The 56231-nt window shown below is 54.3% G+C and carries 58 protein-coding genes and 3 tRNA genes (2 of these 61 running past the window's edge); 38 read left to right on the top strand and 23 right to left on the bottom strand.

The features are described 5' to 3' along the window. Together dcuA and aspA are read right to left on the bottom strand one after the other, a co-directional pair. On the bottom strand, positions 1–429 hold the 5' portion of the coding sequence (gene dcuA, locus QQZ17_RS03225; protein WP_046494335.1) for an anaerobic C4-dicarboxylate transporter DcuA. It extends 873 nt beyond the left edge of the window; 429 of the gene's 1302 nt are visible here — the first part of the coding sequence; the start codon lies at positions 427–429; its stop codon lies off the left edge, out of view. Between the two features lie 114 nt (positions 430–543). Beyond that, on the bottom strand, positions 544–1980 hold the full coding sequence (gene aspA, locus QQZ17_RS03220; protein WP_042321348.1) for an aspartate ammonia-lyase: 1437 nt from the start codon (positions 1978–1980) through the stop codon (positions 544–546). Between the two features lie 340 nt (positions 1981–2320). Between aspA and QQZ17_RS03215 the strand changes: the two genes are divergently transcribed. After that, complete coding sequence (locus tag QQZ17_RS03215) at positions 2321–2797, top strand: FxsA family protein (RefSeq protein ID WP_042321350.1); 477 nt, start codon at positions 2321–2323, stop codon at positions 2795–2797. A 73-nt stretch (positions 2798–2870) separates the two neighbouring features. Here QQZ17_RS03215 and yjeH read toward each other — a convergent pair whose 3' ends face one another. After that, entirely contained in the window at positions 2871–4121 is a 1251-nt protein-coding gene (gene yjeH, locus QQZ17_RS03210; RefSeq protein WP_152401626.1) for an L-methionine/branched-chain amino acid transporter, read from the bottom strand. A 272-nt stretch (positions 4122–4393) separates the two neighbouring features. On the opposite strand from yjeH, the gene QQZ17_RS03205 reads away from it, so the two are divergent. From QQZ17_RS03205 to QQZ17_RS03195, 3 genes are all read left to right on the top strand, one after another. Beyond that, positions 4394–4687 carry a co-chaperone GroES gene (locus QQZ17_RS03205; RefSeq protein ID WP_152401628.1) on the top strand — a complete coding sequence of 98 codons (294 nt, stop codon included), beginning with the start codon at positions 4394–4396 and terminating at the stop codon, positions 4685–4687. 43 nt (positions 4688–4730) lie between these two features. After that, positions 4731–6377 (top strand): chaperonin GroEL, encoded by a 1647-nt coding sequence (gene groL / locus QQZ17_RS03200; RefSeq protein WP_152401630.1) that lies wholly within the window; start codon positions 4731–4733, stop codon positions 6375–6377. 252 nt (positions 6378–6629) lie between these two features. Further along, the gene (locus QQZ17_RS03195) at positions 6630–6983 is read left to right on the top strand and encodes a DUF4156 domain-containing protein (RefSeq protein WP_046494343.1); all 354 of its coding nucleotides are present in this window, start codon (positions 6630–6632) and stop codon (positions 6981–6983) included. Between the two features lie 81 nt (positions 6984–7064). Here QQZ17_RS03195 and yjeJ read toward each other — a convergent pair whose 3' ends face one another. Beyond that, positions 7065–7931 carry a YjeJ family protein gene (yjeJ, locus tag QQZ17_RS03190; RefSeq protein WP_152401633.1) on the bottom strand — a complete coding sequence of 289 codons (867 nt, stop codon included), beginning with the start codon at positions 7929–7931 and terminating at the stop codon, positions 7065–7067. Positions 7932–8093: 162 nt separating this feature from the next. Beyond that, positions 8094–9122: an EF-P beta-lysylation protein EpmB gene (gene epmB / locus QQZ17_RS03185; RefSeq protein WP_152401635.1), complete on the bottom strand. Its 1029-nt coding sequence runs from the start codon at positions 9120–9122 to the stop codon at positions 8094–8096. A 41-nt stretch (positions 9123–9163) separates the two neighbouring features. Here epmB and efp point away from each other — a divergent pair, with 41 nt between their 5' ends. From efp to ecnB, 3 genes are all read left to right on the top strand, one after another. Further along, positions 9164–9730, top strand: coding sequence for an elongation factor P (gene efp, locus QQZ17_RS03180; RefSeq protein WP_046494350.1), 567 nt, complete (start codon positions 9164–9166; stop codon positions 9728–9730). 324 nt (positions 9731–10054) lie between these two features. Then, complete coding sequence (ecnA, locus tag QQZ17_RS03175) at positions 10055–10189, top strand: lipoprotein antitoxin entericidin A (protein WP_152406247.1); 135 nt, start codon at positions 10055–10057, stop codon at positions 10187–10189. 108 nt (positions 10190–10297) lie between these two features. Further along, entirely contained in the window at positions 10298–10444 is a 147-nt protein-coding gene (gene ecnB / locus QQZ17_RS03170) for a lipoprotein toxin entericidin B (RefSeq protein ID WP_046494356.1), read from the top strand. A gap of 34 nt (positions 10445–10478) precedes the next feature. Here ecnB and QQZ17_RS03165 read toward each other — a convergent pair whose 3' ends face one another. Continuing rightward, positions 10479–11069: a LuxR C-terminal-related transcriptional regulator gene (locus QQZ17_RS03165; RefSeq protein WP_152401637.1), complete on the bottom strand. Its 591-nt coding sequence runs from the start codon at positions 11067–11069 to the stop codon at positions 10479–10481. 256 nt (positions 11070–11325) lie between these two features. Between QQZ17_RS03165 and sugE the strand changes: the two genes are divergently transcribed. Continuing rightward, entirely contained in the window at positions 11326–11643 is a 318-nt protein-coding gene (gene sugE / locus QQZ17_RS03160) for a quaternary ammonium compound efflux SMR transporter SugE (protein ID WP_042321373.1), read from the top strand. On the opposite strand, the gene QQZ17_RS03155 is transcribed toward sugE, so the two are convergent. The 5 genes from QQZ17_RS03155 to frdA form a co-directional block, all read right to left on the bottom strand. Then, entirely contained in the window at positions 11640–12173 is a 534-nt protein-coding gene (locus QQZ17_RS03155) for a lipocalin family protein (protein ID WP_152401639.1), read from the bottom strand. The genes sugE and QQZ17_RS03155 overlap by 4 nt on opposite strands. A gap of 105 nt (positions 12174–12278) precedes the next feature. Then, positions 12279–12638, bottom strand: a complete 360-nt coding sequence (gene frdD / locus QQZ17_RS03150; RefSeq protein WP_042999169.1) for a fumarate reductase subunit FrdD — start codon at positions 12636–12638, stop codon at positions 12279–12281. 10 nt (positions 12639–12648) lie between these two features. Next, positions 12649–13044 (bottom strand): fumarate reductase subunit FrdC, encoded by a 396-nt coding sequence (gene frdC, locus QQZ17_RS03145; protein ID WP_152401641.1) that lies wholly within the window; start codon positions 13042–13044, stop codon positions 12649–12651. A gap of 10 nt (positions 13045–13054) precedes the next feature. Next, complete coding sequence (gene frdB / locus QQZ17_RS03140; protein WP_152401643.1) at positions 13055–13789, bottom strand: fumarate reductase iron-sulfur protein; 735 nt, start codon at positions 13787–13789, stop codon at positions 13055–13057. Then, on the bottom strand, positions 13789–15573 hold the full coding sequence (gene frdA, locus QQZ17_RS03135) for a fumarate reductase (quinol) flavoprotein subunit (protein WP_152401645.1): 1785 nt from the start codon (positions 15571–15573) through the stop codon (positions 13789–13791). Before frdA ends, frdB begins: the two co-directional genes overlap by 1 nt. Before the next feature lie 322 nt (positions 15574–15895). On the opposite strand from frdA, the gene epmA reads away from it, so the two are divergent. Further along, positions 15896–16873 carry an elongation factor P--(R)-beta-lysine ligase gene (gene epmA / locus QQZ17_RS03130; RefSeq protein ID WP_152401647.1) on the top strand — a complete coding sequence of 326 codons (978 nt, stop codon included), beginning with the start codon at positions 15896–15898 and terminating at the stop codon, positions 16871–16873. 91 nt (positions 16874–16964) lie between these two features. On the opposite strand, the gene mscM is transcribed toward epmA, so the two are convergent. The 3 genes from mscM to rsgA all read right to left on the bottom strand — a co-directional run bounded on the left by mscM (position 16965) and on the right by rsgA (position 22474). After that, a complete protein-coding gene (gene mscM / locus QQZ17_RS03125) occupies positions 16965–20291 on the bottom strand; it encodes a miniconductance mechanosensitive channel MscM (RefSeq protein ID WP_152401649.1) in 3327 nt (1108 codons plus the stop codon). Positions 20292–20357: 66 nt separating this feature from the next. Beyond that, positions 20358–21326, bottom strand: a complete 969-nt coding sequence (gene asd / locus QQZ17_RS03120) for an archaetidylserine decarboxylase (protein WP_152401651.1) — start codon at positions 21324–21326, stop codon at positions 20358–20360. A gap of 95 nt (positions 21327–21421) precedes the next feature. Further along, a complete protein-coding gene (rsgA, locus tag QQZ17_RS03115; RefSeq protein ID WP_187696659.1) occupies positions 21422–22474 on the bottom strand; it encodes a small ribosomal subunit biogenesis GTPase RsgA in 1053 nt (350 codons plus the stop codon). Between the two features lie 106 nt (positions 22475–22580). Between rsgA and orn the strand changes: the two genes are divergently transcribed. The 4 genes from orn (at position 22581) to QQZ17_RS03095 (ending at position 23797) form a co-directional block, all read left to right on the top strand. Further along, the gene (orn, locus tag QQZ17_RS03110; RefSeq protein ID WP_152401654.1) at positions 22581–23126 is read left to right on the top strand and encodes an oligoribonuclease; all 546 of its coding nucleotides are present in this window, start codon (positions 22581–22583) and stop codon (positions 23124–23126) included. Positions 23127–23312: 186 nt separating this feature from the next. Beyond that, a tRNA-Gly gene (locus QQZ17_RS03105) sits at positions 23313–23388 on the top strand. A 100-nt stretch (positions 23389–23488) separates the two neighbouring features. Continuing rightward, positions 23489–23564, top strand: a tRNA-Gly gene (locus QQZ17_RS03100). A gap of 157 nt (positions 23565–23721) precedes the next feature. Continuing rightward, positions 23722–23797: transfer RNA gene (locus tag QQZ17_RS03095), tRNA-Gly, on the top strand. Positions 23798–24067: 270 nt separating this feature from the next. On the opposite strand, the gene queG is transcribed toward QQZ17_RS03095, so the two are convergent. After that, on the bottom strand, positions 24068–25207 hold the full coding sequence (gene queG, locus QQZ17_RS03090; RefSeq protein WP_152401656.1) for a tRNA epoxyqueuosine(34) reductase QueG: 1140 nt from the start codon (positions 25205–25207) through the stop codon (positions 24068–24070). On the opposite strand from queG, the gene nnr reads away from it, so the two are divergent. The 15 genes from nnr (at position 25206) to QQZ17_RS03015 (ending at position 43022) form a co-directional block, all read left to right on the top strand. Then, on the top strand, positions 25206–26753 hold the full coding sequence (nnr, locus tag QQZ17_RS03085) for a bifunctional ADP-dependent NAD(P)H-hydrate dehydratase/NAD(P)H-hydrate epimerase (RefSeq protein ID WP_152401658.1): 1548 nt from the start codon (positions 25206–25208) through the stop codon (positions 26751–26753). The genes queG and nnr overlap by 2 nt on opposite strands. After that, positions 26725–27186 (top strand): tRNA (adenosine(37)-N6)-threonylcarbamoyltransferase complex ATPase subunit type 1 TsaE, encoded by a 462-nt coding sequence (tsaE, locus tag QQZ17_RS03080; RefSeq protein ID WP_152401661.1) that lies wholly within the window; start codon positions 26725–26727, stop codon positions 27184–27186. Before nnr ends, tsaE begins: the two co-directional genes overlap by 29 nt. A gap of 16 nt (positions 27187–27202) precedes the next feature. Continuing rightward, on the top strand, positions 27203–28534 hold the full coding sequence (gene amiB, locus QQZ17_RS03075; protein ID WP_152401663.1) for an N-acetylmuramoyl-L-alanine amidase AmiB: 1332 nt from the start codon (positions 27203–27205) through the stop codon (positions 28532–28534). 9 nt (positions 28535–28543) lie between these two features. Then, complete coding sequence (gene mutL / locus QQZ17_RS03070; RefSeq protein ID WP_152401664.1) at positions 28544–30406, top strand: DNA mismatch repair endonuclease MutL; 1863 nt, start codon at positions 28544–28546, stop codon at positions 30404–30406. After that, positions 30399–31349, top strand: a complete 951-nt coding sequence (miaA, locus tag QQZ17_RS03065) for a tRNA (adenosine(37)-N6)-dimethylallyltransferase MiaA (RefSeq protein ID WP_152401667.1) — start codon at positions 30399–30401, stop codon at positions 31347–31349. The genes mutL and miaA overlap by 8 nt, the downstream gene beginning before the upstream one ends. 83 nt (positions 31350–31432) lie before the next feature. Then, entirely contained in the window at positions 31433–31741 is a 309-nt protein-coding gene (gene hfq, locus QQZ17_RS03060; RefSeq protein ID WP_042321423.1) for an RNA chaperone Hfq, read from the top strand. A gap of 74 nt (positions 31742–31815) precedes the next feature. Then, the gene (hflX, locus tag QQZ17_RS03055; protein ID WP_152401669.1) at positions 31816–33096 is read left to right on the top strand and encodes a ribosome rescue GTPase HflX; all 1281 of its coding nucleotides are present in this window, start codon (positions 31816–31818) and stop codon (positions 33094–33096) included. A gap of 189 nt (positions 33097–33285) precedes the next feature. Then, complete coding sequence (gene hflK, locus QQZ17_RS03050) at positions 33286–34542, top strand: FtsH protease activity modulator HflK (protein WP_152401671.1); 1257 nt, start codon at positions 33286–33288, stop codon at positions 34540–34542. 2 nt (positions 34543–34544) lie between these two features. Next, on the top strand, positions 34545–35549 hold the full coding sequence (hflC, locus tag QQZ17_RS03045; protein WP_046494403.1) for a protease modulator HflC: 1005 nt from the start codon (positions 34545–34547) through the stop codon (positions 35547–35549). 86 nt (positions 35550–35635) lie between these two features. Further along, positions 35636–35833, top strand: a complete 198-nt coding sequence (locus QQZ17_RS03040) for a DUF2065 domain-containing protein (protein ID WP_046494405.1) — start codon at positions 35636–35638, stop codon at positions 35831–35833. A 103-nt stretch (positions 35834–35936) separates the two neighbouring features. Next, on the top strand, positions 35937–37235 hold the full coding sequence (locus QQZ17_RS03035; protein WP_152401673.1) for an adenylosuccinate synthase: 1299 nt from the start codon (positions 35937–35939) through the stop codon (positions 37233–37235). Between the two features lie 217 nt (positions 37236–37452). Beyond that, positions 37453–37878 (top strand): nitric oxide-sensing transcriptional repressor NsrR, encoded by a 426-nt coding sequence (nsrR, locus tag QQZ17_RS03030; protein ID WP_042321442.1) that lies wholly within the window; start codon positions 37453–37455, stop codon positions 37876–37878. 156 nt (positions 37879–38034) lie between these two features. Beyond that, positions 38035–40488 (top strand): ribonuclease R, encoded by a 2454-nt coding sequence (gene rnr / locus QQZ17_RS03025; protein ID WP_152401675.1) that lies wholly within the window; start codon positions 38035–38037, stop codon positions 40486–40488. 66 nt (positions 40489–40554) lie between these two features. Continuing rightward, positions 40555–41286, top strand: a complete 732-nt coding sequence (gene rlmB, locus QQZ17_RS03020; protein WP_042321448.1) for a 23S rRNA (guanosine(2251)-2'-O)-methyltransferase RlmB — start codon at positions 40555–40557, stop codon at positions 41284–41286. A 113-nt stretch (positions 41287–41399) separates the two neighbouring features. Then, on the top strand, positions 41400–43022 hold the full coding sequence (locus QQZ17_RS03015; protein ID WP_152401677.1) for an isovaleryl-CoA dehydrogenase: 1623 nt from the start codon (positions 41400–41402) through the stop codon (positions 43020–43022). Positions 43023–43059: 37 nt separating this feature from the next. Here the strand turns inward: QQZ17_RS03015 and yjfN are convergent, their stop codons facing one another. Beyond that, positions 43060–43335 (bottom strand): DUF1471 family protease activator YjfN, encoded by a 276-nt coding sequence (yjfN, locus tag QQZ17_RS03010; protein ID WP_080950102.1) that lies wholly within the window; start codon positions 43333–43335, stop codon positions 43060–43062. A gap of 147 nt (positions 43336–43482) precedes the next feature. After that, positions 43483–43812, bottom strand: a complete 330-nt coding sequence (gene bsmA, locus QQZ17_RS03005; RefSeq protein ID WP_046494428.1) for a biofilm peroxide resistance protein BsmA — start codon at positions 43810–43812, stop codon at positions 43483–43485. A gap of 182 nt (positions 43813–43994) precedes the next feature. Between bsmA and yjfP the strand changes: the two genes are divergently transcribed. Beyond that, entirely contained in the window at positions 43995–44744 is a 750-nt protein-coding gene (gene yjfP / locus QQZ17_RS03000) for an esterase (protein ID WP_152401679.1), read from the top strand. A 99-nt stretch (positions 44745–44843) separates the two neighbouring features. Here yjfP and yjfY read toward each other — a convergent pair whose 3' ends face one another. After that, on the bottom strand, positions 44844–45119 hold the full coding sequence (gene yjfY / locus QQZ17_RS02995; protein ID WP_152401681.1) for a DUF1471 family protein YjfY: 276 nt from the start codon (positions 45117–45119) through the stop codon (positions 44844–44846). Between the two features lie 300 nt (positions 45120–45419). Here yjfY and QQZ17_RS02990 point away from each other — a divergent pair, with 300 nt between their 5' ends. From QQZ17_RS02990 to QQZ17_RS02965, 6 genes are all read left to right on the top strand, one after another. Then, on the top strand, positions 45420–46184 hold the full coding sequence (locus QQZ17_RS02990; protein ID WP_152401683.1) for a TSUP family transporter: 765 nt from the start codon (positions 45420–45422) through the stop codon (positions 46182–46184). A 159-nt stretch (positions 46185–46343) separates the two neighbouring features. Continuing rightward, entirely contained in the window at positions 46344–46739 is a 396-nt protein-coding gene (gene rpsF / locus QQZ17_RS02985) for a 30S ribosomal protein S6 (RefSeq protein ID WP_042321529.1), read from the top strand. Between the two features lie 6 nt (positions 46740–46745). After that, positions 46746–47060, top strand: coding sequence for a primosomal replication protein N (gene priB / locus QQZ17_RS02980; RefSeq protein WP_042321531.1), 315 nt, complete (start codon positions 46746–46748; stop codon positions 47058–47060). A 4-nt stretch (positions 47061–47064) separates the two neighbouring features. Then, positions 47065–47292 carry a 30S ribosomal protein S18 gene (gene rpsR / locus QQZ17_RS02975; protein ID WP_000135199.1) on the top strand — a complete coding sequence of 76 codons (228 nt, stop codon included), beginning with the start codon at positions 47065–47067 and terminating at the stop codon, positions 47290–47292. A 41-nt stretch (positions 47293–47333) separates the two neighbouring features. After that, on the top strand, positions 47334–47783 hold the full coding sequence (gene rplI / locus QQZ17_RS02970) for a 50S ribosomal protein L9 (RefSeq protein WP_152401685.1): 450 nt from the start codon (positions 47334–47336) through the stop codon (positions 47781–47783). A gap of 144 nt (positions 47784–47927) precedes the next feature. After that, positions 47928–48857 (top strand): DMT family transporter, encoded by a 930-nt coding sequence (locus tag QQZ17_RS02965; protein WP_152401688.1) that lies wholly within the window; start codon positions 47928–47930, stop codon positions 48855–48857. 78 nt (positions 48858–48935) lie between these two features. On the opposite strand, the gene QQZ17_RS02960 is transcribed toward QQZ17_RS02965, so the two are convergent. Then, positions 48936–49580 carry a LysM-like peptidoglycan-binding domain-containing protein gene (locus QQZ17_RS02960; RefSeq protein ID WP_152401690.1) on the bottom strand — a complete coding sequence of 215 codons (645 nt, stop codon included), beginning with the start codon at positions 49578–49580 and terminating at the stop codon, positions 48936–48938. A gap of 221 nt (positions 49581–49801) precedes the next feature. Between QQZ17_RS02960 and fklB the strand changes: the two genes are divergently transcribed. Both fklB and cycA read left to right on the top strand, forming a co-directional pair. Then, positions 49802–50422 carry an FKBP-type peptidyl-prolyl cis-trans isomerase gene (gene fklB, locus QQZ17_RS02955; protein ID WP_152401692.1) on the top strand — a complete coding sequence of 207 codons (621 nt, stop codon included), beginning with the start codon at positions 49802–49804 and terminating at the stop codon, positions 50420–50422. Positions 50423–50745: 323 nt separating this feature from the next. Further along, positions 50746–52155 (top strand): D-serine/D-alanine/glycine transporter, encoded by a 1410-nt coding sequence (gene cycA, locus QQZ17_RS02950; RefSeq protein ID WP_046495398.1) that lies wholly within the window; start codon positions 50746–50748, stop codon positions 52153–52155. 99 nt (positions 52156–52254) lie between these two features. On the opposite strand, the gene ytfE is transcribed toward cycA, so the two are convergent. From ytfE to QQZ17_RS02930, 4 genes are all read right to left on the bottom strand, one after another. Further along, positions 52255–52917, bottom strand: coding sequence for an iron-sulfur cluster repair protein YtfE (gene ytfE / locus QQZ17_RS02945; RefSeq protein ID WP_152401695.1), 663 nt, complete (start codon positions 52915–52917; stop codon positions 52255–52257). Positions 52918–53044: 127 nt separating this feature from the next. Next, on the bottom strand, positions 53045–54016 hold the full coding sequence (locus tag QQZ17_RS02940; protein WP_152401696.1) for a DMT family transporter: 972 nt from the start codon (positions 54014–54016) through the stop codon (positions 53045–53047). A 76-nt stretch (positions 54017–54092) separates the two neighbouring features. Next, positions 54093–54917 carry an AraC family transcriptional regulator gene (locus QQZ17_RS02935; protein WP_152401698.1) on the bottom strand — a complete coding sequence of 275 codons (825 nt, stop codon included), beginning with the start codon at positions 54915–54917 and terminating at the stop codon, positions 54093–54095. A gap of 81 nt (positions 54918–54998) precedes the next feature. Next, positions 54999–55847 carry an SDR family oxidoreductase gene (locus QQZ17_RS02930; RefSeq protein ID WP_152401700.1) on the bottom strand — a complete coding sequence of 283 codons (849 nt, stop codon included), beginning with the start codon at positions 55845–55847 and terminating at the stop codon, positions 54999–55001. A gap of 90 nt (positions 55848–55937) precedes the next feature. Here QQZ17_RS02930 and QQZ17_RS02925 point away from each other — a divergent pair, with 90 nt between their 5' ends. Next, positions 55938–56231, top strand: partial view of a winged helix-turn-helix transcriptional regulator gene (locus QQZ17_RS02925; RefSeq protein WP_042321550.1) — the 5' portion only. Its footprint extends 87 nt past the window's final position; 294 of the gene's 381 nt are visible here — the first part of the coding sequence; the start codon lies at positions 55938–55940; the stop codon falls past the right edge of the window.

The raw sequence follows: 56231 nt of genomic DNA, 5'->3' as shown, positions 1-56231 counted from the left end.
TGCAGTGATCGCAATCTGAGCGGACACCACGGCGGTAGAGAGCGGACGGCAAGGCTTGATGCCCTGTTCCTTCGCAACTTCAGCAATAACCGGCAGCGTTGCCAGGGAGATGTTCCCGGTACCTGCAAAGATAGTCAGGAAATAGGTCACGATCGGTGCAAGGATCGTGATGTATTTCGGGTTCCGACGCAGCAGTTTTTCTGTCTGGTTAACCAGATAGTCCAGACCGCCCGCAACCTGCATCGCGGAGATAGCAGCAATGACCGCCATGATGATGGAAATGACATCGAACGGGATATTACCCGGTTTCACGCCGATAGCGGCAAGAACCAGAACACCCAGTCCACCTGCAAATCCAATCCCGATGCCCCCAAGTCTGGCGCCCAAAAAGATTGCCAGCAAAACAATGATAAGTTCGACAACTATCATATTAGCCTTCCTTGTTGTTTAACAAGTTGATATTAAATTGTTGTTATTTAGTAACTTCTTATAAGAAAAAAGGCACGTCATCTGACGTGCCCTCCTTGGTACTACCCTGTACGATTACTGTTCACTTTCATCAGTATAACGTTTTGCTTTGTAAGCCGGGTGCATCAGGTTCTGTGCGGAGAAAATATCGTCCAGCTCAGCTTCAGTCAACAGACCGCGCTCCAGCACCACTTCACGTACGCTCTTACCGGTTTCGGCGCAAATCTTACCAACGATGTCGCCGTTGTGGTGGCCGATGAACGGGTTGAGGTAAGTGACGATACCGATAGAGTTGTAGACATACCCTTCGCACACTTCTTTGTTAGCGGTGATACCGTTAACACATTTCTCCAGCAGGTTGTAGCAGGCGTTGCTGAGGATGTGAATGGATTCAAACATCGCCTGACCAATCACGGGTTCCATCACGTTCAGCTGCAGCTGACCGGCTTCAGACGCCATGGTGACGGTGATGTCGTTACCGATGACTTTGAAGCACACCTGGTTGACGACTTCTGGTACGACCGGGTTCACTTTCGCCGGCATGATAGAAGAGCCCGCCTGCAGTTCCGGCAGGTTGATCTCGTTCAGGCCAGCACGTGGGCCAGAGGAGAGCAAGCGCAGGTCGTTACAGATTTTGGACATCTTCACAGCCAGGCGCTTCAGGGCACCGTGTACCATAACGTAAGCGCCGCAGTCAGAGGTCGCTTCGATCAGGTCTTCAGCCGGAACGCAGGCAAAACCGGTCACTTCAGCCAGTTTCTGTACGGCTAGCGGAGAGTACTCTTTCGGAGTATTCAGACCAGTACCGATAGCCGTTGCGCCGAGGTTAACCTCCAGCAGCAGTTCAGCGGTACGTTCGATGTTTTTCACTTCTTCTTTCAGCAGTACGCTGAAAGCGCGGAATTCCTGACCCAGGGTCATCGGAACCGCATCCTGCAACTGGGTACGACCCATTTTCAGGATGTCCTGGAACTCGACAGCTTTACGCTCGAAACCTTCACGCAGTTGGTTGATGGCGTCGACCAGTTTAACGATAGAAGCGTAAACGGCGATGCGGAAACCGGTTGGGTAAGCGTCGTTAGTAGACTGACATTTGTTCACGTGGTCGTTCGGGTTCAGGTACTGATATTCACCTTTCTGGTGACCCATCAGCTCCAGCCCGATATTGGCCAGCACTTCGTTGGTATTCATGTTGACGGAGGTGCCTGCACCGCCCTGGTAAACGTCTACCGGGAACTGGTCCATGCATTTGCCGTTATTCAGGACTTCATCACATGCGGCAATGATGGCATTCGCTACACTCTTAGGAATGGTCTGCAACTCTTTGTTTGCCAGCGCAGCTGCCTTCTTAACCATTACCATGCCGCGCACAAACTCAGGGATGTCACTGATTTTGTTATTGCTGATGTAGAAGTTTTCAATCGCTCTCAGAGTGTGAACACCATAGTAGGCTTCGGCTGGAACTTCCCTGGTACCCAACAGATCTTCTTCGATACGAATGTTGTTTAACATGTGAACCTTCTTTATTTAAAGCTGCCAATGAATGCACTAAACACACAGAATATATGTGGTTTCGATTGTTTCTTGACCGACGATTATCCCCTACATCGGTCTGGTCAACGAGATCATATTCTGCTCCAGAAATTGTGCCGTAATCTGGATCACTTTAAGTGTGGTAAATTACTCCTTAATTATTATTTTGTGAAATAGGTCACCGCTTTAGGATTAACTCTAAAAATAAGTGCGTAAACAGCTTGAAATTTTGTGAACTACCCCTACATCCGACTAATGCGAATCGCAACTATTTTCGGGCCGACGTGCGCATCACGGCGGCCGTTTGAGGAGAAACCTTTTGCGCTGGATACCGTTACTTGCAGTCTTTCTCTATGTTTATATTGAGATTTCTATCTTCATCCAGGTCGCCCATGTTATGGGTGTACTGATGACGCTCATCCTGGTGATTTTTACCTCAGTCATTGGGATGTCGCTGGTACGTAATCAGGGATTTAAGAACTTTTTGTTGATGCAGCAGAAAATGGCGGCAGGAGAGAGCCCTGCTGAAGAGATGATTAAGAGTGTTTCGCTGATCATCGCGGGCCTGTTGCTGTTGCTGCCAGGCTTTTTCACCGACTTCCTCGGTCTTCTCCTTTTACTACCGCCTGTGCAGAAGCACCTGACGATGAAGCTGCTGCCGCATTTGCGTTTTTCCCGGATGCCAGGTGGCGGCTTTAGCGCCGGAACGGGCGGTGGCGATACCTTTGACGGCGAGTTCCAGCGCAAAGACGACGAGCGTGACCGTATCGAACATAAAGACGATCGTCGCGACTGATGACATCTAAAGACATTGTAGACTTGTCGGCCCGGTAAGCATAAACGCCACCGGGCTCTTGCGTTTATCCGGTCTATCCCTGATGTTCAGCCATCTTCCGTTTCGGCAAAAACAGCCACAGTATTGCCAGCATAATCAGCGCATACAGACTCTTCCAGCCGACCATCGCCAACAAAAGAAGGCATAATAATCCACCCACCATCGCCAGCGCGCGATACCGACCTTTCAACAAGCGACAGCCTGCCAGCATGCACAACAGATAGATCATAATAAAGATGCCGTTCGCGTAGACGATGAGCGCATCGAGATTGATCGCCAACGCATAGATGCACAGCGTACTGACCACGCAACAGCCCAGCACGGCATTGAGCGCGTTGCGCGGAATATGGCGGTGAGAGAGGCGGGCAAGGTAATGGTCTGGTTTGTACTGCGCCTGTGACCACACCAGACGGGCAAAACTCTGTATATAAATGTTGAGACTGGCAAAACAGGCCAGATAACCGATCACACAGGCTACCCACAACGCCTGAACGCCAAACAGTTGCACCACGATTTTCGGCAACGAGGCCGCTGCCGCCATCGTTTCGCCATAGGCGTCAAAATGCAGAACGACAACGGTGCAGGCCCAGTAGACTGAACCGGCCAGCAGCAGACCAATCATCAGCGCACGCGGGAAATCCCGTTCGGGATCCTTGAATTCAGAGGCCAGATGGGCGAACGCTTCCAGACCGACGAAACACCAGAACATCACCGACAGCGCGGAGAACAGCCCTGACATCTCAATATCGCCTGGCGCAGGGAAAGATATTTCTGTCGGTTTGAGGTCGCCTGCCCACCAGATGGCGACAATCAGTGCCACAATTAGACCCGCAATCACCGTTTGCAGGTTTGCACTGGAGCTGGCCCCGCGTGAGCCGATGAACCACACCAGCGCCAGGGTGCCGAGCTCGGCCAGCAACAGTTGCCCGTCGTGCCAGCCAAACATCGCCTGACCAAACCCGGCAGCAATGTGCAGCGCCGCGGGAAGCCCCACGGGGATAACGGACAGAAACAGCCAGCCGGTGACCCGTTCGAGATGTGGGCCAAATGCCATACCGACGAAATGGGCGACGCCGCCTGCGCTGGGATAGTGGCGGCCTAACAGGGCAAAAACAATCGCAACGGGAAACACCAGAACAATCAAAACGGGCCAGGCCCACAGGCTGTTATTACCTGCCACCAGTGCCGCCAGGGCCGGGACGGCAAACACGCCTGTTCCTAATAATGATGTCGACAACAGGCCAATGCCCTGAGCCAGTCCAAGCTCTTGTTTCAGTCCACTCATGAGTTGTTATCCGTTTGCGCCTGGATTCCAGGCAACTGCGCAGGTTTTCGATGTTATCACAATCAGATTTGCTTATGACGCCAGCGATTAAATAGGCGAGAAATGTGAGATAAGTACGGTTTTTGCAGGATTTTTGCCTGAAGAAAATTTTTTTTCACATTGCCCCTTGAAGGGGCAAAACCCCATCCCCATCTCTCTGGTCACTAGCCGGGAACCTTAACGGGCCGGCGTCACCCATAACTGATAAAGACCTTCTCAAAGGAGAGCTATCAATGAGTATTCGTCCGTTACATGATCGCGTGATCGTTAAACGTAAAGAAGTTGAGTCCAAATCTGCTGGCGGCATCGTTCTGACCGGTTCTGCAGCGGGTAAATCAACTCGTGGCGAAATCATCGCTGTCGGTAAGGGTCGCATCCTGGATAACGGTACCGTGCAACCGCTGGATGTGAAAATCGGCGACATCGTGATTTTCAACGATGGTTACGGTGTGAAATCTGAGAAGATCGACAATGAAGAAGTGTTGATCATGTCTGAAAGCGACATTCTGGCAATTGTTGAAGCGTAATCCGCGAACGACACTGAACATACGAATTTAAGGGAAAGAGAAAATGGCAGCTAAAGACGTAAAATTCGGTAACGACGCTCGTGTGAAAATGCTGCGCGGCGTAAACGTACTGGCAGACGCAGTGAAAGTTACCCTCGGTCCGAAAGGCCGTAACGTGGTTCTGGATAAATCCTTCGGTGCACCGACCATCACCAAAGATGGTGTTTCCGTCGCACGTGAAATCGAACTGGAAGACAAGTTCGAAAACATGGGCGCGCAGATGGTGAAAGAAGTTGCCTCTAAAGCGAACGACGCAGCGGGCGACGGTACCACCACCGCGACCGTACTGGCTCAGTCCATCATCACTGAAGGTCTGAAAGCCGTTGCTGCGGGTATGAACCCGATGGATCTGAAGCGTGGTATCGACAAAGCGGTTGCGGCTGCGGTTGAAGAACTGAAAGCGCTGTCCGTACCGTGCTCTGACTCTAAAGCCATTGCTCAGGTGGGTACCATCTCCGCTAACTCCGACGAAACCGTGGGTAAACTGATCGCTGAAGCGATGGATAAAGTCGGTAAAGAAGGCGTGATCACCGTTGAAGACGGTACCGGTCTGCAGGACGAACTGGACGTGGTTGAAGGTATGCAGTTCGACCGTGGCTACCTGTCCCCGTACTTCATCAACAAGCCGGAAACTGGCGCAGTAGAACTGGAAAGCCCGTTCATCCTGCTGGCTGACAAGAAAATCTCCAACATCCGCGAAATGCTGCCGGTTCTGGAAGCCGTTGCGAAAGCAGGCAAACCGCTGCTGATCATCGCTGAAGATGTGGAAGGCGAAGCGCTGGCGACCCTGGTGGTTAACACCATGCGCGGCATCGTGAAAGTGGCTGCGGTTAAAGCTCCTGGCTTCGGCGATCGTCGTAAAGCGATGCTGCAGGATATCGCAACCCTGACTGGCGGTACTGTTATCTCTGAAGAGATCGGTATGGAGCTGGAAAAAGCGACTCTGGAAGACCTGGGCCAGGCAAAACGCGTTGTGATCAACAAAGACACCACCACCATCATCGATGGCGTGGGTGACGAAGCGGCAATCCAGGGTCGTGTGACTCAGATTCGTCAGCAGATCGAAGAAGCGACTTCTGATTACGACCGTGAAAAACTGCAGGAACGCGTAGCGAAACTGGCAGGCGGCGTGGCCGTCATCAAAGTCGGTGCAGCGACCGAAGTTGAAATGAAAGAGAAGAAAGCCCGCGTTGAAGATGCCCTGCACGCGACCCGTGCTGCGGTAGAAGAAGGTGTGGTTGCCGGTGGCGGTGTCGCGCTGATTCGCGTAGCAAGCAAACTGTCTGAACTGCGTGGTCAGAACGAAGACCAGAACGTGGGTATCAAAGTTGCGCTGCGCGCAATGGAATCCCCGCTGCGTCAGATCGTGCTGAACTGCGGCGAAGAACCGTCTGTTGTGGCTAACACCGTGAAAGCGGGTGACGGTAACTACGGTTACAACGCTGCAACTGAAGAATACGGCAACATGATCGACATGGGTATCCTGGATCCAACCAAAGTGACCCGTTCTGCTCTGCAGTACGCGGCATCTGTGGCTGGCCTGATGATCACCACTGAGTGCATGGTGACCGACCTGCCGAAAGGCGACGCGCCTGACTTAGGTGCTGCTGGTGGTATGGGCGGCATGGGTGGTATGGGCGGCATGATGTAATTTAATCTTCATACTTCAAGCCGCAGGTGCGTTGGCTGCGTTTATTCACCCCGGTCACTTACTAATGTAAGCTCCCGGGGAATCATAAACTTGCCGCCTGCCTGCAACCTGAATTATTCGATTAAATCAGCATTTCGCGAAAAATGAGAAACCCTCGGGCAGAAATGTTCGGGGGTTTTTCTTTTGGTCATCTTTTTAGTATAAGATTCAGTGACGGACAAAACGTCCAGCTCATTGATTATGGGGAATAACATGCACGCGAAATATTTTGCAGGGATTGTCGGTGCCGCGCTACTGATGGCGGGTTGTAGCTCCAGCAGCGAACTGAGTTCTGCAGGACAAAGCGTTCGCTTTGTTGAAGATAAGCCTGGCGCTGAATGTCAGCTAATTGGCACGGCAACCGGTAAGCAGAGCAACTGGCTTTCAGGTCAGCACGGTGAAGAAGGCGGCTCTATGCGTGGTGCGGCAAATGACCTGCGCAACCAGGCGGCAGCCATGGGCGGCAACGTGATTTATGGCGTCAGCAGCCCGAGTCAGAGCATGTTATCCAGCTTTGTCCCAACGGCCAGTGAGATGATTGGTCAGGTTTATAAGTGCCCTAACTAATAGACTTTGTGTCTGTGGTTGCCGGGTATTCCTCTTATCAGGCCTGTGCTCACACCTGTAGGCCTGATAAGCGTCGCGCCATCAGGCGTGTTGTGCTGTCGTATTAACGGACTGAACCCGTAAATGATGCAGCGCGCGCAGGCATTGCTCCTGGGTTAGCGTTTGCGTTTTATTCGCCGTCAGCGTTCTGACAAAGACCTGACACGGCTTACCTGCCAGCTTTTTCAGTCTCGGGCTAAAGTCGAGTAAACGCCGTAAAATGGCTTCCGTCTCCTGGCTACCAGACTGAACGCGGGTTTTCACGATGGCGCCGCTGAACTGCTCCTTTCCTGTTTCACCCGTAAAACGGTAGAGCACCGCAAGATAATGTGTGAAAAGCGAGTGCTTCCACTCTGGCTGCGTATAGGCGTCGTATTCCAGTCGCTCATGGTCCAGGCAGTCCGCATCATACAGCGGTAAAAAGTCCAGCAGCGAAGAGATTCGCAGCGCCAGCTCCCGCATGCCAGCGTTCTCTATCGCCCGAATAATGGCGTACACCAAAATCTCAATCTGCAATTCGTTCACCTGCAGGATGCAGGTATTGCCATCGTGAAGCGTGAAGGTCAGCGTTAAGGTGTCGCTGCTTCCATCGGTTAAGGCGACGGCGGTGACGCGGCGATGAATATCTGCATGTCGAAGTTCGTCTTCCACCATCGCAGGTATGTTTTCCTGCATTTTCTTGCTGATAACATCGCGCGTTTTTTCGTAATGCTGACGTTCAGCGACGCCCAGTTGCTGCTTCTGATGCAGACGACTCTCTACGGCGATCAGCAGATCGCGTAATTCCAGTGCGGGCAGAAAAAACAGCGATTCCTTGTTCCTCGGTTCTTTAATTTTCAGCGCCAGCGCTATGAATTCGTTAGCTTTACGGATAACACCCGTATTAACCCCTTTGATACTAATAGCCATAAAGGTTCTCCCTCACCAATGATAAATTCAGCGATTGGTTGTGACTTATAGATATGATTTTTAAATATATAGTTCGCAAGGCGACGCTAAAATAACATACAGGGAGGGGGGAACCGGGGGTTTTGGTAGCAGGTGTCCGGAAGTGGACACCTGTTTGAGAAGTTATTGCTGACGCAGCTGTAAATCCAGTGGCGTTTTACTGGGCTCGCCGCCAATTTCCCGCGCCAGTTTGGGCACCATATAGCCCGATATCAGCGTGAGCAGTTCGCGCATAATCTGGCGGGCTTCATCGTCTGTCACCATGAAATGCGCGGCGCCCTGAACCTTATCCAGCACATGCAGATAATAGGGCATGACGCCCGCATCAAACAGTGCGTTGCTGAGGTTCGCCAGCGTCCGGGCGTTATCATTGACGCCGCGTAGCAGAACGCTTTGATTGAGCAGCGTAACGCCTGCGGTGCGCAGTTTTGCCATCGCCTGCCGGAAGGACTCATCGACTTCGTTGGCGTGGTTGATGTGATTCACCAGCAAGATTTGCAGCGAAGAACGGGTGAAGCGGTCAACCAGCTCCCCGGTAATTCGCGCAGGGATGACAATGGGCAGGCGACTATGAATACGCAGGCGTTTGATATGGGGAATGGCTTCCAGTTGCGTGAGCAGCCAGTCCAGCTCATGATCTTTGGCCATCAGCGGATCGCCGCCGGAGAAAATGATTTCATCCAGCTCGGTATGCGCGCTAATGTAGTCCAGCGCGGCCTGCCAGTTTCGCTTATTTCCCTGATTTTCCGCATACGGGAAGTGGCGGCGGAAGCAATAGCGGCAATTTACCGCACAGCCACCTTTCACCAACAGCAGCGCCCGGTTACGGTATTTATGCAGCAGTCCCGGTACGACGCTGTGTTGTTCCTCAAGCGGATCGGTGGAGAAACCCGGCGCGGCAATAAACTCATCCTCGGAGGTAAGTACCTGACGTAAAAGCGGATCGTCAGGATTGCCTTTTTCCATTCGCGCGATAAAGGCACGTGGCACGCGCAGAGCGAACAGACGTCTGGCATCACGCCCGGCCAACAGTTTTTCATCTGCGTCTATATTCAAAAGACGCAGGAGTTCATCGGGATTGGTCACAACATCGGCAAGTTGCGATAACCAATCTTCTCTGGATGGGGTATTTAGGGTTACAATATGCGCCATTTTGTGGCTTAGCTACCAGTTAACAATTTTCAGAGGGCCTTATGGCAACGTACTATAGCAACGATTTTCGTGCTGGTCTTAAAATCATGATGGACGGTGAACCGTATGCGGTTGAAGCCAGCGAATTCGTTAAACCAGGTAAAGGCCAGGCATTCGCGCGCGTTAAGCTGCGTCGCCTGCTGACCGGCACCCGCGTTGAGAAAACCTTCAAATCCACCGACTCCGCCGAAGGCGCAGACGTGGTCGATATGAACCTGACTTTCCTGTACAACGACGGTGAGTTCTATCACTTCATGAACAACGAAACTTTCGAACAGCTGGCTGCTGATGAGAAAGCGGTAGGTGATAACGCGAAATGGCTGCTGGATCAGGCTGAGTGCATCGTGACCCTGTGGAACGGTCAGCCTATCTCTGTGACGCCGCCGAACTTTGTTGAACTGGAAATCGTTGATACCGATCCGGGTCTGAAAGGCGATACCGCAGGTACGGGTGGTAAGCCGGCCACGCTGTCTACTGGCGCAGTGGTGAAAGTGCCTCTGTTCGTTCAGATTGGCGAAGTGATTAAAGTGGATACGCGTTCAGGCGAGTACGTCTCCCGCGTTAAATAATCCGCGTTATTTCCATTTATACCCTAAATAATTCGAGTTGCAGGACAAAGCCTAAAGGGCTTTGAACAGCGCTAGCGCTGGCCCCGGAGGGGCGAAGCCGAAGGCTGAGTCACGCGGCAAGGGAGTGACAAATTCGTCGGGAACGAATTTGACCAGCCGTAGGCTGGCCTTCGGTGAGAGACAGGATGTCTCTCATTTATCCCCAGGAGCTTACATAAGTAAGTGACTGGGGGAACGAGTGCAGCCAACGCACATGCAACTTGAAGTATGACGGGTATAATGGTGCAGCAGCTTTTGCTGCGCCATTATTTCTCCAGGGCAGGAATGATGAAACGTCTTCTCGGTCTTGTAACACTGCTCCTTCTCACCAGCTCGTTGCTGGCGGGTTGCAATACTGCACGCGGCTTTGGTGAGGATATTAAGCACCTCGGTAATTCCATTTCCCACGCGGCCAGCTAATTTTCTTCTCGTCGTCCTAAAAAGCGTCTATCTCCCGCCATTGTTCGGGATCTTGTCTATGATTAAGTGGCACTACACAAACAACATAGGCTAGAAAAGGAAGACGTTATGGTTAAAAAGACAATTGCAGCGATCTTATCTGTGTTGGTACTTTCCTCCGTGTTAACTGCCTGTAATACCACGCGCGGCATGGGTGAGGATATTTCCGACGGCGGCAACGCCATTTCGGGCGCCGCAACCAAAGCTCAGCAGTAGCCGCGTAAACGGTACGGCGAGTTTTGTCGTGCCGTTAATTTTTCAGCTCGGACGGCGCAAGAAACGGCGAAAAGCGATTATCCATGTGTAATTTCATGCGGATATTGCGTTTGTAGGTGTACACCGTTTTGCCATGAATGCTGAGCGCACAGGCAATCGCGTTGTTACTCGCCCCTTCCATCCACATCGTCAGCACTTTCTCTTCCTGTGGCGTAAGCAGCGTCGAGGCGTTGCCGGGCGCTTCGGATACCGAACCGGTTAGCAGCGCGTTGTGAATATTTTCAGCCAGCTCCGCCAGAGAAACCTGTTTGGTTAATGACGCACAGACCGGATAGCGCAGCGTCTCCGCCATCGCACCACCAGACTCCAGTAATATCAACGGACTGCCACCGCAGGCGAGAAAAAACGGGGCAATATACTGGGCCGACTGGGTGTCGTTGAGAAAACCGTACAAGTCCGCGATCACCAGGTGAGGTTTCCACTGCTGGATGTGCTCTTTAACCAGTAAGAGGTTATTGAGCCCAGAGACCAGAAACGACGTATTAAAGAGTTCGGAATGATTAATCCATGCCTCGATCCCTGTGCGGGTGAAGTGGCAACGGTCAATCACTAATATTTTCAACATAGCGTTTTCGCATTCAGAAGTAAGGCAAATGGCTTCCTGACTTCAGAAAGCGTCCCATCATAGAGAAGTCGGATGAGTGCTGAATGGGCAAAATGCGCTGCGAAATGCGCCTAATTCAACCTTTTAGGTGCGAAAAGATAAAAATGTTGAAATTCACCGCCGCTCGGGCAAGAATGTTTTTTCTACCATCAGCGTTACAGGACGACCTGCTAACGCTTCTTTCACCGGGGACGGCCCCATTTCTCTGGAGCCTGATATGTCCTGGATAATCTTACTCATCGCGGGTCTGCTTGAAGTGGTTTGGGCCGTGGGTCTGAAATATACCCACGGTTTTAGTCGCCTGACGCCGAGTATCATCACCATTGCCGCGATGATCGTCAGTATGGCACTGCTTGCGTGGGCGATGAAAACGCTCCCCGTGGGCACTGCATATGCCGTGTGGACGGGGATTGGCGCCGTCGGTGCTGCCATCACCGGCATTCTGTTGCTGGGTGAATCGGCTAATCCCATGCGTCTGGCAAGTCTGGCGTTAATCGTAGTCGGTATTATTGGTCTGAAATTAAGCACCCACTAAGCACCGGGCTGCTTCACCCAGATTAGCTTACTGACATCAAACCCTTCCCGGGTCGCGACGGCCAGCATCTGCTGCTTCATTTCGTCAGAAAGCGTCGGCGTGCGAGAGAGTATCCACAGGTAGTCGCGATCCGGGCCGCAGACCAGCGCGTGCCGGTACTCTCTGTCGATCGCGATAACGTTATAGCCACCGTAGAACGGACCGAAGAAGGAGACTTTCAGCGCGGCGCGGCTGGGGTCGCCGGTGAAATACGCTTTCCCCTCGCTTTTCTGCCACATCGCTCTGTCCGGGTTCCAGCCTTTATTGATCACGTTGAGACCGCCGTCATCGCGCGGACTGTAGGTCGCTGTGACCTTTTCCAGTCCCCGTTCGAAGCGATGATCAAAACGGGCAATTTCGTACCAGGTCCCGAGATAGCGTTTGGCATCGAAGTTATTCACCACGGTGACGCCCTGTGGCGGAGTAGGGGTACTACAGGAGACCACCAGAAACGCAGTCGTCACAGCGGCAACGATAGGGAGCAGGCGCATAGGTTTATCCTTAGGGTGTTTTTCCTAAGTGTAGAACCTGGTGGAGAAAATAACGGTGGGGACGAAAAAACGCCCTCTTATCAGCAGATAAGAGGGCGGATTGCTTTAGACAGACAGAATGCCAATCGCCGTTACGACGGTCAGGATGGCTGCCAGACCGTAGAACACCCATTTGCCAGCCGGCACATGGATTTTCAGGTCATGCATCGCGTGGTGCATACGGTGTAAGCCACACCACAGTGGCAGGACAATCATCAGGAACAGGAAAGCACGGCCGATAAAGCTCTGAGCAAACGCCAGTACGCGCTCATAGCTCAGGGCATCGCCCGGGAACAGACCCAGCGGCAGCAGAATCCCCACCAGCAGAACCATCACTGGCGCGATAATCGCACCCCACATACCGCCTGCGCCAAACAGACCCCAGAATACGGGTTCGTCAGAACGTTTTGGATTTGGATTAATCATCCCGGACTCCTTACCAGAACAGGGCAACAAACAGTATGACTACGGTCGCCACCACAGTAACCGCCCAGAGACCTTTGATGATCGGCTCTGGCCCCATTTTTTCGCTTTTTACGATGATGTTGGCTGCTTTCGGCGCCAGCTCAAACCAGGTTTTGGTGTGCAGCAGTGCTGCCGCCAGGGCGATCACGTTGAGGATCACCACCACCGGGTTTTGCAGAAAACCAACGAAGCCTTCCCAGGATTCCACACCGTGCTTCAGTGCGAACAGGCCGAAAATCAGCTCAATGCTAAACCAGACTGCCGGAACGGCTGTGCCTTCGCGCAGCATGTAAAAGCGATAAAACGGCAATTTCTTCCACCAGGTGGACGTCATCGGCCGCACATAGGGTTTGCGTTTAGTCGTCATGTTGCACTCCTTAGCGTGGTTTCAGGGTGGCGATAAGAAAGTCTTTCGAGCTTTCCACTTTACCCTGCTGAATGGCAGCCGCCGGATCGACGTGCTTCGGACAAACTTCGGAGCAGTAGCCCACGAAAGTACAGGTCCATACGCCGTTCGGACTATTCAACTGCGCCATACGCTCCTTCTTACCATGGTCGCGACTGTCTTCGTTGTAACGATGCGCCAGGGTAATCGCAGCCGGTCCGATGAACTCAGGGTTCAGGCCGAACTGCGGGCATGCGGCATAGCACAGACCACAGTTGATGCAACCAGAGAACTGGTGATACTTCGCCATCTGCGCCGGGGTCTGGGTGTTTGGACCCTGATCCGGCGTACGCGGGTTACCGATGATGTACGGCTTAATCGCTTCCAGACTTTCGATAAAGTGCGTCATGTCGACGACCAGATCGCGCTCAATCGGGAAGTTGCCCAGCGCTTCAACCTTAATGCCGTTGGTGTATTCACGCAGGAAGGTTTTGCACGCCAGTTTCGGTACGTTGTTGACCATCATGCCGCAGGAGCCGCAGATCGCCATACGGCAGGACCAGCGATAGCTCAGGTCTGGCGCCAGGTTATCTTTGATGTAGCCCAACGCATCCAGCAGTGACGTTGTTTCATCATAAGGCACTTCATAGAAAGCACTGTGCGGCGCGGTGTCGGTCTCAGGGTTATAGCGCACCACCTCAACTTTCAGGTTTTTCATCTCAGCCATTACGCCTTCTCCTTCTTATCGGCTGCTTCCGCTTCCGCACCGTAAACACGTTTTGCAGGCGGCAGCGTAGTGATTTTCACGTCGCTATAGTCGAGGCGAGTCGTGCCATCAGCATCGCGGAAGGCGAGAGTATGTTTGAGGAAGTTGACGTCGTCACGCTCGGTGCAACCTTCGTCCAGACGTTGGTGTGCGCCACGTGATTCCTTACGAGCCAGCGCGGAATGCGCCATACATTCAGCGACGTTCAGACCATGACCCAGCTCAATGGTGTACAGCAGGTCGGTGTTGAATACGCTGGAGGTGTCGGTGATGCGAACGCGCTTGAAGCGCTCCTGCAATTCGGCCAGTTTATCAACCGTTTTCTGCATGAGTTCCGGCGTACGGTAGATACCGCAACCTTCTTCCATGGAGAGCCCCATTTCGTCGCGAATCTTCGACCAGTTCTCGTTACCTTCCTGGTTAACCAGGTTTTTCAGCCGTTGTTCAACGCCCGCAACCTGTGCGTCGAGCGCGGCGTCGTTAGCGGTGCCCGCTGTCGATGCACGCTCCATCGCCTGCTCACCTGCCAGACGGCCAAAGACCACCAGTTCAGCCAGTGAGTTAGAACCCAGACGGTTCGCGCCGTGCAGACCCACAGAAGAACATTCACCGACGGCAAACAGACCTTTGATGCGGGTTTCGCAATTCTGATCGGTTTCGATACCGCCCATGGTGTAGTGCGCGGTCGGACGAACCGGAATCGGCTCTTTCACCGGATCGACGCCCACGTAAGCTTTTGCCAGTTCACAAATGAACGGCAGACGTTCCAGCAGTTTCTTCTCACCCAGATGACGCAGGTCGAGGTAAACCACATCGCCACGCGGCGTGGAGATGGTGTTGCCTTTACGCCATTCATGCCAGAAGGCCTGAGAAACTTTGTCGCGCGGACCCAGCTCCATGTATTTGTTTTTCGGCTCGCCCAGCGGTGTTTCCGGACCCATGCCGTAATCCTGCAGATAACGGTAGCCGTTTTTGTTGACCAGAATACCGCCTTCACCACGGCAGCCTTCGGTCATCAGGATACCGGAACCCGGTAGGCCGGTCGGGTGATACTGAACAAATTCCATATCACGCAGCGGAACGCCGTGGCTCAGCGCCATGCCCATGCCGTCGCCGGTAACGATGCCGCCGTTGGTGTTATAGCGATACACACGGCCTGCGCCGCCTGTTGCCATCACCACCGCGTTAGCACGGATTTGCATCAGCGTGCCTTCCATCATGTTCATCGCCACCAGGCCGCGAGCATGACCATCATCGACCAGGATATCCAGCACAAAGTGTTCGTCAAAGCGCTGGATCTGTGGGAACTGCAGAGAGGTCTGGAACAGGGTATGCAGCATATGGAAGCCGGTTTTATCCGCAGCAAACCAGGTACGCTCAATTTTCATCCCGCCAAAGCGACGAACGTTGACGCTACCGTCTTCACGGCGACTCCACGGGCAGCCCCATTGTTCCAGTTGGGTCATCTCGGTAGGACAGTGGTGGACAAAATAATCCACGACATCCTGTTCACACAGCCAGTCTCCGCCCGCTACCGTATCGTGAAAATGGTAGTCGAAGCTGTCATGATCCTGGGCGACAGCGGCTGAGCCCCCTTCGGCAGCAACGGTGTGGCTGCGCATTGGGTACACTTTTGAAATCAGTGCGATTTTCGCATTAGGATTTGCCTGCGCTGCGGCAATTGCAGCACGTAATCCCGCGCCACCGGCGCCTATAATGGCAAGATCGGCTTGAAAGGTTTGCACGACATTCCTCCAGATTATTGTAATTTCGCCACCACATATCTCGTAAAAGAGCCTGAAAAAGGTGGGTAGCGAACGTGTTTCCACTGCTCCTTTATAGGTACAACAGTATAGTCGCTGCTATGTGCTGGAAATTTGACGTGTTCGATTTTTTTGGCGTGTCGGAAGGGTGAATTATCATTGATTTTGATTAATTTAATTACTAAACCATCCTTCTACGGTTTTTTAACTCTTTAGCCGCGCTTGAGTATTCCTGAGCAAAATTTGTTTCATTGCCGCGTTACGAGTAGACTTCGTGCCCTTGTCTTAAACTGGAGAAAGAACCATGAGCGAAACGGCAACCTGGCAGCCGAGCGCGTCCATACCTAACCTGTTAAAACGCGCGGCAATTATGACGGAAATTCGTCGTTTCTTTGCCGATCGCGGAGTGCTGGAGGTTGAGACGCCCTGCATGAGTCAGGCGACGGTCACAGACATTAATCTGTTCCCGTTCGAAACGCGTTTCGTCGGCCCCGGCCATTCGCAGGGGATGAACCTCTATTTAATGACCAGCCCGGAATACCACATGAAACGTCTGCTGGTGGCAGGGTGTGGTCCGGTCTTTCAGCTGTGCCGTAGTTTCCGTAATGAAGAGATGGGGCGCCATCACAACCCTGAGTTCACGATGCTCGAGTGGTATCGTCCGCATTACGACATGTACCGGTTGATGAACGAGGTGGACGATCTGCTGCAGCAGGTGCTGGAATGCCCGGCGGCGGAGAGCCTCTCTTATCAGCAGGCGTTCCAGCGTCATCTGGAGATAGACCCACTCTCTGCGGATAAAACGCAACTGCGCGACGTCGCCGCGAAGCTGGATTTAAGCAACATTGCCGACACTGAAGAAGATCGCGATACCTTACTGCAACTGCTGTTTGCGATGGGCGTTGAGCCGCACATTGGCAAGGATAAGCCGACGTTTGTTTATCACTTCCCGGCAAGTCAGGCATCACTGGCGCAGATCAGTACGGAAGATCACCGCGTGGCGGAACGTTTCGAGGTCTACTTCAAAGGTATTGAACTGGCGAATGGTTTCCATGAACTGACGGATGCGCGTGAACAGCAGCAGCGTTTTGAACAGGACAACCGCAAGCGCGCCGCGCGCGGATTGCCGCAGCAGCCTATCGATAACAATTTGATCGAGGCGCTAAAGGTCGGCATGCCGGACTGCTCGGGTGTTGCGCTGGGCGTCGATCGTCTGGTGATGCTGGCGCTGGGCGCGGAAAGCCTCGCGGAAGTGATTGCTTTTACGGTTGATCGTGCATAACGCGTTCTGATGTGATGAAAAGCGGTGCGTTGTGCACCACTTTTCATCTCTACAAGCCCGTTCCGTCTGCCCTGCCGGGTATGACGAAGACTTACAAACTCCCCGCCGGGCGACTTCTTCTGCCGGCAGAACTGAGCGTTTTCCCCGTTTGTCTGCCATTCAAACTCTCCAGACGCATCTGGAACGGTGGGAACGGCATATCGATACCGTGCTCGCGGAAGCCTGCCAGAATCAACTGGTGGATTTCATGGCGCAGCGGCATACGGTGACCCATCTCGGCGGCATAGATACGCAGCTCAAAGATCTGGATCCCTTGCTGGAGATCGACCAGGAAGACTTCCGGTGCCGGGTTGTCGATCACCAGTGAGCAGCGGTGCGCGGCGGTCAGCAGGATCTGCGTCACCTCTTCGCTGTTCACATCGGACGGTGCCGGAATGGTCAGCACCACACGCGTCACGGAATCGGACAGCGACCAGTTGATGAACTGCTCGGTGATAAACGCTTTGTTCGGCACGATGATCTCTTTGCGATCCCAGTCGCTGATGGTGGTCGCGCGGGTATTGATCTTCGTTACGCTGCCGGTCAGATCGCGAATGGTCACCGTATCGCCAATACGAATCGGTTTTTCGAACAGGATGATCAGGCCGGAGATAAAGTTGGCGAAGATTTCCTGCAAGCCAAAGCCCAGACCAACACCGAGTGCCGCCACCAGCCATTGCAGTTTTGCCCACTCAATCCCAATCATCGAGAAGCCCACCAGACCGCCAATCAGCATCAGCAGGTACTTGGTGATGGTAGTGATGGCGTAGCCGGTACCCGGCGTGAGATCGAGGTGTTGCAGCAACGCCAGTTCGAGAAGCGCAGGCAGATTACGCACCAGTTGGGTGGTGATGATAAACACCAGAATGGCGATCAGCACCGCACCCAGCGTAATGGGCTCTAAACTTTCGACCCCCTGTACCGTAGAGGTGACGTCCCACAGCGAGATGTTTTCGAGGAAGCCGAATGCGGAATGAATTTCCGACCACAGCACAATGACCGACAGCAGGGCGATCAGCATCAGAATGGAACGTACCAGACGTAGCGACTGGGTGCTGATGGCGTCAAGGTCGACTTCGCTCTCGTCAACGTCAATGGTCCCTTCCAGGCTGGTTGAATGGGCTGGTTCCTCTTCGCCACGCGCGCGCTGGGCCAGCATTTCCGCGCGACGATGCTTGGCGCGGTCAAAGGCCAGTCTGCGGCGTTGAATGAGCATCCAGCGGCGAATGACGTGGTAAATCACCAGTAGCAGGAACCAGATGGCAACGGAGGTTTCCAGTCGCGCCAGCAGCGCCTGCGATGTCGCCAGATAACCCACGGCAGCCGCCAGTATCGCGACCACCGGTGCGCCAATCATCAGGTTCCACAGCATGCTGTTCACAATATTATCGCCGCTGCCCTCTTTATCGAGATAGAGCGGAATGCCGGCTTTTTTCAGGCTCAGGGTAACCAGCGCCAGCGCACCGCAAATCAGAATAAAGCACAGACGACCGAGTGAGCCGGAGAACTCACGATCGTTCAGATTATCGAACATGATGAGCGCCATGATCAGCGGCACAATAAGCCCGATACTCATCAGGTAATAACGCATTGCGCGTGACACGCGTTCGCGCGGCCAGCCGAAGTGGGCAATAAACAGGCCATTTGGCCGGGCAAACGCCGCACAAATCATCACGACCCACAGCAGCGGTACTGTCGCCGTGACGCCATCGCCTATCGCAACGGCAAGAGGATAAGGCCAGGCTTCGCGCAGTCCATATCCCAGCGTCATCCACAGTACCGGCAGCGGAGAGGCCACCAGTATCGACCAGAACACGGTACGCAGCGTGAGCCAGAAGTGGTCCTGCGTCACCTTGCCCACTCTGGCGGCGGAACGTTCCAGAAAACGGGTGAAGTGGCGACGTGAGTAAATACTGAAACCGACCAGAATCAACGCGCCAAACAGCGGTAGCAGGGTATCCCTGCTGGTCAGCATCATCAGACTGGCCTGACCTAACTGGCTGAAGGTGTCGAGTGAGATCAATCGACGCAGATCCTGCACGATATCTATCGGCCACGAGAAAGACATTGGGCGAACATCAGAGGTCCAGAACAGATAGCGGTGGGTCGCTTCGTTCACCTCTTTCAGCGCATCCTCAAGCTGACTATTGGACACTTTCAGTTTGGTCAGCTCGAGGATTAACGTGTCGCCGCCCTGTAACAACGAATTCAGCAGTTCGCGTTGGGTGCGCAGCTGCGCTTCAAGAATACGGTTTTGTTCCGCAGTGAGCGGTTGTCCGTCCGCCTGATGGAGCTGGCGCAGCTGAGGCTGTTTGTTGAGTTGATCTTCATAGCGCAGACGCTGGACGCGCAGTTGCGCCATTTCGGTATCCAGCTGCTGGGGTTTAGGCATTTCCGGCAGACGCGCCACCTGAGCGCGTAACGCTTCGCCCAACAGGTTAGACGAACCTAACCACTGCGACTGTTCGCGAAGTGTCGTTAATGCCTGACGTACCTGCTGAGTCTGACTGGCGGCCTGACGTTGCTGAGAGGCGACGAGATCCATGCGCTGAGCCTGCTGATTCAGCGCGGCTGACAGTTCCCGGTTCACTTTGAACTGGGCAACAATGTCCGGCGGTAAATCAGCGCTGTTCTCTGCCAGGAGCTCGGTGCTTTCCAGCGCGCGTTCAGCTTCACGCTGACGCTGGCTGTTGAGCTGATTGCGCAGAGCCTGTAAATACGCATCCAGTTGCTGACTCTGTTTTTCCGCCAGTTCGGAGCGCATACGCGCCAGTTCCTGACGGTTGTTAGCCGAAAGCTGCGCCAGCTCCAGCTCATCAACCAGCGCTTTCAGGCGGGCGGATTCCGCCTGCATACTGAAATTTTGTGCCTGGTTGAGCGGGGTGTTGCCGGTGGCGGTACCGATGCGGCGCTCAATCTCATTGAGCTGTCGACGGGCATCGGTTTGCTGCTGGGGCAGTTGGCTCAGCGAGTCGGCAATCTCACGGGCGCGCTCTTGCTCCTGCTGGGCCTGACGGCTTTTTTCCAGCAGTTGACTGCTAACCTGAAGGATTTCCTGATTCAGCGCATCGGTCGTCATGCCCGGCGACACGCTGCGGGGTTCATCGCGCAGGTTGGTTAACTGCGCGCGCAGACTGGCGGACATTTTCGGGAAGTTATCGATAACCTGCTGGTATTGCTGAACGCGCTCGAGAGAACCTTTGCGTTCATCAAGCGCGTTCAACGCAGACTGAAGGGCTTCGACGACATCGGGCTGGGCAGGCTTTGCGGATTTTGCCTGCTCCAGTTCCTGGGTGATTTGTTTGGCGTCGGGGGCGGTTGCAGCGTACGCCCCCAGGCTGAGGCACCAGGCCATCAGAAACGTTATAATCAGGCGCACAGCAGCTTCCCTCTACACGTCATCATTTAAGCGGCTTGATGCTTCTCGCATGATGCTATGTATGTATTAAGTTTCGTCTTTCTTATCGTCGACCAGCGGACTGGCGTCGTGCTCGGCGTTAATTTCTTCTTCCGGTAACGGTGCAGGTTCCGCTTCTGGCATCACAAACGTTTCGGTAGATATCGCCAGCGGCTGACCAATTTTGGTCACGGAAAGGCTTTCAAGCTGCTCGACCAGATTCACTTTGCCCGGTGCGAACAGATTGATTACGGTGGAACCCAGCTTGAAGCGGCCCATTTCCTGACCTTTCAGCAGTGCAACCGAACCTTCACTTTCGCCCGCAGGCCAGGTCCAGCGTTTGATCACGCCTTCGCGCGGCGGCGTGATGGTCCCTGCCCAGACGGTTTCGATACTGCCAACAATCGTAGCACCGACCAGAATTTGCGCCATTGGGCCAAACTCAGTATCGAACAGGCAGATAACACGTTCATTACGGGCAAACAGGTTTGGGACGTTCTGGGCGGTCAGATGGTTGACCGAGAACAGATCGCCCGGCACATAGATCATCTCACGCAGAATACCGTTGCACGGCATGTGTACGCGGTGGTAGTCGCGCGGTGACAGATAGGTGGTCACAAACGAACCGTTGCGGAAAAGATCCGCCATCAGGTAGTTGCCTGCCAGCAGGGCTTCCAGACTGTAGTTGTGGCCTTTAGCCTGCAGGAGCTTATCTTCTTCGATAGCGCCTAACTGGCTGATGACGCCGTCAGCCGGCATGACCAGTACGTTTGGATCGGTATTCAGCGGGCGAACGTCGTCACGCAGTGGACGGACAAAGAAATCATTGAATGAGCGGTAGCTGGCGGTATCCGGCTTCTGCGCTTCTTTCATATCGACCTTGTAGTACTTCACGAACAGATCGATAACCAGTTTAGTCAGCCATCCCGCTCGTTTGCTCGCGCCCCAGCCCGCCAGGCGAGTGAGCCATAGTTTCGGCAGAATGTATTGTAGCGAAAGTTTAAATGAGTTTAACAAGGTAGCCTCCAGGCCATTGTTTTATCGTTCCTGATCCGGCGTTCGCACCGGATCCTGAAAAAGGGGGACGATTCTAGCGATGCTTAGCTTAGTTGTCAGTCATCGGTATCAGAAAAGTTTTTACGCGTTTTTACCTGCGACATACTTTCAAGAATACGGTGATAATTTTCGAAACGGGTTTCCGCAATTTTCCCGTCTTCAACGGCAGCACGGATGGCGCAGCCTGGGTCTGCGTCGTGCTTACAGTCACGATATTTACACCGTCCCAGATAGTCATGAAATTCGACAAAGCCGTGGGTGATTTGTTCCGGCTCCAGGTGCCACAGACCGAACTCTCGCACGCCAGGGGAATCAATGACATCGCCGCCATGCGGGAAGTGATAGAGACGGGCAGCGGTGGTGGTGTGCTGTCCCAGACCGGAGTTGTCGGAAACATCGTTGGTAAGAATGGCTTTCTGCAGCCCCAGCAGCGCGTTGAGCAGGCTGGATTTGCCGACGCCGGACTGGCCAGCAAAGATGCTGATACGCCCTGTCAGCGCTTCTTCCAACGGTTTCAGACCATCCTGAGTATGGCTGGAGACCATCAGCACGCGATAACCGATATGACGATAGATATCCATCTGCTCATTCACAAAAGCGAGGCTTTCGTCATTCAGCAGATCGATTTTGTTGAGCACGATGATGGGTTCAACCTGCAATGTCTCGCAGGCCACCAGATACCTGTCGATAATATTGAGTGACAGCTCCGGTAAAATCGCGGAGACAATGACAATCTGGTCGATGTTGGCGGCAATCGGTTTTACGCCATCGTAAAAGTCCGGGCGCGTCAGTACCGAGGTACGTTCATGTACCGCCTCGACGATGCCTTTGACGTTGACACCTTCCGCCGCCGTTTTACCGGGACGCCAGACCACGCGGTCGCCGGTTACCAGCGAACGGATTGTGCGACGAATATTGCAGCGATGAATTTCACCGTCGGCAGATTCGACGTCGGCGTGCATGCCAAAACGGCTAATGACGATACCTTCAGCGGTCTCGCCAAACAGGTTGTCATCGTAGTCTGGCTTCTCCTTAGACGTTTTAAGACGACGCTGGTGATTAGCGTTCACGCGGCGCTGTTGGCCTTTGGAGAGTTTATTTTTACTCAATCGTACTGGCTCCTGGTCGCCCATGTTGGGCAAAACATCTATGATACACACAATTCTAGATGAGAGTAGTCACACTGAATGTGACGTATGAGGGGTGGAAAATAGCATGAGTGCCAATGAAAACAACCTGATTTGGATTGATCTTGAGATGACCGGTCTGGATCCCGAGCGCGATCGCATAATTGAAATCGCCACGCTGGTCACCGATGCCAACCTGAATATTCTGGCAGAAGGGCCGACCATCGCTGTTCATCAGTCCGATGAACAACTGGCGCTGATGGATGACTGGAACGTGCGTACCCATACCGGCAGCGGGCTGGTGGAACGTGTGAAGGCGAGCACGATGGGCGATCGCGAAGCGGAACTGGCGACGCTTGAGTTTCTGAAAGCGTGGGTGCCGGCGGGTAAGTCACCGATCTGCGGGAACAGCATTGGGCAGGATCGCCGCTTTTTGTTTAAGTACATGCCGGAACTGGAAGCGTATTTCCATTACCGCTACCTGGATGTGAGCACGCTGAAAGAGCTGGCGCGTCGCTGGAAACCCGAAATTCTGGACGGTTTGAGCAAGGAGGGATCGCATAAGGCGATGGACGATATCCGCGAGTCGGTGGCGGAACTGGCTTATTACCGTGAGAACTTTATAAAGTTGTAAGTTTGCTACCCGACAGGCTTGCACTGTCGGGTTTTTGTCGCTAAATTGTGCAGCCTGCTGCTTAATTAATCACTTGAACCTGATTTCAAAAAAATCGCTTTTAGAGGGGTTGCAGGCGGGAAGATTTCTCGTATAATGCGCCTCCCGTAACGACAGAGAATTACACGTTACGACAGCAACAAATTTGCGGGAATAGCTCAGTTGGTAGAGCACGACCTTGCCAAGGTCGGGGTCGCGAGTTCGAGTCTCGTTTCCCGCTCCAAAATTTGAAAGTGCTTGTTTAGCACAGACACACCTAATCGTAGGATTTCGAATTTCGACAAGGCAGTCAACGCCGTAGCGGTTCGAAAGACAAAGATTATGCGGGAATAGCTCAGTTGGTAGAGCACGACCTTGCCAAGGTCGGGGTCGCGAGTTCGAGTCTCGTTTCCCGCTCCAAAATTTGAAAGTGCTTGTTTAGCACGGACCACCCAATCGCAGGATTTCGAATTGCGACAAGGCGGCAAGAAAACGAATCCTTGAGAGCTTACAAAAGTAAGTGACTAAGGTGAGTGAAAGCAGCCAGCACCGTAGCGGTTCGGAAGACAAAGATTAAGCGGGAATAGCTCAGTTGGTAGAGCACGACCTTGCCAAGGTCGGGGTCGCGAGTTCGAGTCTCGTTTCCCGCTCCAAATTTCTTATCTCCAGAAAATCAACCACAGTACATTTTTGTATTGGGGTCATTTTATTTTGCCTTTGTCACATTCTTGTGAACAGAGTTATCCACAGCTTAAGATTTTTCTTTGGAATAATCAGATACTTCGCCGGGTGAATAGTTTTTCTTTAACTGTCTGAAATCATAGTTAAAATTAAGATTGCAAATTGTTAATGCGATCACTTGACGATTTTCTCGTTCTTGAATAGCAATGTGTTTTTATTTTTATTCACAGCCTGTGGAAGATTCAGGCGTCCCGCGGGAGTCCCCTCTCGATAGCGTTGACCAGTCGCCTTTGCTTCGGGGATTGCACGTCAACCACGCAGGCGTTTCGCTTCGCGATTTGCTGCGCGACAGCCCATTCAATATGCTCATCAAGAAGTGGGTGCTCACCCCGACGGCTTTCCAGCGCGGAAAGGGCGGCGTCACTCCAGGGGGCATTGCCGAGGGCGACAGCAATATTACGCAGCCAGCGCAGATGACCAATACGGCGAATAGCCGATCCTTCCGTAATTTTTAAAAACGTTGCTTCACTCCAGGCAAACAGCTCAATCAACTCGGGCGCATGAAGTGCCTTGCGTGGGCTGAAATCGTCTTCGCTGGTCAGGTATGAATAGCGGTTCCACGGACAGATCAACTGGCAGTCATCACAACCGTAGATCCGGTTGCCCATGAGTGGCCGCAGGGCTTCAGGGATCGCGCCTTCCAGTTCGATGGTGAGGTAAGAGATGCAGCGACGTGCATCCACCGTGTAAGGGGCAACAATTGCACCGGTCGGGCAGGTGGTGATGCAGGCGACGCATTTCCCGCATCCTTCCTCCACGGGATCGTCAACCGGCAGGGGTAAATCAATCAGTAACTCACCGAGAAAGAAAAACGACCCCGCTTCGCGGTTCAGGATGAGTGAGTGCTTACCTGTCCATCCAAGACCGGCTTTTTCCGCCAGCGGGCGCTCAAGTATGGGCGCAGAGTCGACAAAAGGTCTAAAATTCAGCGTGACACAATGCTGCTGAATCATCTCGCCCAGCTTTTTGAGGCGGTTACGTAAAAGCTTATGGTAGTCGCGCCCCAGGGCATAGCGACTGATGTAGCCCTGTGCGGGGTTTTTCAGCGTACTGGCAAACGCGGCGTGGGCGGGAAGATAGTTCATGCGCACGCTGATGACGCGTAGCGTGCCGGGCAACAGCTCATGGGGACGCGCGCGCATCATGCCGTGGCGCGCCATCCAGTCCATTTCGCCATGGTATTGTTTGTCCAGCCACGCCTGCAGTTTGGGTTCGGACTCGCTCAGGTCGGTATCGGTAATACCGACCTGCTGAAAGCCCAGTTCCAGCCCCCACTGCTTAATTTTTCGCACTAACTGATTGAGATCGAGGGGCTCTGACATGACGGACCATACAATGAAGAAAAACCCCATCAGTATACCACACTCCATCTGGCCCGCCGATGACATCAAACGACTGGAGCGAGAGGCCGCCGACGCGCTAGGGCTCACGCTGTTCGAGCTGATGCTGCGGGCGGGTGAGGCGGTGTTTGATGTGGCTCGAGAGTCCCGGCCTTATGCCCGGCGCTGGTTGGTGCTCTGCGGTCACGGTAATAACGGTGGCGATGGCTACGTGGTGGCGAGGCTGGCGAAGGCGGCTGGGATTCTGGTCACCTTGATAGCGCAGGAGAGCGACAAACCGCTCCCCGAGGAAGCCGCACAGGCGCGAGAGGCCTGGCTGAACGCAGGCGGTGTTATTCATTCCCCGGCGATCGCCTGGCCGGAAAATATCGACCTGATTATTGACGCGCTGTTAGGGACTGGGTTAACCCAGGCGCCGCGCGAACCGTTGTCTACGTTAATCGAACGGACAAACGCCCATCCTGCACCTGTTGTCTCGATAGACATACCTTCCGGGTTGCTGGCACAAACGGGAGCGACGCCCGGTGCGGTCATCAGGGCCGAACGCACGGTTACCTTTATCGTCCTGAAACCGGGCCTGCTGACAGGAAAAGCCCGTGATGTCACCGGGCGCGTCCATTTTAATTCGCTAGGACTGGACGACTGGCTGGCGGGGCAGGATGCGCCGATTCAACGCTTCGACGCCTCGCAACTTGCGCACTGGCTCTCTCCGCGTCGTGCAACGTCGCATAAAGGCGATCACGGTCGGCTGGTGGTGATTGGCGGCGATCACGGTACGGCAGGCGCGATTCGGCTGGCTGGCGAAGCGGCGCTGCGTGCCGGGGCGGGACTGGTACGCGTGCTGACGCGCAGCGAGAATATCGCCCCGCTGTTGACCGCTCGTCCCGAACTGATGGTGCATGAGCTGACGCCGCAGTCCCTTGACGAAAGCCTCGCATGGGCGGATGTCATCATCATTGGTCCTGGGCTTGGACAGGCGGAGTGGGGCAAAAAAGCGCTGCAAAAAGTCGAGAATTTTCGTAAACCGATGCTCTGGGACGCGGATGCGTTGAACCTGCTGGCAATCAACCCCGATAAACGTCACAATCGCGTCATCACACCGCACCCGGGAGAAGCCGCGCGGTTACTGGGGTGTTCTGTCGCAGAAATTGAAAGCGATCGCTTACATTCTGCTCAGCGTCTGGTAAAACGTTACGGAGGTGTTGCGGTGTTGAAAGGGGCGGGAACGGTAGTTGCCGCACAACCAGAGGCATTGGGAATTGTCGATGTCGGGAACGCGGGCATGGCCAGCGGCGGCATGGGCGATGTGCTCTCCGGTATTATTGGCGCATTGCTCGGACAGAAGCTTACCCCGTATGATGCAGCCTGTGCTGGCAGCGTGGCCCACGGTGCGGCGGCAGATGTTCTGGCGGCGAGCGTAGGTATGCGCGGTATGTTGGCAACCGATCTTTTTTCCACGCTACAGCGTATTGTTAACCCTGATGTGATTGACGTTTATCATGATGAATCGAGTAATTCCGCTACCTGACGAACAGGCAACATTAGACCTGGGACAACGGGTAGCCAAGGCCTGCAATGGCGCGACCGTTATCTACCTCTACGGTGATTTAGGTGCGGGTAAAACCACCTTTAGTCGGGGATTCCTGCAGGCGTTAGGCCATTCCGGTAATGTAAAAAGTCCAACCTATACGCTGGTCGAACCCTATTCTCTCGATAACCTGATGGTCTATCACTTCGATCTGTATCGTCTTGCCGATCCCGAGGAACTCGAATTTATGGGGATCCGCGATTATTTTGCCAACGATGCCATTTGCCTGGTGGAATGGCCACAACAGGGTAAAGGTGTACTCCCGGACCCGGATGTCGAAATACACATAGATTACCAGGCGCAAGGTCGTGAGGCGCGCATCAGTGCTGTCTCCTCATCAGGTGATTTGTTGCTGGCGCGTTTAGCCGGTTAACCTTAAAGGTGGCGGGATGATTTATCGCATCAGAAATGGGTTGGTGGCTATGCTGGTTCTGCTGTGCGCGCAGGCCGGGGCTGCCAGCCTCTCCGATATACAGGTCTCCAACGGCGATCGGCAGGCGCGTATTACGCTCAGCTTTATTGGCGATCCTGATTATGCCTTTTCCCATGAAGGCAAACGTACCGTTGCGTTGGATATTAAGCAAACGGGGGTCATTCAGGGGCTTCCGCTGATGTTCAGCGGTAACAACCTGGTGAAGACCATTCGTTCCGGTACGGCGAAAGATCCGCAGTCACTACGACTGGTGGTGGATTTAACTGAAAATGGGAAGACCGAGGCGGTAAAACGGCAGAATGGCGGAAATTACACGGTGGTCTTTACCATTAACGCCGATACCCCCCCTCCGCCCCCTCCTGCGCCCGTTGTCGCTAAACGCGTGGAGACGCCGGTGGTGACGCCACGTCCGAGTGAACCTGCACGCAATCCGTTTAAAGCCAGTGACGATCGAACCACCGCCGTGACCAGTAGCAATACGGCAACACGCCCTGCGGCCAGGGCGACATCCAGCAGTGGTGACAAAGTGGTGATCGCCATCGATGCCGGGCACGGCGGACAGGACCCCGGCGCGATTGGTCCTGGCGGCACGCGAGAGAAAAATGTCACTATCGCGGTGGCCCGTAAACTGCGCACATTACTCAATGCCGACCCGATGTTTAAAGGCGTGTTAACCCGCGATGGGGATTATTTTATCTCCGTGATGGGGCGTTCCGACGTGGCGCGAAAGCAAAACGCCAACTTCCTGGTGTCAATTCACGCCGATGCTGCGCCCAACCGAAGCGCCACCGGTGCTTCCGTATGGGTGCTGTCGAACCGGCGCGCCAACAGCGAAATGGCGAACTGGCTGGAAGAACATGAAAAACAGTCAGAGTTGCTGGGCGGTGCGGGGGATGTGCTGGCAAACAGCCAGTCCGATCCTTACTTAAGCCAGGCGGTGCTGGATTTGCAGTTCGGCCATTCCCAACGCGTAGGGTATGATGTGGCAACCAACATGTTAGGCCAGCTCGAACGGATTGGTTCACTGCACAAACGGCGTCCTGAGCATGCCAGCCTGGGCGTTCTGCGCTCGCCGGATATTCCGTCGGTGCTGGTGGAGACCGGCTTTATCAGTAATCACAGTGAAGAACGTCTGTTGGCGAGCGATGCGTATCAGCAGCAGCTTGCCGACGCGATCTACAAAGGGCTGCGTAACTACTTCCAGGCGCATCCGATGCAGTCGGCCCCGCAGGGAAGCGCGGCGCAAACCGCGAGCGCCGCGACGCCGGGTGAGTCGTTGATCAACTAAGGAATTTGCATGCCGATTCAGGTGTTACCGCCACAACTGGCGAACCAGATTGCCGCAGGTGAGGTGGTTGAACGACCTGCATCGGTGGTCAAAGAGCTGGTGGAAAACAGTCTCGATGCCGGGGCGACGCGGATCGATATTGATATCGAGCGCGGCGGCGCGAAGCTTATCCGCATTCGTGACAACGGCTGTGGGATCAAGAAAGATGAACTGGCGCTGGCGTTGGCGCGTCATGCCACCAGTAAAATCGCGTCGCTTGACGATCTGGAAGCGATCATCAGCCTCGGTTTTCGCGGCGAAGCGCTGGCGAGTATCAGTTCGGTGTCTCGCCTGACGCTCACATCGCGCACTGAAGAGCAGCAGGAAGCCTGGCAAGCCTACGCCGAAGGGCGCGATATGGATGTGACGGTCAAACCGGCCGCACATCCGGTAGGGACCACGCTGGAAGTGCTCGATCTGTTCTATAACACTCCCGCCCGGCGCAAGTTTATGCGCACCGAGAAAACCGAATTCAACCATATTGACGAGATCATTCGACGCATTGCGCTGGCGCGTTTTGATGTGACGATCAACTTGTCGCACAACGGCAAAATGGTGCGTCAGTACCGTGCGGTAGCGAAAGACGGGCCGCAAGAGCGTCGTCTGGGGGCCATTTGCGGCACGCCGTTTCTTGAGCAGGCGCTGGCGATTGAGTGGCAGCATGGCGATCTGACCTTACGCGGCTGGGTCGCCGATCCCAATCACACCACGACGGCGCTGGCGGAAATTCAGTACTGCTACGTTAACGGACGTATGATGCGCGACAGGCTGATCAACCATGCGATTCGTCAGGCGTGTGAAGATAAGTTGGGTGCCGATCAGCAGCCCGCGTTTGTGCTGTATCTCGAGATTGACCCGCATCAGGTGGATGTCAACGTGCATCCGGCCAAGCACGAAGTGCGTTTTCATCAGTCGCGCCTGGTGCATGACTTTATCTACCAGGGTGTACTGAGTGTGCTGCAACAGCAGCTTGAATCGCCATTACCACTGGAAGCCGAAGGTGAGCCTGCGCCCCGACACGTTCCCGAAAACCGCGTGGCCGCCGGGCGTAACCATTTTGCCGAGCCGGCGCCGGTGCGTGAACCTACGGCACCACGCTACGCCTCCGCGCCGTCAGCGGGCAGTAGCGCTCCGCGCCCGACAGCGGCAAGCTGGCCGCATGCCCAACCGGGCTACCAGAAACAGCAGGGCGAAGTGTATCGCCAGCTCCTGCAAACGCCGACGGCGGCGACAAAATCGCCCGCGGCGGAACCTGCGGTGTCAGCACTGGCGGGACACAGTCAGAGCTTCGGTCGCGTGCTCACTATCGTTGGCAACGACTGCGCGCTGCTGGAACGCGAAGGGAACATTTACCTGCTGGCGCTGCCCGTTGCAGAACGCTGGTTGCGTCAGGCGCAGCTCTCTGCGCAAGAGGGAAAGGTCTGTGCCCAGCCGTTGTTGATTCCGCTGCGGCTAAAAGTCTCTGCGGATGAAAAGGTCGCGCTGGAAAACGCGCAGGGCGCGCTGGTGGAATTAGGGATTGAATTTCAGGCAGATGCCCAGCATGTGACCATTCAAGCGGTGCCTTTACCCTTACGCCAACAAAATTTACAAATCTTGATTCCTGAACTGATAGGCTACCTGACGCAGCAGCCAGCGCTTGAACCTGGCAATCTGGCGCAGTGGATTGCGCGTAATCTGATGAGCGAGCATGCGCAGTGGACAATGGCTCAGGCCATTACCCTGTTGGCTGATGTGGAGCGGCTTTGCCCGCAGCTCGTGAAGGCACCGCCGGGTGGTCTGTTGCAACCTGTTGATTTACATACGGCGATGAATGCCCTGAAACATGAGTGATATCAGTAAGGCGAGCCTGCCAAAGGCAATTTTCTTGATGGGGCCAACGGCCTCGGGCAAAACAGCGCTAGCGATTGAATTGCGTAAAGTTTTGCCAGTAGAGTTGATAAGCGTTGATTCCGCCCTTATTTACAAAGGGATGGATATCGGGACGGCGAAACCGGACGCTGAAGAGTTAAAAGTGGCTCCGCACCGATTGCTGGATATTCGCGATCCGTCGCAGGCGTATTCTGCCGCGGATTTCCGCTGCGATGCGCTGGCGCAGATGAGTGAGATCACTGCGGCGGGGCGTATTCCGCTGTTAGTGGGCGGTACGATGTTGTATTTCAAGGCATTGCTGGAAGGTCTCTCGCCGTTACCGTCGGCAGACCCGCAGGTCAGGGCCAAAATTGAGCAACAGGCGGCTGAGCTTGGGTGGGATGCGTTGCACCAGCAGTTGCAGACAATCGATCCGGTTGCTGCTGCGCGTATTCATCCGAATGATCCGCAAAGACTTTCCCGGGCACTGGAAGTTTTTTTCATTTCGGGTAAAACTTTAACGGAACTGACGCAAACGTCAGGTGATGCTTTACCGTACCAGGTGCATCAGTTTGCTATCGCCCCAGCGAGCCGTGAGCTATTGCATCAACGCATCGAGCAGCGTTTTCATCAGATGTTGGCTTCAGGATTTGAAGCAGAAGTTCGGGCGCTCTTTGCCCGCGGAGATTTGCATACGGACTTGCCTTCCATTCGTTGTGTGGGATATCGCCAGATGTGGTCATACCTTGAAGGCGAAATATCATACGATGAAATGGTTTATAGAGGTGTTTGCGCCACGAGGCAGTTGGCAAAGCGCCAGGTAACCTGGTTGCGCGGTTGGGAAGGGGCGCACTGGCTTGACAGTGAGAAACCTGAGCAGGCGCGGAACGAAGTATTACAGGTTGTTGGTGCTATCGCGAACTGAATGTGTACAATTAAGGCGTATCGTGCGCAATTTTCAGAATCGAAAGATTCAAAGTACAAATAAGCATATAAGGAAAAGAGAGAATGGCTAAGGGGCAATCTTTACAAGATCCGTTCCTGAACGCACTGCGTCGGGAACGTGTTCCAGTTTCTATTTATTTGGTGAATGGTATTAAGCTGCAAGGTCAAATCGAGTCTTTTGATCAGTTTGTGATCCTGTTGAAAAACACGGTCAGCCAGATGGTTTATAAGCACGCGATTTCTACTGTTGTCCCGTCTCGCCCGGTTTCTCATCACAGTAACAATGCCGGTGGCGGTACCAGCAGTAACTATCATCACGGTAGCAGCGCGCAGGGTTCTGCTGCGCAACAGGACAGCGAAGAGACCGAATAAGGTTTTTGACTGTTTTACACACGGGGAGCCAGAATTTCTGCGTTCCCCGCTGATCTATATCGAGGGGTTGACGCTTGTTTGACCGTTATGACGCCGGTGAGCAGGCGGTACTGGTACACATCTATTTTTCGCAAGACAAAGATATGGAAGATCTCCAGGAGTTTGAGTCTCTGGTCTCTTCCGCCGGTGTCGAAGCAATGCAGGTGATTACCGGTAGCCGTAAAGCACCGCACCCGAAGTACTTTGTTGGTGAAGGTAAAGCCGTTGAAATTGCGGAAGCCGTAAAAGCGACAGGCGCTGCCGTCGTATTATTCGATCATGCATTGAGCCCGGCCCAGGAGCGAAACCTGGAGCGCCTGTGTGAGTGTCGTGTTATCGACCGCACCGGCCTTATCTTAGACATTTTTGCGCAACGTGCACGTACCCATGAGGGGAAATTGCAGGTTGAGCTGGCGCAGTTGCGCCATCTGGCTACGCGTCTTGTCCGTGGCTGGACCCACCTCGAAAGACAGAAAGGCGGGATTGGTTTGCGCGGTCCGGGTGAAACCCAGCTCGAAACCGACCGTCGTTTATTGCGAAACCGTATATTGCAGATCCAGTCGCGCCTGGAAAAAGTTGAAAAGCAACGTGAGCAGGGGCGACAGTCGCGCATTAAGGCGGATGTCCCGACCGTCTCGTTGGTGGGATATACCAACGCCGGAAAATCCACCCTTTTCAACCAGATAACCGAAGCCAGGGTCTATGCGGCAGATCAACTGTTTGCCACTCTGGATCCGACGCTGCGACGCATTGACGTGGCGGATGTCGGGGAAACTGTGCTGGCGGATACCGTTGGATTTATCCGCCATCTTCCGCACGATCTGGTGGCGGCGTTTAAAGCGACCCTCCAGGAAACGCGTCAGGCGACGCTGTTGCTGCATGTGGTTGATGCAGCGGACGTGCGTGTGCAGGAAAACATCGACGCAGTGGATACGGTTCTCAAAGAGATCGATGCTCACGAGATCCCGTCCCTGATGGTGATGAACAAGATCGATATGCTGGATGACTTTGAACCGCGTATCGACCGGGATGAAGAGAACAAACCGATCCGTGTCTGGCTTTCCGCGCAGACAGGGGTTGGGATACCACAGCTTTTTCAGGCTTTGACGGAGCGACTTTCCGGCGAGGTGGCGCAGCACACGTTGCGTTTGCCGCCGCAGGAAGGGCGTCTGAGAAGCCGTTTTTATCAGCTTCAGGCAATAGAAAAAGAGTGGATGGAGGATGACGGTAGCGTAAGTCTGCAAGTTCGCCTGCCGATCGTTGACTGGCGTCGCCTCTGTAAACAAGAACCGGCACTGAAAGACTATGTTGTCTGACCTGACGGATATGGCCTGAAGATTTTTTCGCCTCTGTACCTTGTGGATGTTGTGCGTCAGGAAGGCGGCAAGTCCTGAAGGCCCCTGGAATATAGTCAACTATGTGACTGGGGTTGAGGGATGTAGCCAACGCATCTGTAGCGCAAAAGACACAGGTATAGCATCGCATAACAAATATGGAGCACAAACATGGCGTGGAATCAGCCCGGTAATAACGGACAAGACCGCGACCCGTGGGGAAGCAGCAAACCAGGCGGCAACTCTGAGGGAAATGGAAACAAAGGTGGTCGCGAGCAGGGGCCACCTGATCTCGATGACATCTTTCGCAAACTGAGTAAAAAACTCGGTGGTCTGGGGGGCGGTAAAGGTACCGGCTCTGGCGGCGGAAGCTCATCGCAAGGCCCGCGTCCGCATCTGGGCGGGCGTGTCGTCACCATCGCGGCGGCAGCTATCGTCATTATTTGGGCGGCAAGCGGTTTCTACACCATCAAAGAAGCAGAACGCGGCGTGGTGACACGCTTCGGTAAGTTCAGCCATCTGGTTGAACCGGGCCTGAACTGGAAGCCAACGTTTATCGACGAGGTTACGCCGGTGAACGTGGAAGCCGTCCGCGAACTGGCCGCTTCCGGTGTGATGCTGACCTCGGATGAGAACGTCGTGCGCGTTGAGATGAACGTGCAGTACCGTATCACCGATCCGCAGAAATATCTGTTCAGCGTGACCAGCGCAGATGACAGTCTGCGTCAGGCGACCGACAGCGCACTGCGTGGCGTAATCGGTAAATACACCATGGACCGTATCCTGACCGAAGGGCGTACCGTTATTCGTAGCGATACCCAGCGTGAACTGGAAGAGACCATTCGTCCGTACAACATGGGTATTACCCTGCTGGACGTCAACTTCCAGGCAGCGCGTCCGCCGGAAGAGGTGAAAGCGGCGTTTGACGATGCAATTGCTGCACGTGAGAACGAACAGCAGTACATCCGTGAAGCGGAAGCGTATACCAACGAAGTTCAGCCGCGTGCGAACGGTCAGGCACAGCGTATCCTCGAAGAGGCACGTGCCTACAGAACGCAAACCATCCTGGAAGCACAGGGTGAAGTGGCGCGCTTTGCTAAGATCCTGCCGGAATATAAAGCCGCACCGCAGATTACTCGCGAGCGTCTGTATATCGAGACGATGGAAAAAGTGTTGAGCCATACTCGCAAAGTGTTGGTTAACGACAAAGGTGGCAACCTGATGGTTCTGCCATTGGATCAGATGCTGAAAGGCGCGAGCACGCCAGCGGCAAAGAGCGATAGCGGTTCAAACCTGCTGCGCCTGCCTTCCACGTCTTCTTCCAGCAGCACCGGAGCAAGCAACACCTCGTCCACCAGTCAGGGCGATATTATGGACCAACGCCGCGCCAACGCGCAGCGTAACGACTACCAGCGTCAGGGGGAATAACGATGCGTAAGTCAGTTATTGCGATTATCATCATCGTGCTGGTAGTGCTGTACACCTCTATTTTCGTGGTGAAAGAAGGTGAGCGCGGAATCAAGTTCCAGTTCAGCAGCGTCGTGCGCGATGCTGACAAAAAACCGTTGATTTATGAGCCTGGTCTGCACTTTAAGGTTCCCTTTATTCAGTCGGTGAAAATGCTCGATGCGCGTATCCAGACGATGGATAACCAGGCCGATCGCTTTGTCACCAAAGAGAAGAAAGACCTGATTGTCGACTCTTACATCAAGTGGCGCATCAGCGATTTCAGCCGTTACTTCCTGGCGACGGGCGGCGGCGATATTTCTCAGGCTGAAGTGTTGTTGAAACGTAAGTTCTCTGACCGTTTGCGTTCTGAGATTGGTCGTCTGGATGTGAAAGACATCGTGACTGACTCCCGTGGTCGTCTCACCCTGGAAGTTCGTGACGCGCTGAACTCTGGTTCTGCCGGAACGGAAGACGAAGTGGCGACGCCAGCCGCGGATAACGCGATTGCGGAAGCCGCTGAGCGCGTGACCGCAGAAACCAATGGTAAAGTGCCGGTGATCAACCCGAACAGTATGGCGGCGCTGGGGATCGAAGTTGTCGACGTACGGATCAAGCAGATCAACCTGCCGACCGAAGTGTCTGAAGCGATCTACAATCGTATGCGCGCTGAGCGTGAAGCGGTAGCGCGTCGTCACCGTTCACAAGGTCAGGAAGAAGCGGAAAAACTGCGCGCGACAGCCGACTATGAAGTGACCAAAACGCTGGCGGAAGCTGAGCGTCAGGGTCGTATCATGCGCGGTGAAGGGGATGCTGAAGCGGCGAAACTGTTTGCCGATGCGTTCAGCCAGGATCCTGACTTCTACGCCTTTATTCGTAGCCTGCGTGCTTACGAGAAGAGCTTCGAAGGCAATCAGGATGTCATGATCATGAGCCCGGACAGCGATTTCTTCCGCTACATGAAGACACCGAGCACCGCAACGCGATAATATCGTTCCAACGGTTTTAGGTTAGACGCATAAAACCACCGGCATCCTCAGGGATGCGGTGGTTTTCTTTTTTATAAGGACGTCCAATGAACTCAACAATCTGGTTGGCACTTGCCCTGGTGTTAGTGCTTGAGGGTTTAGGCCCGATGCTCTATCCGCGAGCATGGAAGAAGATGATTTCTGCCATGACGCAGTTGCCCGAAAATACGTTACGTCGTTTTGGCGGCGGACTTGTGGTTGCGGGCGTTGTGGTCTACTACATGTTGAGGAAAACGATTGGCTGATCAAAAAGTGTGCGAAATTAGCTGATTTTTGCATGCAAAAAGTGCTGTATATCTGAAAAAGCGATGGTAGAATCCATTTTTAAGCAAACGGTGATTTTGAAAAATGGGTAACAACGTCGTCGTACTGGGCACCCAATGGGGTGACGAAGGTAAAGGAAAGATCGTCGATCTTCTGACTGAACGGGCTAAATATGTTGTACGCTACCAGGGCGGTCACAACGCAGGCCATACTCTCGTAATCAACGGTGAAAAAACCGTCCTCCATCTTATTCCATCAGGTATTCTCCGTGAGAACGTCATCAGCATCATCGGTAACGGTGTTGTGCTGTCTCCGGCTGCATTGATGAAAGAGATGAAAGGACTGGAAGATCGTGGTGTTCCTGTTCGCGAGCGTCTGCTGCTGTCTGAAGCGTGCCCGCTGATTCTGGACTACCACGTTGCGCTGGATAACGCGCGTGAGAAAGCTCGTGGCGCGAAAGCGATCGGCACTACCGGTCGTGGTATCGGGCCGGCTTACGAAGACAAAGTCGCACGTCGTGGTCTGCGCGTTGGCGACCTGTTCGACAAAGCCACGTTCGCTGAAAAACTGAAAGAAGTGATGGAATATCACAACTTCCAGTTGGTTAACTTCTACAAAGTTGACGCGGTTGACTACCAGAAAGTGCTGGATGATGTGATGGCGATTGCCGACATCCTGACCGCAATGGTAGTTGATGTTTCCGATCTTCTGGACCAGGCGCGCAAGCGTGGCGATTTCGTCATGTTCGAAGGTGCGCAGGGGACACTGCTGGATGTTGACCACGGTACTTATCCGTACGTAACCTCCTCTAACACCACTGCAGGTGGCGTGGCGACCGGTTCAGGTCTGGGTCCGCGTTACGTGGATTACGTTCTGGGCATCATCAAGGCTTACTCCACTCGCGTGGGTGCGGGTCCGTTCCCGACTGAGCTGTTTGATGATATCGGTGAGTTCCTGTGCAAGCAGGGTAACGAATACGGTGCCACTACCGGTCGTCGTCGTCGTACCGGCTGGCTGGACTCCGTTGCTGTGCGCCGTGCGGTACAGATCAACTCCCTGTCGGGCTTCTGCCTGACCAAACTGGACGTACTGGACGGTTTGAAAGAGGTGAAAATCTGTGTCGCTTATCGTATGCCGGATGGCCGTGAAGTGACCACGACACCGCTGGCGGCTGACAATTGGGAAGGTATCGAGCCGATTTACGAAACCATGCCGGGCTGGTCTGAATCCACCTTTGGCGTGAAAGAGCGTAGCGGTTTGCCGCAGGCAGCGCTGAACTACATTAAGCGTATCGAAGAACTGACCGGTGTACCGATTGATATTATTTCTACCGGCCCGGATCGTACTGAGACCATGATTCTGCGCGACCCGTTCGACGCATAATTTGGGTTCGTGGCGCAGTGCCTGATGGCGCTGCGCTTATCAGGTCTACAGAGTGTAGTAGGCCGGATAAGACGCAAAGCGTCGCCATCCGGCTTAATCGTGCGTTAAATCCTCGCTTTTTCCTTCCCGAGTGAAATAAATTGGCAGTCGGACAGATGGCTGGTTTATCATCAATATATAAGATGTATCCCGTTCCCCCCTTTTCCCTGAGGTCGATGTGCAGTTAACGAGTTTCACCGATTACGGACTACGAGCGCTAATCTATATGGCGTCACTCCCGGAGGGTCGCATGACCAGTATTTCGGAGGTGACGGATGTCTACGGCGTTTCCCGTAATCATATGGTCAAAATAATCAATCAACTTAGCCGGGCGGGCTTTGTGACTGCTATTCGGGGGAAAAATGGTGGGATCCGCTTAGGTAAAGCCGCGAATACCATTCGGATTGGCGATGTCGTGCGCGAACTCGAACCGCTGTCGTTGGTGAACTGTAGCAGCGAGTTTTGCCACATTACCCCTGCCTGTCGACTCAAACAGGCACTTTCTAAGGCCGTGCAAAGTTTTCTTACGGAACTGGATAACTACACGCTTGCCGATTTGGTTGAAGAAAATCAACCGCTTTATAAATTATTGCTGGTGGAATAATGAAGTCCGCAGTATTTCGCGTCGTATCACAGCGGCAACTGAGCGAATCCCCACGCGCTTACAAAAGCAAGTGACTGGGGAGAGCAAAAGCAGCCAACAAAGAGACGGCGAGAAAGACGACGGAATTCCACCGGAGCTGACAATGGAGGAACCTCAATGTCACAAGATCCTTTCCAGGAACGCGAAGCTGAAAAGTACGAAAATCCTATCCCAAGCCGGGAATTTATCCTCGAACATTTAACAAAACGTGAAAAACCGGCCAGCCGTGATGAGCTGGCTGTGGAACTGAACATTGAAGGCGAAGAACAGCAGGAAGCCCTGCGCCGTCGTCTGCGCGCGATGGAGCGTGACGGACAGCTGGTCTTCACCCGTCGTCAGTGCTATGCGCTGCCGGAACGTCTCGATCTGCTGAAAGGTACCGTTATTGGCCACCGTGATGGCTACGGCTTTCTGCGCGTCGAAGGACGTAAAGACGATTTATATCTCTCCAGCGAGCAGATGAAAACCTGCATCCATGGCGATCAGGTGCTGGCGCAACCGCTGGGTGCAGATCGTAAAGGCCGCCGCGAAGCGCGTATCGTACGCGTGCTGGTGCCGAAAACCAGCCAGATTGTCGGTCGTTACTTCACCGAGGCAGGCGTGGGCTTTGTCGTTCCGGATGACAGTCGCCTGAGCTTCGATATTCTGATCCCGCCGGAAGAGGTGATGGGCGCCCGCATGGGATTTGTGGTGGTGGTTGAACTCACCCAGCGTCCGACGCGCCGCACCAAAGCGGTAGGTAAAATCGTTGAAGTGCTGGGCGATAACATGGGTACCGGTATGGCTGTCGATATGGCGCTACGGACCCATGAAATCCCGTACATCTGGCCTGCCGCCGTTGAAAAACAGGTTGCCAGTCTGAAAGAAGAGGTGCCTGAAGAGGCAAAAGTCGGTCGTGTGGATTTACGCGATTTACCGTTAGTCACCATCGACGGCGAAGACGCCCGCGACTTTGACGATGCGGTCTATTGCGAGAAGAAACGCGGTGGCGGCTGGCGTTTGTGGGTGGCCATTGCCGACGTGAGCTATTACGTGCGTCCGCCGACGCCACTGGACCAGGAAGCGCGTAATCGCGGGACGTCCGTGTACTTCCCGTCGCAGGTGGTACCGATGCTGCCGGAAGTGCTCTCCAACGGCCTGTGCTCACTGAACCCGCAGGTTGACCGCCTGTGCATGGTCTGCGAAATGACCGTGTCGACCAAAGGACGTCTGACAGGGTATAAATTCTACGAAGCGGTGATGAGCTCGCACGCGCGTCTGACCTATACCAAGGTCTGGCATATATTGCAGGGCGATCAAGAGTTGCGCGAGCAGTATGCGCCGCTGGTTACGCATATCGAAGAACTGCACAATCTTTACAAGGTGCTGGATAAAGCCCGTGAAGAGCGCGGCGGTATCTCGTTTGAAAGTGAAGAAGCGAAGTTCATTTTCAACGCGGAACGTCGTATTGAGCGGATTGAGCAAACCCAGCGTAACGATGCGCACAAGCTGATTGAAGAGTGCATGATTCTGGCAAACATCTCGGCGGCGCGTTTCGTTGAGAAGGCCCAGGAGCCTGCGCTGTTCCGTATTCACGACAAGCCGACCACCGAGGCTATCACCTCCTTCCGTTCCGTTCTGGCGGAACTGGGGCTGGAACTGCCGGGCGGTAACAAGCCGGAACCACGTGACTACGCGGAACTGCTGGAATCGGTTGCCGATCGTCCCGATGCCGAAATGTTGCAAACTATGCTACTGCGCTCGATGAAGCAGGCGATTTACGATCCGGAAAACCGCGGTCACTTTGGTCTGGCGCTGCAACAGTATGCGCACTTTACGTCGCCAATCCGTCGTTACCCGGATCTCTCGCTGCACCGCGCCATTAAGTATCTGCTGGCGAAAGAGCAGGGTCATAAGGGCAACACCACCGAGACCGGCGGTTATCACTATTCGATGGAAGAGATGCTGCAACTGGGCCAGCACTGTTCGATGACCGAACGTCGTGCGGATGAAGCAACCCGTGACGTTGCTGACTGGCTGAAGTGCGACTTCATGCTGGATCAGGTTGGCAATGTCTTTAAAGGCGTGATTGCCAGCGTCACCGGCTTTGGCTTCTTTGTACGTCTGGACGAGCTGTTTATTGATGGTCTGGTGCATGTCTCTTCGCTTGATAACGACTACTACCGTTTTGACCAGGTGGGGCAGCGCCTGACCGGCGAATCCAGCGGTCAGACTTACCGTCTTGGCGATCGCGTGGAAGTGCGCGTAGAAGCGGTCAATATGGATGAGCGCAAGATCGACTTCAGCCTGATCTCCAGCGAACGAGCACCGCGTAATGAAGGTAAAACGGCGCGCGAAAGAGCGAAAAAAGGCGATGCGGGTAAAAAAACCGGGCGTCGTCGTCAGGTCGGCAAAAAAGTGAACTTTGAGCCTGACAGCGCTTTCCGCGGCGAGAAGAAAGGCAAGGCCGGGGCTAAGCCTGCGGCTGAGAAGAAAGGCGATAAAAAAGCGAAAAAGCCATCGACAAAAACGCTTAAAATCGCAGCAGCCACGAAAGCAAAACGCGCCGCGAAAAAGAAAGACGCGCAGTAAGCCACACAGTGTAAGCCGGGGACGCATAGCGTCACCCGGCATGATTAACTATTAACGAGTAATTTCATGAGTGAAATGATTTACGGCATCCATGCGGTGCAGGCCCTGCTGGAGCGTGCTCCTGAACGTTTTCAGGATGTCTTTATTCTCAAAGGCCGTGAAGATAAGCGCCTGCTGCCGCTGATTCACGCCCTCGAAGCGCAGGGTGTGGTCATCCAACTGGCGAACCGTCAGTTTCTGGATGAGAAAAGCGAAGGGGCCGTACATCAGGGCATCATCGCCCGCGTGAAGCCGGGCCGTCAGTATCAGGAAAACGATCTGCCGGATCTGATCGCCTCACTGGATCAACCTTTCCTGCTGATCCTGGATGGCGTGACCGACCCGCATAACCTCGGTGCCTGTTTGCGTAGCGCCGATGCCGCCGGCGTCAATGCGGTGATTGTGCCGAAAGATCGTTCTGCCCAACTGAATGCCACAGCGAAGAAAGTCGCCTGCGGCGCAGCGGAAAGCGTTCCGTTGATCCGGGTGACTAACCTGGCGCGTACCATGCGTATGTTGCAGGAAGAGAATATCTGGATTGTCGGCACGGCGGGTGAAGCTGACCATACCCTCTATCAGAGTAAAATGACGGGGCGTATGGCGCTGGTGATGGGGGCAGAAGGTGAGGGAATGCGTCGTCTGACGCGTGAACATTGTGACGAACTGATCAGCATTCCGATGGCCGGTAGCGTCTCATCACTTAACGTTTCTGTCGCCACAGGTATCTGTCTGTTCGAGGCCGTTCGCCAGCGTAGCTAATGTCGTATCCCCGAAGCCATCCAGCAGGATGGCTTTTTTGTGCCCTCCTTTCCAGGCATTCTCCGCTCAGACTGACCATACTTACTGAGATGCCATTGAAGGAGGGAAACATAATGCATTGGCAAACTCACACCGTTTTTAATCAGCCGTTACCCCTGAATAACAGTAATCTGTTCCTGTCTGATGGTGCGCTCTGCGAAGCGGTGGCGCGCGAGGGGGCGGGCTGGGACAGCGAACTTCTCGCCAGTATCGGTCAACAACTCGGCACCGCCGAATCTCTTGAACTGGGACGGCTGGCAAACGCCTGGCCGCCGGAGCTGCTGCGTTACGACCCTCGGGGGCAGCGACTGGACGACGTTCGCTTCCATCCCGCATGGCACCTGCTGATGCAGGGGTTGTGTACCAACCGTGTACATAACCTGCCCTGGGAGGAGGAGGCGCGCGCCGGATCGTTTGTTGCCCGGGCCGCGCGCTTTATCTTGCATGCGCAGGTGGAAGCCGGGACGCTCTGCCCCATCACCATGACCTTCGCCGCCACGCCGCTGTTGCAGCAGATGTTGCCCGCTACGTTTGCCGACTGGCAAACGCCTCTGCAAAGCGATCGCTATGATTCGCACCTCGCACCGGGTGGGCAAAAGCGTGGCCTGCTGATTGGTATGGGGATGACGGAAAAGCAGGGCGGTTCTGATGTGCTGAGCAACACCACCCGCGCCGAGCGGCTGGAGGATGGATCGTACCGGTTGGTAGGACATAAATGGTTTTTCTCTGTGCCACAAAGTGATGCCCATTTGGTACTGGCGCAGGCAAAAGGCGGCCTCTCCTGCTTCTTCGTCCCTCGCTTTTTACCTGACGGTCAGCGCAATGCGATCCGCCTCGAACGGCTAAAAGACAAGCTGGGGAATCGTTCTAATGCCAGTGCGGAAGTGGAGTTTCAGGATGCCATCGGCTGGCTGCTGGGAGACGAGGGCGAAGGCGTTCGTCATATTCTGAAGATGGGCGGTCTGACGCGTTTTGACTGCGCGCTTGGCAGCCACGGCCTGATGCGTCGCGCCTTCTCGGTTGCTGTCTACCACGCACACCAGCGTATGGTGTCTGGCAAGCCGCTGATCGAGCAACCGATGATGCGCCAGATGCTCAGCCGCATGGCGTTACAGCTGGAAGGGCAAACCGCGTTGCTGTTTCGTTTGGCTCACGCCTGGGATCGGCGTAGCCATGCCAATGAACGGCTCTGGGCGCGGCTGTTCACCCCCGCTGCGAAATTCGTCGTCTGTCAAAGCGGCATCCCGTTTGTGGCGGAGGCGATGGAGGTGCTCGGCGGGATAGGGTATTGCGAAGAGAGCGAACTGCCGCGGTTGTACCGGGAAATGCCGGTTAACAGCATCTGGGAAGGCTCTGGCAATGTTATGTGCCTCGATGTTCTGCGGGTCATCGGTAAACAAACGGGTGTCGATGAGATGCTGAGCGAAGCGTTCTCTGACGTCAGGGGTCAGGACAGACACTTCGATCGCGCGGTACGTCAGCTTTTGCCGCGACTGCGCAAGCCTTCTGAAGAACTGGGCCGCGATATCACTCAGCAGATTTTTCTGTTGGGATGCGGAACGGAAATGTTGCGACATGCGTCACCGCCTGTTGCACAAGCCTGGTGTCAGATGATGCTGGATACGCGCGGTAGGATGTTGCTATCAGAACGGGTACAGGACGCGCTGTTGCTACGGGCGACGGGGGGATTGCGCTGATACTTTGCCGGATGCGCCTGTGCCATCCGGCAATCTGTTACGCGTAGAGAATAGCCTGTACGCGCCAGTTATCGGGCTGCTGATCTTCGTACATCTGAACGATGCGATACCATGATGCACCTTGTTCATCGGCTTTTAGCGCCACGATACGCTCCACATCCTGTGGGTTTCCGGAAATATTACTGACAGAGATCAGGCCAATTTCATTGAGGCCAGTCACGCAATCCGCACTTGCGAATTCTGCAGACTGCGCCGTCGTACTCACCAGTCCGGCAGTTAACAGCAGTGAGGATAAGGCAAGAGATTGTTTCATCGTCAGCTCCATTTTATGTTTCCCCGCAATGCGCAGGGCATTCCATCGCCGAAATAAACGTCCAGCCTCCTGCTGTCGGTTTATTGTGCACAGGTAAACGTATAGAGGCGTAAAGCTACGTGAAATTGCCTTAAATTCCCTCAATGACTATTTACGATATAAGATGGCCTGTGAATACCACTGGCCCGTCACGATGGTTTCATCAACCAGGACAATAACGTAATAATCGGCTTTCGCTGCGGCGGCTTTCGCTTTGACTTCATCGACTGCATCATCCGGAGAGCCTCTGACCAGAGAGGTCACCGTTCCCATCCGTTGCAACCCTTGTGTCTGATCGCGACGAATTTCTTGCGGATGATCGGCGACGGGTGGCGCTGGCTGCGGCGTTCCCTGAAGAATGCTACATCCACTTAAGAGCATCACCAATATCAATGAGGTAAACCGACGCATCACTCTATCTCGTTTCCTGATAGCCATAGTGTAGTGCCTTATTAATTTCCCTTTGGGGGAATGTTCCCAAAATGTTACCTTCCGCGCGATTTTCGAATGAAAATGTCGCGAAAGCGTAATCCAGTTCTCAACATTATGAATCGTTGTTGAACACGCTACCTTGTTTAATAATGTGACCCGTGGCATACCAGAGCCAAAAGGGGACGCAAATGATTGAAATTGAAACACGTCAGTTGGCGGAACATCACCTGCTTCACGCCTTTCCTGCGGGGCAGCGCAATACACCTTTGCCGTGTATTGTTTTCTATCACGGATTTACCTCTTCCAGCCTGGTCTACAGCTACTTTGCCGTTGCGCTGGCGCAGGCCGGATTTCGGGTCATTATGCCAGACGCCGCCGAGCATGGGGCGCGGTTCAACGGTGACGCACAGGCGAGAATGGGGCATTTCTGGCAGATTTTGCAACAAAACATGCAGGAATTTACGGCATTACGAGCGGCTCTGGACGCAGAAAACTGGCTGCTGGATGACCGCCTCGCGGTCGGAGGCGCGTCAATGGGGGCAATGACTGCGCTGGGGATTATGACTCAGCATCCGGAGGTCAACTGTGTCGCCAGCCTGATGGGATCGGGCTATTTCACCCGTCTGGCGCGAACGTTGTTTCCCCCTTCCGCCCTGGACACACCCGCCCGGCAAGAGGCGTTCGCCCGCATTATTGCGCCGTTGGCGAAGTGGGACGTGTCGCAGCAGCTTGACCGACTGGCCGACAGACCGTTGCTGTTATGGCATGGCCAGGACGATGACGTGGTTCCGGCGGCGGAAAGTTTCCGTTTGCAGCAGGCGATGATTCAGGCCGGGCTGGACCAGAATCTGACCTGCCAGTGGCAAGCGGGCGTGCGCCATCGCATTACGCCCGAAGCCCTGAGCGCAACGGTGTCTTTTTTCCGTCAGCATCTCTGACTCCCGTCGCTAACTCACAATACGTCATCACGCAAAAAAAGCCCCCTGAACAGGGGGCAAGTCAAACTATGGCTCTCTTTTCGTTGGACTTTCCTGGTGCTAGCGATAAATATCCGCGCTGGCGTGGATGTTGCCGTTGCTACCGGGTTCCCGAATCAGGATCACGTGGTAGTACTTTGCGCCTTGCGCGTCGGTCTCTTCATTCAGGGCCTGATCTGCTTCACTTTCAGTGGCGAAGTTATGATTGATGTAAATCACGCCTAAGCTCTGCACATCATCCATGTTTCTGGCTTGCTGGTGGTCTATTTCAATGGCGGCGAGTGTATTTGCACTGAGCAACAGTCCCGCCAGAAGGGTGACAAAACGGATTCGCATACCTACCTCCTCGACAGCTGACTCTGGTGAGTGATTTCTCCTGTAAGCCGATAACGTCTGATTTAATTTTAATCGCTACTTTGTCGGTCGATAGCGACCATTTCTGATGCAGTTGTTCAAAAAAATACCGCAACCCGTTCTTCTTGTGAGTTAACAATCGGCTAACCCGCTTCGCTGTGGCTAAAAATACCTGTTTTTCTGGCAAGAACTCTTACCGAATCGTCAATATCGCTACCGGCCATCGCCGCTTATAGTGAGCCGAAACATAAAGTTAACTTTATGATAATAAGGCAAAAAGATATGGATACTTCATTCATGGATTTCAGCTACTTCGCCATCATGTTTATGGTGGCGCTGATAGCGGGTTTTATTAATGTAGTTTCAGGCGGCGGTGGGTTTTTATCAATTGGAGCGCTATTGATCTCAGGATTGCCGCCGGCCAATGCGCTGGCGACCAATAAGATTCAGGCGCTGGGCAGTTCACTCACGTCGGGGATCTACTTTCTGCGTCGTGGGCATATCAACGTTCAGCAACATAAGTACGTCTTTTTAGCGGCGTTTGTGGGATCGGCGTTGGGGACGACACTGATCCAGTTCATTGAACCGGAACTGCTGAAAAAGCTGTTGCCGGTACTCATCATTGCGGTGGCGCTCTACTTTATTTTTGCCCCCAATCTCACCGAGCCGAAAAAGAAGCAGCAGGTATCACTGTTTCTCTTCTCCCTGGTGGGGGGAGGGTGTGTCGGTTTTTATGACGGATTCCTTGGCGCTGGCGCCGGTTCCTTTTATACCCTGTGCTACATCCTGCTGTGGGGTTACAGCATCGATAAGGCGCAAATTCACTCTAATTTCATCAACCTTGCCTCCAACATCGCTTCTATTCTGTTTTTCATTTTTGGCGGCAAGATGATCTGGTCGCTGGGGCTGGTGATGTTCGTCGGACAGGCGCTTGGCGCACGTCTGGGGGCGACGGTCGTACTCACGCGCGGCAAGAAAGTTATCAGGCCGATGATCGTGATTGTTTCCATCTGCATCAGCGGCAAGATGCTGTTGGATATGTATTAAGGGCGTCCTGACAAATATTCCTGGAATCACCTTGAGTTTGCGGCCTGTCACCAGTATTATGACGCGTCAATTTTTCAGCCGACCTTTAACACGTTCCTTGCCTCCATGGGCCGCGGCTGACCCAGACAGGAGGCTGAATAATCCGTAAGGAGCAATTCGATGCGTCATTACGAAATCGTTTTTATGGTCCATCCTGACCAGAGCGAACAGGTTCCGGGTATGATCGAGCGTTACTCTGCTGCCATCACTGGTGCAGAAGGCAAGATCCACCGTCTGGAAGACTGGGGCCGCCGTCAGCTGGCTTACCCGATCAACAAACTGCACAAAGCACACTACGTTCTGCTGAACGTTGAAGCTCCGCAGGAAGTGATCGATGAGCTGGAAACAACTTTCCGCTTCAACGACGCCGTTATCCGCAGCATGGTAATGCGTACTAAGCACGCTGTTACCGAAGCATCTCCGATGGTTAAAGCGAAAGACGAGCGCCGTGAGCGTCGCGATGATTTCGCAAACGAAACCGCAGATGATGCTGAAGCTGGGGATTCTGAAGAGTAATTTCTGATGACCAACCGTCTGGTGTTGTCCGGCACCGTGTGCAGGACCCCCCTTCGAAAGGTCAGTCCATCAGGAATTCCGCACTGCCAGTTCGTGCTTGAGCATCGTTCTGTGCAGGAGGAAGCCGGATTTCACCGGCAGGCGTGGTGCCAAATGCCCGTTATTGTTAGCGGACACGAAAACCAGGCCATTACTCACAGTATAACGGTCGGTAGCGCAGTGACCGTTCAGGGGTTCATCTCTTGCCACAAGGCAAAGAACGGCCTGAGCAAAATGGTTCTGCATGCCGAGCAGATTGAATTGATAGATTCTGGAGACTAGCCATATGGCACGTTATTTCCGTCGTCGCAAGTTCTGCCGTTTCACCGCGGAAGGCGTTCAAGAGATCGACTATAAAGATATCGCTACGCTGAAAAACTACATCACCGAAAGCGGTAAGATTGTCCCAAGCCGTATCACCGGTACCCGTGCAAAATACCAGCGTCAGCTGGCTCGCGCTATCAAACGCGCTCGCTACCTGTCTCTGCTGCCGTACACTGATCGTCATCAGTAATCGGTCACGGTCCATTAATACGACTTTGAGAGGATAAGGTAATGCAAGTTATTCTGCTTGATAAAGTAGCAAACCTGGGTAGCCTGGGTGATCAGGTTAACGTTAAAGCGGGCTATGCTCGTAACTTCCTGGTACCACAGGGTAAAGCTGTTCCTGCTACCAAGAAAAACGTTGAATACTTCGAAGCACGTCGCGCTGAACTGGAAGCTAAACTGGCTGACGTTCTGGCTGCTGCAAATGCACGCGCAGAGAAAATCAACGCACTGGAAACTGTTACCATCACGTCTAAAGCAGGCGACGAAGGTAAACTGTTCGGTTCTATCGGTACCCGCGACATCGCTGATGCAGTAAATGCAGCTGGCGTTGAAGTGGCTAAGAGCGAAGTTCGTCTGCCGAATGGCGTTCTGCGTACCACTGGTGAGCACGAAGTGGACTTCCAGGTTCACAGCGAAGTATTCGCTAAGCTGACCATTAACGTTGTTGCAGAATAAGTTTTTATTCTGACAATCTCGTAAGAAACGCCGGCCTCGTGTCGGCGTTTTACTTTTCTGCTCACCTCATTTTTCGCTCTGGCTATTCCTTATCCTTTTCGGGATAATCACTAAAAATAAAACACAATTTCAATGTGGTGATGAATGGATACTCCGCACCCGCAACCTCTGTTTGCGCGTAAAAATGTCGTCTGGCTGAGCGCAGCGTTTTGTTGTTTGCTCTGGGGCAGCGCCTATCCGGCCATAAAAAGTGGCTATGAGATTTTCCAGATAGCCGCTGACGATATCCCCTCCAAAATTGTTTTCGCCGGATACCGCTTCCTGTTCGCTGGCCTGCTGTTACTCCTGCTGGCAATGGCGCAGCGTAAGCCGATAGGCCGCCTGAGTTCCCGGCAGTTTGGGCAACTGACGCTGTTGGGGGTGACACAGACTTCGCTGCAATACATCTTCTTTTACATCGGCCTGGCGTTCACTACCGGCGTGAAAGGGTCGATCATGAACGCCACGGGCACCTTCTTCAGCGTGCTGCTGGCGCACTTCATCTACCAGAACGATAAGCTGAGCTACAACAAAACGCTGGGTTGTATTCTCGGTTTTGCAGGCGTGATGGTGGTGAACTTCAACAGCGGGCTGCTGGATTTTAGTTTTACTCTGGCAGGCGATGGTTCGATTGTGCTGGCGGCATTTATTCTCTCCGCCGCGACGCTTTACGGTAAGCGAATCTCTCAGACAGTCGATCCGATGGTGATGACGGGCTACCAGCTAGGGATTGGCGGTCTGGTGTTGGTCATTGGCGGTTATGCCTTTGGCGGCACACTGGCGGTCCACGGTCTCGCGTCGGTGGCGATTCTCGGTTACCTGACGTTGCTTTCTTCGGTGGCGTTTGCGCTGTGGAGCATTTTGCTCAAGTACAACCGCGTGGGGATGATTGCGCCGTTTAACTTCCTGATCCCGGTCTCTGGCGCGGTGCTGTCCGCGATTTTCCTCGGCGAGAATATCCTGGAGTGGAAATACGCGATGGCACTGCTGCTGGTGTGCTCGGGGATATGGTGGGTTAATAAGGTGAAGCGGTAACGCCACCAGTGAAGGTGTAGGCCGGATAAGGCAAAGCCGCCATCCGGCACTGCGCTGATATGCCTGATGGCGCTGTGCTTAGCGTGCGCGGATAAAGCTGCCGTCAGGCTGACGGGTAAACAGCACCTGCTGGTTGTTTCCGGTATCGATGGTCAGCCCGGTTACCACACCATTCGCATTTTGACGAATTTGCACCATCTGCCCATTTTGCAGATTACTGAGCGGCTTGCCCGCACCTTCAACCTGCGCCATCGCGTACACGTCCGTTGGCGGCAGTCCGTGATCGCGGAACAATTGCGCCATCGTTTTACCTGGCTCGACGCGATAAGAGCGCCACTGCTGGTCAATGCCGCTGTTTTGCTGGAAAGGCTGGGTTTGCGGTTGCTGTGCCTGGGGCTGCTCTTCCGGCTGGCCTTCCTGAATGGGTTCCGGCGCGACGGGAGCGACTTGCCCCGGATCGTTTTGCGGGGTAACCAACTGGGCCTGAAGCTGTGCTTCGGTCGGCGGTTGAGACTGCGACTGGAGATCCAACTGCGCGTTGCGGGTTACTACTGGCGCATCGTTCGTGTCATTTGAGGGGAGCAGGAAACCGATGACCAGCACGATCGCCGCAATGATAATGCCGCGGCGATGCATAGACGGAAGCGGATCCATAATGCGAAAATTGTCCGGTGCATGCCAGATTTTCGCCAGGGTTGGTTTTAATTCAAAGCGCCCGGGCATGGCTTTCCTCCTGCTCCGCGTCTCGTTCCTCAATCATAGAGTATAGACAGCTAACGCTATGATGTTCGTGATATTCCCCGCTTTTGGCTCATATCCAGGGGGATATCCCTATTGTTTCTTTTTCGTCGTGATTTGTCATCCTCCCCGAGACAACATTTTACCGGGAGAGGCCTGGCTGTTATGCTGCCCGCTACTTTTTATATCCGATGAAAGGAAATACGATGGCAACCCCGACTTTTGACACTATCGAAGCGCAAGCAAGCTACGGCATTGGTTTGCAGGTAGGACAGCAACTGAGCGAATCCGGACTGGAAGGGCTGTTGCCTGAAGCGCTGGTTGCCGGTATTGCTGACGCGCTGGAAGGCAAGCAGCCAGCCGTGCCGGTTGATGTGGTACATCGCGCGCTGCGTGATATTCATGAACGTGCGGATGCCGTACGTCGCGAACGCTTCCAGGCCATGGCTGCGGATGGCGTGAAGTATCTGGAACAAAACCGTGAGAAAGACGGTGTGAACAGCACGGAGTCGGGTTTGCAATTCCGCGTGTTGACCCAGGGCGAAGGCGCTATCCCGGCCCGTACTGACCGCGTTCGCGTTCACTACACCGGCAAGCTGATCGACGGCACCGTCTTTGACAGCTCCGTTGCGCGCGGCGAACCGGCAGAATTCCCGGTAAACGGTGTTATTCCTGGCTGGATTGAAGCCCTGACCCTGATGCCGGTTGGCTCTAAATGGGAACTGACCATTCCTCAGGAACTGGCTTACGGCGAACGTGGCGCTGGTGCAGCGATCCCACCGTTCAGCACCCTGGTGTTTGACGTAGAACTGCTGGAAATCCTGTAAGCAGTCACTTCTGTTCCCCTCCACGCTGGAGGGGGACGAAAAATACGTAATAACGCTGCCTGTTTGTCTGATATCGGAATTTTATCTTGCAAATGCATGGGTTGCGTGTATTTTTGTGAGCTAATTCGCGTTGCCAGAGTGATATGACACTCACTTTAAACATATAATTAACATAATATTTAAATCTTAGTATTCATCCCGCCGATTCTTACCTAATATCGATGAGTCCTGAAAACAGGATCGTCGTATCATAGCGATACACAACAGACGCACTAAAGGCCGTAGAGCCCGCACAACACAGACAGGTACAGGAAGAATAAAACATGGTAGATCAGGTAAAAGTCGCTGCCGACGAACAGGCTCCGACTGAACAGTCGCTACGGCGCAATCTCACAAACCGACATATCCAGCTTATTGCTATCGGCGGCGCCATTGGCACGGGTCTGTTTATGGGGTCGGGTAAAACCATCAGTCTCGCCGGGCCGTCGATCATTTTTGTTTATATGATCATCGGCTTCATGCTCTTTTTCGTGATGCGTGCAATGGGAGAATTGCTGCTCTCGAATCTGGAATACAAATCTTTTAGCGACTTTGCTTCGGATCTGCTGGGACCGTGGGCAGGTTATTTCACCGGCTGGACCTACTGGTTCTGCTGGGTGGTTACCGGGATGGCGGACGTCGTTGCCATTACCGCCTACGCGCAGTTCTGGTTCCCCGGCCTTTCCGACTGGGTCGCCTCACTGGCGGTAGTCGTCCTGCTGCTGAGCCTCAACCTCGCCACCGTGAAAATGTTTGGTGAGATGGAGTTCTGGTTCGCGATGATCAAAATCGTCGCCATCGTGTCGCTGATCATTGTCGGCCTGGTGATGATTGCCATGCATTTCCAGTCGCCAACCGGTGTGGAAGCCTCGTTTGCGCATCTGTGGAATGACGGCGGCTGGTTCCCGAAAGGCATTAGCGGCTTCTTTGCCGGTTTCCAGATTGCGGTGTTCGCCTTTGTCGGGATCGAACTGGTCGGGACGACGGCAGCGGAAACCAAAGATCCGGAGAAATCCCTGCCGCGCGCCATCAACTCGATTCCGATTCGTATCATCATGTTCTACGTCTTTGCGCTGATCGTCATTATGTCCGTGACGCCGTGGAGTTCCGTGGTGCCGGATAAGAGCCCGTTCGTTGAGCTGTTCGTGCTGGTGGGCCTGCCTGCCGCTGCGAGCGTGATTAACTTCGTGGTCCTGACGTCTGCCGCTTCTTCAGCAAACAGTGGCGTGTTCTCCACCAGCCGTATGCTGTTTGGTCTGGCGCAGGAAGGTGTGGCGCCGAAAGCGTTCGCCAAGCTGTCTAAACGCGCGGTACCGGCAAAAGGGCTGACCTTCTCCTGTATCTGCCTGCTGGGTGGCGTGGTCATGCTGTATGTCAATCCGAGCGTGATTGGCGCGTTCACCATGATCACCACCGTGTCGGCGATCCTGTTCATGTTCGTCTGGACCATCATCCTGTGCTCATACCTGGTGTATCGCAAACAGCGTCCGCATCTGCATGAGAAGTCGATCTACAAAATGCCGCTGGGTAAGGTGATGTGCTGGGTCTGCATGGCGTTCTTCGCCTTCGTTCTGGTGCTGCTGACCCTTGAGGACGATACCCGTCAGGCGCTGATCGTCACGCCGCTGTGGTTCATTGCGCTGGGTCTGGGCTGGTGGCTGATTGGTAAGAAGCGGATGGCAGGCGTTCGTTAATTTGATTGCCGGATGGCGCTGCGCTTATCCGGCCTACAAAACGTCTATACGGTGAGTTCCCGTAGGCCCGGTAAGCGTTAGCGCCACCGGGCATTTTATTTACTCCCCCGCTAACGCCCGAGGAAACAATACATTATTTTCCAGGCTGATGTGTTCCATCAGATCATCAATCATCTCATTGATGCCGTTGTACATCGCTTTCCAGGTGGTGCACGCTTCTGGCGGGATCGTCACATTCTGGGTGGTATGTTTAATCACTTCCAGCAGTTCCCCCGCGTCATCATGTTCACTTTCCATGACGCTGATCGGCCCCATCGCCTGGCTGCCCATGCCCTGTTTGATCATCGGGAACAGGATCTGCTCCTCTTTCATCATGTGGTTTGAAAGCTCCTGATGCAGCATGGTCAGATACTTCGCCAGACCTTTCGGTACATTGGGCTTATCGGCATGAACGCGTTCAACTTTGGTGGCCTGTAGGATCAGTTCCGGCAACTGCTCGCGGTGTCTGTCGTGATAGCGCACGATGATGTGGTCGATAATGTCGGCCAGCGGCGCGCTGCGCCAGTCCTTATCGACCGGCTGTTGTGCCAGTTGTGCCAGTTGCGCTTCGATGGCGTCAACATCCAGCTCTTTACGGGCGGCAGCACGCGCCAGCGTCTGCTTACCGCCACAGCAGTAATCCATGTCGTACTTACGAAACAGTGCCGAAGCGCGAGGAATAGAAAGCGCCAGTTCACCTAAAGGTTGATCGCGATAAGCCATAGCCGTTACCTCATTCTCAATAATATAAGGTGTATTTTAAATGCACCTTTAATCGGGCGCTATAACTCTTTCGGGGCAGGACCTTTTGTGATGGCGCAATGACGAACGAGAATGCGGGGGGGAAGGGTTAACTGCCCGGCTCAGAAAGTGGAATGACGCGCGGTTTTTCCGGTTTTGCTTTGACCGCCACCACCACGCCGACCATCAGCAAGGCGATACCGCTGAGAGTCAGCGCGGGGGGAAGAGTCTGGCGTAAGATGAAGGTATACAGCAAACCTGCCAGCGTTTCGAACACGATCAACGGGCCGAGGATCACCGTCGGTAACCGCTGGCTGGCAATATTCCAGCATAGCGCACCCACCCATGAGCACAGCACCGCAATCGCCACCATCAGGCCGACAAACACCGCCGGGCGCGGCCCGAACGGTAGGGTGAAGTCGGGCGTTTGCCCGTGCAGCCAGAGACAGGCGGCGAGGTAGCCCAGCAGCGACACGGGCAGCGTCACCAGCGCCTGCGCGGTCGCCCACATCATCGGGTGTTTATCCGGATTCTCCCGCAGCCAGCGGGCGTTGCGCAGCGCATACCAGGCCCAACACACCACCGACACCAGCGCCAGCGCAATACCGGAACCGTAACGCCAGCCGCTGAAATCAGGCAAGCCCTGGTTGAGTTCCGCAATGTTCACGCACAACAACCCGATGCCAATCAGCACCAGCGCGGGCGCCAGTCGTCGCCAGGAGAGCCTGCCGTCGCGATGGCTGTACAGCAGGTTTGCAAACACAGGAATGACGACCGGCAGCGTACCGATGATCATCGTTGAGACCGGCGCGCCGGTACGCTGAATGGCGCTGGCAAGGCAGACGTAGTAAATCAGGTTGCCCATCATGGTTAGCGTCAGCGCGGTCAGCCAGTCTTTCGGTGACAATTGTCGCAGGCGCACGCGCCCGAACCATGCCAGCGGCAGGGCAATCAAGCCTAATGCCAGGTAGCGCCCCATCGACTGCAGCACTGCCGGATATTCCGGCACGATCAACGGCCCGACAAAAATCAGTCCCCACATCAACCCTGCCAGCAGGGCGTACAACACACCGCTAATCATGCTTTACATCCACAACGTTAAACATGACGAAAAGTGTAGGCGGGGAACAGGCTTGCGTATTGTATGAGCTTGCGCATTAGCGCGAATAAACCTGCTTTTGATAGCGTACAGGAGTAATGCCATAGCGATGGGTAAAGGCGCGGGTGAGGTGGGACTGATCGGTCAGGCCGGTCGCGGCGGCAACATCCGCTGCCGGCATGCCGAGAGTCAGAAAACCTTTCGCTCGCCACAGGCGGATTGCCATCAGCATCTGATGCGGCGTCACGTGGAAATGGGCTTTGAACTGACGTTGAAAATGCCAGGGGCTTAGCGAGGCAACGCGTGCCAGTTCGTCGAGAGCGATCGGACGCATGTAGTTGTCATGCAAATAGTCGCGCACGCGATCAAAGCGATGCGCACCTTCCCGCGACACCGGAGCATGGCGCGCCAGCGGCTGGAAGGTGTCTATCAGATCCAACAGCAACCCTTTTTGCGCTAAGGGATCGTCGGTGTGCCACAGGCCGTGGATTAGCGAACAGATCTGACGCGAGCGGAGCGGATCGTGACGCGTGACGTCATGAAACCACCAGTGACGGACCCCGGTCACTTTTTCCAGCAGGTCGGGCTCCAGATAGATCATCCGGTAGCGCCAGCCGTCGGCGGTTTCGGCCTCGCCGGTATGCAACTCATCCGGATTCATCGTCACGACCGAGTGGGCAGGGGCAACGTATTGTGTGCCGCGATAGCGAAAACGCTCGGCGCCAGCTTCTATCGCGCCAATGCCGAACGCTTCGTGGGTGTGCGGTTCAAAGGCGTAGCGTGAAATGTGCGCGTGATACAGCTCAACGCCCGGTACCTGCGCCAGATGGCGAAAGCGGGCTCGGTCTTTTTCATCGCTAAACTGCTCAGGTACACCTTGCACGTTTTCTCTCCCCACGCATCATCCTGTCATTATCAGAGAGGATGCGCGGGGATGCCACCATAATTAACCGATTTGTAACACTTACAGAATGCCTTTGATGCTTTCGGCCAGCGGAGTGGTTGGGCGACCGATCAGTTTGCTCAGCGTGTGGCTGTCATCGAACAGACCGCCTTTGGATGCCCCGGTGTCTGAATCGGCCAGCATATCCGCCAGACCCGCTGGCAGGCCAGCGCCCTTCAACGCGGCGGCGAAATCAGCTTCGCTCAGGTTCTGATAGACGACCTGTTTACCGCTTTGTTTGCTCAGTTCAGCGGCCAGCTGGCTCAGCGTCCAGGATTCATCGCCTGCCAGTTCATACACGTTACCGGCATGACCTTCTGTACTGATGACCTGTGCGGCGGCTGCGGCGTAGTCAGCGCGGGTTGCGGAGGCAATTTTGCCTTCGCCTGCGGCACCGATAAACACGCCATGCTCCAGCGCGGGGGGGACGCTGGCAAGATAGTTTTCGGTATACCAACCGTTACGCAGCAGCGCGTGGGCAATACCGGAGTCTGCCAGCATCTTCTCGGTTTCGACGTGTTCGACGTGCAGGCCCAGCGGAGAACGGTCGGCATGCAACAGGCTGGTGTAAGCGATAAATTTCACTTTCGCCGCCTTTGCCGCATTAATGACGTTACGGTGCTGAGCGGCACGCTGTCCCACTTCACTGGAGGAAATCAGCAGCAGCTTGTCGACACCCTGCAACGCCTGGGTAAATGTGGTTTCGTCGCGGTAATCCGCCTGACGTACGGTGATTCCCTGCTGGCTTAATGCGGTGGCTTTCGCCGGGTTACGAACTATCGCAACAATCTGGCTGGCTGGAACGGTTTTTAGCAGATTCTCAATAACGTGTTGGCCCAGTTGGCCCGTCGCGCCGGTAATGGCAATCATGGGATGACTCCTTAATGTGTCGCTTGTGTTTTATAAAGCTAGCACTTAAACTTACTTTTAGTAAGTACGCACAAAAAGGTAAGTATAAAGATGAGTGCATCAACCCTTTCTCAACAACTGCGTGACGGCAATTTGTTTGCCGAGCAGTGTCCGTCGCGTGAGGTGTTAAAGCATGTGACCAGCCGCTGGGGCGTGTTGATTCTGGTGGCGCTACGCGACGGCACTCACCGTTTCAGCGATCTGCGCCGTAAAATGGGCGGCGTGAGCGAGAAGATGCTGGCGCAGTCTTTGCAGGCGTTGGAGCAGGATGGGTTTATCAACCGGGTATCGTATCCGGTTGTGCCGCCGCACGTGGAGTACAGCCTGACTCCGTTGGGCGAGCAG

It is taken from the genome of Citrobacter sp. T1.2D-1, from assembly GCF_950098555.1.
In the GTDB taxonomy this organism is placed as follows: Bacteria; Pseudomonadota; Gammaproteobacteria; order Enterobacterales; family Enterobacteriaceae; genus Citrobacter_A; species Citrobacter_A telavivensis.
The sequence above is the reverse complement of the archived record's forward strand: the minus strand, read 5'-3'. Positions and strand labels throughout refer to the sequence as shown.

Excerpts from the sequence above, each read along its gene's own strand:
- ecnB (WP_046494356.1), top strand. The coding sequence starts at position 10,298 with ATGGTTAAAAAGACAATTGCAGCGATCTTATCTGTGTTGGTACTTTCC.
- QQZ17_RS03165 (WP_152401637.1), bottom strand. The coding sequence starts at position 11,069 with ATGTTGAAAATATTAGTGATTGACCGTTGCCACTTCACCCGCACAGGG.
- yjeJ (WP_152401633.1), bottom strand. The coding sequence starts at position 7,931 with ATGGCTATTAGTATCAAAGGGGTTAATACGGGTGTTATCCGTAAAGCT.
- QQZ17_RS03155 (WP_152401639.1), bottom strand. The coding sequence starts at position 12,173 with ATGCGCCTGCTCCCTATCGTTGCCGCTGTGACGACTGCGTTTCTGGTG.
- bsmA (WP_046494428.1), bottom strand. The coding sequence starts at position 43,812 with ATGGCTATCAGGAAACGAGATAGAGTGATGCGTCGGTTTACCTCATTG.
- QQZ17_RS02930 (WP_152401700.1), bottom strand. The coding sequence starts at position 55,847 with ATGATTGCCATTACCGGCGCGACGGGCCAACTGGGCCAACACGTTATT.
- rpsF (WP_042321529.1), top strand. The coding sequence starts at position 46,344 with ATGCGTCATTACGAAATCGTTTTTATGGTCCATCCTGACCAGAGCGAA.
- sugE (WP_042321373.1), top strand. The coding sequence starts at position 11,326 with ATGTCCTGGATAATCTTACTCATCGCGGGTCTGCTTGAAGTGGTTTGG.
- epmB (WP_152401635.1), bottom strand. The coding sequence starts at position 9,122 with ATGGCGCATATTGTAACCCTAAATACCCCATCCAGAGAAGATTGGTTA.
- priB (WP_042321531.1), top strand. The coding sequence starts at position 46,746 with ATGACCAACCGTCTGGTGTTGTCCGGCACCGTGTGCAGGACCCCCCTT.
- QQZ17_RS02940 (WP_152401696.1), bottom strand. The coding sequence starts at position 54,016 with ATGATTAGCGGTGTGTTGTACGCCCTGCTGGCAGGGTTGATGTGGGGA.
- yjfP (WP_152401679.1), top strand. The coding sequence starts at position 43,995 with ATGATTGAAATTGAAACACGTCAGTTGGCGGAACATCACCTGCTTCAC.
- rnr (WP_152401675.1), top strand. The coding sequence starts at position 38,035 with ATGTCACAAGATCCTTTCCAGGAACGCGAAGCTGAAAAGTACGAAAAT.
- QQZ17_RS02990 (WP_152401683.1), top strand. The coding sequence starts at position 45,420 with ATGGATACTTCATTCATGGATTTCAGCTACTTCGCCATCATGTTTATG.
- mutL (WP_152401664.1), top strand. The coding sequence starts at position 28,544 with ATGCCGATTCAGGTGTTACCGCCACAACTGGCGAACCAGATTGCCGCA.
- yjfY (WP_152401681.1), bottom strand. The coding sequence starts at position 45,119 with ATGCGAATCCGTTTTGTCACCCTTCTGGCGGGACTGTTGCTCAGTGCA.
- aspA (WP_042321348.1), bottom strand. The coding sequence starts at position 1,980 with ATGTTAAACAACATTCGTATCGAAGAAGATCTGTTGGGTACCAGGGAA.
- rpsR (WP_000135199.1), top strand. The coding sequence starts at position 47,065 with ATGGCACGTTATTTCCGTCGTCGCAAGTTCTGCCGTTTCACCGCGGAA.
- rlmB (WP_042321448.1), top strand. The coding sequence starts at position 40,555 with ATGAGTGAAATGATTTACGGCATCCATGCGGTGCAGGCCCTGCTGGAG.
- tsaE (WP_152401661.1), top strand. The coding sequence starts at position 26,725 with ATGATGAATCGAGTAATTCCGCTACCTGACGAACAGGCAACATTAGAC.
- cycA (WP_046495398.1), top strand. The coding sequence starts at position 50,746 with ATGGTAGATCAGGTAAAAGTCGCTGCCGACGAACAGGCTCCGACTGAA.
- hflK (WP_152401671.1), top strand. The coding sequence starts at position 33,286 with ATGGCGTGGAATCAGCCCGGTAATAACGGACAAGACCGCGACCCGTGG.
- miaA (WP_152401667.1), top strand. The coding sequence starts at position 30,399 with ATGAGTGATATCAGTAAGGCGAGCCTGCCAAAGGCAATTTTCTTGATG.
- QQZ17_RS02965 (WP_152401688.1), top strand. The coding sequence starts at position 47,928 with ATGGATACTCCGCACCCGCAACCTCTGTTTGCGCGTAAAAATGTCGTC.
- yjfN (WP_080950102.1), bottom strand. The coding sequence starts at position 43,335 with ATGAAACAATCTCTTGCCTTATCCTCACTGCTGTTAACTGCCGGACTG.
- ecnA (WP_152406247.1), top strand. The coding sequence starts at position 10,055 with ATGATGAAACGTCTTCTCGGTCTTGTAACACTGCTCCTTCTCACCAGC.
- epmA (WP_152401647.1), top strand. The coding sequence starts at position 15,896 with ATGAGCGAAACGGCAACCTGGCAGCCGAGCGCGTCCATACCTAACCTG.
- QQZ17_RS03040 (WP_046494405.1), top strand. The coding sequence starts at position 35,636 with ATGAACTCAACAATCTGGTTGGCACTTGCCCTGGTGTTAGTGCTTGAG.
- nnr (WP_152401658.1), top strand. The coding sequence starts at position 25,206 with ATGACGGACCATACAATGAAGAAAAACCCCATCAGTATACCACACTCC.
- rplI (WP_152401685.1), top strand. The coding sequence starts at position 47,334 with ATGCAAGTTATTCTGCTTGATAAAGTAGCAAACCTGGGTAGCCTGGGT.
- QQZ17_RS03205 (WP_152401628.1), top strand. The coding sequence starts at position 4,394 with ATGAGTATTCGTCCGTTACATGATCGCGTGATCGTTAAACGTAAAGAA.
- fklB (WP_152401692.1), top strand. The coding sequence starts at position 49,802 with ATGGCAACCCCGACTTTTGACACTATCGAAGCGCAAGCAAGCTACGGC.
- groL (WP_152401630.1), top strand. The coding sequence starts at position 4,731 with ATGGCAGCTAAAGACGTAAAATTCGGTAACGACGCTCGTGTGAAAATG.
- frdD (WP_042999169.1), bottom strand. The coding sequence starts at position 12,638 with ATGATTAATCCAAATCCAAAACGTTCTGACGAACCCGTATTCTGGGGT.
- ytfE (WP_152401695.1), bottom strand. The coding sequence starts at position 52,917 with ATGGCTTATCGCGATCAACCTTTAGGTGAACTGGCGCTTTCTATTCCT.
- QQZ17_RS02960 (WP_152401690.1), bottom strand. The coding sequence starts at position 49,580 with ATGCCCGGGCGCTTTGAATTAAAACCAACCCTGGCGAAAATCTGGCAT.
- queG (WP_152401656.1), bottom strand. The coding sequence starts at position 25,207 with ATGTCAGAGCCCCTCGATCTCAATCAGTTAGTGCGAAAAATTAAGCAG.
- hfq (WP_042321423.1), top strand. The coding sequence starts at position 31,433 with ATGGCTAAGGGGCAATCTTTACAAGATCCGTTCCTGAACGCACTGCGT.
- orn (WP_152401654.1), top strand. The coding sequence starts at position 22,581 with ATGAGTGCCAATGAAAACAACCTGATTTGGATTGATCTTGAGATGACC.
- frdC (WP_152401641.1), bottom strand. The coding sequence starts at position 13,044 with ATGACGACTAAACGCAAACCCTATGTGCGGCCGATGACGTCCACCTGG.
- hflC (WP_046494403.1), top strand. The coding sequence starts at position 34,545 with ATGCGTAAGTCAGTTATTGCGATTATCATCATCGTGCTGGTAGTGCTG.
- efp (WP_046494350.1), top strand. The coding sequence starts at position 9,164 with ATGGCAACGTACTATAGCAACGATTTTCGTGCTGGTCTTAAAATCATG.
- amiB (WP_152401663.1), top strand. The coding sequence starts at position 27,203 with ATGATTTATCGCATCAGAAATGGGTTGGTGGCTATGCTGGTTCTGCTG.
- QQZ17_RS03035 (WP_152401673.1), top strand. The coding sequence starts at position 35,937 with ATGGGTAACAACGTCGTCGTACTGGGCACCCAATGGGGTGACGAAGGT.
- yjeH (WP_152401626.1), bottom strand. The coding sequence starts at position 4,121 with ATGAGTGGACTGAAACAAGAGCTTGGACTGGCTCAGGGCATTGGCCTG.
- QQZ17_RS03015 (WP_152401677.1), top strand. The coding sequence starts at position 41,400 with ATGCATTGGCAAACTCACACCGTTTTTAATCAGCCGTTACCCCTGAAT.
- QQZ17_RS03195 (WP_046494343.1), top strand. The coding sequence starts at position 6,630 with ATGCACGCGAAATATTTTGCAGGGATTGTCGGTGCCGCGCTACTGATG.
- frdB (WP_152401643.1), bottom strand. The coding sequence starts at position 13,789 with ATGGCTGAGATGAAAAACCTGAAAGTTGAGGTGGTGCGCTATAACCCT.